This is a genomic window from Paenibacillus sp. XY044, assembly GCF_002257645.1.
Lineage (GTDB): Bacteria > Bacillota > Bacilli > Paenibacillales > Paenibacillaceae > Paenibacillus_AQ.
Genome location: NZ_NQMO01000003.1, coordinates 634,385 through 692,055, shown reverse-complemented (window position 1 = coordinate 692,055; position 57,671 = coordinate 634,385). Strand labels below are relative to the sequence as shown.

Annotated in this window: 53 protein-coding genes and 1 pseudogene (2 of these 54 running past the window's edge); 3 read left to right on the top strand and 51 right to left on the bottom strand. The window is 53.4% G+C overall.

The annotated features are described in order from the left end of the window. The 7 genes from CJP46_RS16800 to CJP46_RS16770 all read right to left on the bottom strand — a co-directional run. Positions 1-183, bottom strand: the beginning of a protein-coding gene (locus tag CJP46_RS16800) for a macrolide family glycosyltransferase (RefSeq protein WP_094596919.1). It extends 1,020 nt beyond the left edge of the window; 183 of the gene's 1,203 nt are visible here — the first part of the coding sequence; the start codon lies at positions 181-183; its stop codon lies beyond the left edge, outside the window. Between the two features lie 148 nt (positions 184-331). Then, positions 332-1,417 carry a glycoside hydrolase family 88 protein gene (locus CJP46_RS16795; RefSeq protein ID WP_094596725.1) on the bottom strand — a complete coding sequence of 362 codons (1,086 nt, stop codon included), beginning with the start codon at positions 1,415-1,417 and terminating at the stop codon, positions 332-334. A 15-nt stretch (positions 1,418-1,432) separates the two neighbouring features. Next, complete coding sequence (locus CJP46_RS16790; RefSeq protein WP_179281191.1) at positions 1,433-2,239, bottom strand: response regulator transcription factor; 807 nt, start codon at positions 2,237-2,239, stop codon at positions 1,433-1,435. After that, positions 2,232-4,085 carry a cache domain-containing sensor histidine kinase gene (locus CJP46_RS16785; RefSeq protein WP_094596723.1) on the bottom strand — a complete coding sequence of 618 codons (1,854 nt, stop codon included), beginning with the start codon at positions 4,083-4,085 and terminating at the stop codon, positions 2,232-2,234. Before CJP46_RS16785 ends, CJP46_RS16790 begins: the two co-directional genes overlap by 8 nt. A gap of 258 nt (positions 4,086-4,343) precedes the next feature. Then, positions 4,344-5,984 (bottom strand): extracellular solute-binding protein, encoded by a 1,641-nt coding sequence (locus CJP46_RS16780; RefSeq protein WP_094596722.1) that lies wholly within the window; start codon positions 5,982-5,984, stop codon positions 4,344-4,346. A 38-nt stretch (positions 5,985-6,022) separates the two neighbouring features. Further along, complete coding sequence (locus CJP46_RS16775) at positions 6,023-6,898, bottom strand: carbohydrate ABC transporter permease (RefSeq protein ID WP_094596721.1); 876 nt, start codon at positions 6,896-6,898, stop codon at positions 6,023-6,025. 18 nt (positions 6,899-6,916) lie between these two features. Next, positions 6,917-7,867 (bottom strand): ABC transporter permease, encoded by a 951-nt coding sequence (locus tag CJP46_RS16770; RefSeq protein WP_094596720.1) that lies wholly within the window; start codon positions 7,865-7,867, stop codon positions 6,917-6,919. A 428-nt stretch (positions 7,868-8,295) separates the two neighbouring features. Between CJP46_RS16770 and CJP46_RS37555 the strand changes: the two genes are divergently transcribed. Both CJP46_RS37555 and CJP46_RS16765 read left to right on the top strand, forming a co-directional pair. Then, positions 8,296-8,340, top strand: a complete 45-nt coding sequence (locus CJP46_RS37555) for an erythromycin resistance leader peptide (RefSeq protein ID WP_373558018.1) — start codon at positions 8,296-8,298, stop codon at positions 8,338-8,340. Between the two features lie 312 nt (positions 8,341-8,652). Next, positions 8,653-10,116 carry an Msr family ABC-F type ribosomal protection protein gene (locus CJP46_RS16765; protein ID WP_094596719.1) on the top strand — a complete coding sequence of 488 codons (1,464 nt, stop codon included), beginning with the start codon at positions 8,653-8,655 and terminating at the stop codon, positions 10,114-10,116. A gap of 144 nt (positions 10,117-10,260) precedes the next feature. On the opposite strand, the gene CJP46_RS16760 is transcribed toward CJP46_RS16765, so the two are convergent. The 14 genes from CJP46_RS16760 to CJP46_RS16705 all read right to left on the bottom strand — a co-directional run bounded on the left by CJP46_RS16760 (position 10,261) and on the right by CJP46_RS16705 (position 20,948). Beyond that, on the bottom strand, positions 10,261-11,433 hold the full coding sequence (locus CJP46_RS16760; RefSeq protein WP_094596918.1) for a cation:proton antiporter: 1,173 nt from the start codon (positions 11,431-11,433) through the stop codon (positions 10,261-10,263). A gap of 251 nt (positions 11,434-11,684) precedes the next feature. Then, complete coding sequence (locus tag CJP46_RS16755) at positions 11,685-12,620, bottom strand: NADP-dependent oxidoreductase (RefSeq protein ID WP_094596718.1); 936 nt, start codon at positions 12,618-12,620, stop codon at positions 11,685-11,687. Positions 12,621-12,665: 45 nt separating this feature from the next. After that, complete coding sequence (locus CJP46_RS16750; RefSeq protein WP_094596717.1) at positions 12,666-13,148, bottom strand: MarR family winged helix-turn-helix transcriptional regulator; 483 nt, start codon at positions 13,146-13,148, stop codon at positions 12,666-12,668. A gap of 203 nt (positions 13,149-13,351) precedes the next feature. Continuing rightward, entirely contained in the window at positions 13,352-13,831 is a 480-nt protein-coding gene (locus CJP46_RS16745) for an anthrone oxygenase family protein (protein ID WP_094596716.1), read from the bottom strand. A 45-nt stretch (positions 13,832-13,876) separates the two neighbouring features. After that, on the bottom strand, positions 13,877-14,698 hold the full coding sequence (locus CJP46_RS16740; protein ID WP_094596715.1) for an SDR family oxidoreductase: 822 nt from the start codon (positions 14,696-14,698) through the stop codon (positions 13,877-13,879). Between the two features lie 65 nt (positions 14,699-14,763). Then, on the bottom strand, positions 14,764-15,294 hold the full coding sequence (locus CJP46_RS16735; RefSeq protein WP_256992383.1) for a MarR family winged helix-turn-helix transcriptional regulator: 531 nt from the start codon (positions 15,292-15,294) through the stop codon (positions 14,764-14,766). A gap of 49 nt (positions 15,295-15,343) precedes the next feature. Next, positions 15,344-15,472 carry a DUF6254 family protein gene (locus CJP46_RS37125; RefSeq protein ID WP_256992382.1) on the bottom strand — a complete coding sequence of 43 codons (129 nt, stop codon included), beginning with the start codon at positions 15,470-15,472 and terminating at the stop codon, positions 15,344-15,346. 134 nt (positions 15,473-15,606) lie between these two features. Further along, complete coding sequence (locus CJP46_RS16730; protein ID WP_094596714.1) at positions 15,607-15,957, bottom strand: MmcQ/YjbR family DNA-binding protein; 351 nt, start codon at positions 15,955-15,957, stop codon at positions 15,607-15,609. Positions 15,958-16,046: 89 nt separating this feature from the next. Continuing rightward, positions 16,047-16,328, bottom strand: a complete 282-nt coding sequence (locus CJP46_RS37550) for an aldo/keto reductase (RefSeq protein ID WP_373558002.1) — start codon at positions 16,326-16,328, stop codon at positions 16,047-16,049. Next, on the bottom strand, positions 16,285-16,908 hold the full coding sequence (locus CJP46_RS16725; protein WP_373558001.1) for an aldo/keto reductase: 624 nt from the start codon (positions 16,906-16,908) through the stop codon (positions 16,285-16,287). Before CJP46_RS16725 ends, CJP46_RS37550 begins: the two co-directional genes overlap by 44 nt. Before the next feature lie 48 nt (positions 16,909-16,956). Continuing rightward, positions 16,957-17,289 carry an ArsR/SmtB family transcription factor gene (locus CJP46_RS16720; RefSeq protein WP_094596713.1) on the bottom strand — a complete coding sequence of 111 codons (333 nt, stop codon included), beginning with the start codon at positions 17,287-17,289 and terminating at the stop codon, positions 16,957-16,959. A 111-nt stretch (positions 17,290-17,400) separates the two neighbouring features. Next, complete coding sequence (locus CJP46_RS16715; protein ID WP_143812987.1) at positions 17,401-18,309, bottom strand: DUF418 domain-containing protein; 909 nt, start codon at positions 18,307-18,309, stop codon at positions 17,401-17,403. 318 nt (positions 18,310-18,627) lie between these two features. Then, the gene (locus CJP46_RS16710; RefSeq protein WP_094596711.1) at positions 18,628-18,810 is read right to left on the bottom strand and encodes a DUF2524 domain-containing protein; all 183 of its coding nucleotides are present in this window, start codon (positions 18,808-18,810) and stop codon (positions 18,628-18,630) included. A gap of 113 nt (positions 18,811-18,923) precedes the next feature. Beyond that, on the bottom strand, positions 18,924-20,948 hold the full coding sequence (locus tag CJP46_RS16705; protein WP_179281190.1) for a beta-galactosidase: 2,025 nt from the start codon (positions 20,946-20,948) through the stop codon (positions 18,924-18,926). A gap of 137 nt (positions 20,949-21,085) precedes the next feature. On the opposite strand from CJP46_RS16705, the gene CJP46_RS16700 reads away from it, so the two are divergent. Beyond that, positions 21,086-21,931 (top strand): helix-turn-helix transcriptional regulator, encoded by an 846-nt coding sequence (locus CJP46_RS16700; protein ID WP_094596709.1) that lies wholly within the window; start codon positions 21,086-21,088, stop codon positions 21,929-21,931. Between the two features lie 100 nt (positions 21,932-22,031). On the opposite strand, the gene CJP46_RS16695 is transcribed toward CJP46_RS16700, so the two are convergent. The 30 genes and pseudogenes from CJP46_RS16695 to CJP46_RS16555 form a co-directional block, all read right to left on the bottom strand. After that, on the bottom strand, positions 22,032-23,069 hold the full coding sequence (locus CJP46_RS16695) for a FecCD family ABC transporter permease (RefSeq protein WP_094596708.1): 1,038 nt from the start codon (positions 23,067-23,069) through the stop codon (positions 22,032-22,034). Beyond that, the gene (locus CJP46_RS16690) at positions 23,044-24,090 is read right to left on the bottom strand and encodes a FecCD family ABC transporter permease (protein WP_094596707.1); all 1,047 of its coding nucleotides are present in this window, start codon (positions 24,088-24,090) and stop codon (positions 23,044-23,046) included. Before CJP46_RS16690 ends, CJP46_RS16695 begins: the two co-directional genes overlap by 26 nt. A gap of 114 nt (positions 24,091-24,204) precedes the next feature. Further along, on the bottom strand, positions 24,205-25,233 hold the full coding sequence (locus CJP46_RS16685) for an ABC transporter substrate-binding protein (RefSeq protein ID WP_179281189.1): 1,029 nt from the start codon (positions 25,231-25,233) through the stop codon (positions 24,205-24,207). Positions 25,234-25,486: 253 nt separating this feature from the next. Then, positions 25,487-26,821, bottom strand: coding sequence for an LLM class flavin-dependent oxidoreductase (locus tag CJP46_RS16680; RefSeq protein WP_094596706.1), 1,335 nt, complete (start codon positions 26,819-26,821; stop codon positions 25,487-25,489). Continuing rightward, a complete protein-coding gene (locus tag CJP46_RS16675; RefSeq protein ID WP_094596705.1) occupies positions 26,818-27,450 on the bottom strand; it encodes an RraA family protein in 633 nt (210 codons plus the stop codon). The genes CJP46_RS16680 and CJP46_RS16675 overlap by 4 nt, the downstream gene beginning before the upstream one ends. Then, positions 27,437-29,491 (bottom strand): IucA/IucC family protein, encoded by a 2,055-nt coding sequence (locus CJP46_RS16670; RefSeq protein ID WP_094596704.1) that lies wholly within the window; start codon positions 29,489-29,491, stop codon positions 27,437-27,439. Before CJP46_RS16670 ends, CJP46_RS16675 begins: the two co-directional genes overlap by 14 nt. After that, entirely contained in the window at positions 29,481-31,313 is a 1,833-nt protein-coding gene (locus CJP46_RS16665) for an IucA/IucC family protein (protein ID WP_094596703.1), read from the bottom strand. The genes CJP46_RS16670 and CJP46_RS16665 overlap by 11 nt, the downstream gene beginning before the upstream one ends. A 139-nt stretch (positions 31,314-31,452) precedes the next feature. After that, the gene (locus tag CJP46_RS16660; RefSeq protein WP_179281188.1) at positions 31,453-32,664 is read right to left on the bottom strand and encodes an MFS transporter; all 1,212 of its coding nucleotides are present in this window, start codon (positions 32,662-32,664) and stop codon (positions 31,453-31,455) included. A gap of 33 nt (positions 32,665-32,697) precedes the next feature. After that, entirely contained in the window at positions 32,698-33,495 is a 798-nt protein-coding gene (locus tag CJP46_RS16655; RefSeq protein WP_094596702.1) for an IucA/IucC family C-terminal-domain containing protein, read from the bottom strand. Then, complete coding sequence (locus tag CJP46_RS16650) at positions 33,492-35,348, bottom strand: IucA/IucC family protein (protein ID WP_094596701.1); 1,857 nt, start codon at positions 35,346-35,348, stop codon at positions 33,492-33,494. The genes CJP46_RS16655 and CJP46_RS16650 overlap by 4 nt, the downstream gene beginning before the upstream one ends. Beyond that, on the bottom strand, positions 35,342-36,712 hold the full coding sequence (locus CJP46_RS16645) for a diaminobutyrate--2-oxoglutarate transaminase (protein ID WP_094596700.1): 1,371 nt from the start codon (positions 36,710-36,712) through the stop codon (positions 35,342-35,344). Before CJP46_RS16645 ends, CJP46_RS16650 begins: the two co-directional genes overlap by 7 nt. Positions 36,713-36,876: 164 nt before the next feature. Continuing rightward, entirely contained in the window at positions 36,877-37,290 is a 414-nt protein-coding gene (locus tag CJP46_RS16640) for a response regulator transcription factor (protein ID WP_179281187.1), read from the bottom strand. Positions 37,291-37,361: 71 nt separating this feature from the next. Further along, positions 37,362-38,399 carry an ABC transporter substrate-binding protein gene (locus tag CJP46_RS37545; RefSeq protein ID WP_373558017.1) on the bottom strand — a complete coding sequence of 346 codons (1,038 nt, stop codon included), beginning with the start codon at positions 38,397-38,399 and terminating at the stop codon, positions 37,362-37,364. Then, positions 38,376-38,651: pseudogene (locus tag CJP46_RS37540) on the bottom strand (helix-turn-helix domain-containing protein); the annotation flags it as partial. The pseudogene CJP46_RS37540 and the gene CJP46_RS37545, both read right to left, overlap by 24 nt. A 746-nt stretch (positions 38,652-39,397) precedes the next feature. Continuing rightward, positions 39,398-40,366 carry an NAD(P)-dependent alcohol dehydrogenase gene (locus CJP46_RS16630; protein ID WP_094596697.1) on the bottom strand — a complete coding sequence of 323 codons (969 nt, stop codon included), beginning with the start codon at positions 40,364-40,366 and terminating at the stop codon, positions 39,398-39,400. Continuing rightward, entirely contained in the window at positions 40,347-41,039 is a 693-nt protein-coding gene (locus CJP46_RS16625; protein WP_094596696.1) for a hypothetical protein, read from the bottom strand. The genes CJP46_RS16630 and CJP46_RS16625 overlap by 20 nt, the downstream gene beginning before the upstream one ends. Before the next feature lie 65 nt (positions 41,040-41,104). Next, positions 41,105-41,395 carry a hypothetical protein gene (locus tag CJP46_RS16620; RefSeq protein WP_094596695.1) on the bottom strand — a complete coding sequence of 97 codons (291 nt, stop codon included), beginning with the start codon at positions 41,393-41,395 and terminating at the stop codon, positions 41,105-41,107. A 223-nt stretch (positions 41,396-41,618) separates the two neighbouring features. Next, positions 41,619-44,339, bottom strand: coding sequence for a winged helix-turn-helix domain-containing protein (locus CJP46_RS16615; RefSeq protein ID WP_094596694.1), 2,721 nt, complete (start codon positions 44,337-44,339; stop codon positions 41,619-41,621). Positions 44,340-44,517: 178 nt separating this feature from the next. Next, a complete protein-coding gene (locus CJP46_RS16610) occupies positions 44,518-45,159 on the bottom strand; it encodes a hypothetical protein (protein WP_094596693.1) in 642 nt (213 codons plus the stop codon). Positions 45,160-45,378: 219 nt separating this feature from the next. Beyond that, the gene (locus CJP46_RS16605; RefSeq protein ID WP_094596692.1) at positions 45,379-45,906 is read right to left on the bottom strand and encodes a YEATS-associated helix-containing protein; all 528 of its coding nucleotides are present in this window, start codon (positions 45,904-45,906) and stop codon (positions 45,379-45,381) included. A gap of 58 nt (positions 45,907-45,964) precedes the next feature. Beyond that, positions 45,965-47,410, bottom strand: a complete 1,446-nt coding sequence (locus CJP46_RS16600) for a hypothetical protein (protein WP_143812985.1) — start codon at positions 47,408-47,410, stop codon at positions 45,965-45,967. 6 nt (positions 47,411-47,416) lie between these two features. Then, complete coding sequence (locus CJP46_RS16595) at positions 47,417-48,859, bottom strand: hypothetical protein (protein ID WP_094596690.1); 1,443 nt, start codon at positions 48,857-48,859, stop codon at positions 47,417-47,419. A gap of 213 nt (positions 48,860-49,072) precedes the next feature. Then, positions 49,073-49,723 (bottom strand): response regulator transcription factor, encoded by a 651-nt coding sequence (locus CJP46_RS16590; protein WP_094596689.1) that lies wholly within the window; start codon positions 49,721-49,723, stop codon positions 49,073-49,075. Continuing rightward, positions 49,711-52,785: an ATP-binding protein gene (locus CJP46_RS16585; RefSeq protein WP_094596915.1), complete on the bottom strand. Its 3,075-nt coding sequence runs from the start codon at positions 52,783-52,785 to the stop codon at positions 49,711-49,713. The genes CJP46_RS16590 and CJP46_RS16585 overlap by 13 nt, the downstream gene beginning before the upstream one ends. Positions 52,786-52,874: 89 nt before the next feature. Further along, the gene (locus CJP46_RS16580; protein ID WP_094596688.1) at positions 52,875-53,504 is read right to left on the bottom strand and encodes a phosphatidylinositol phosphate kinase family protein; all 630 of its coding nucleotides are present in this window, start codon (positions 53,502-53,504) and stop codon (positions 52,875-52,877) included. 213 nt (positions 53,505-53,717) lie between these two features. Continuing rightward, positions 53,718-54,239 carry a GNAT family N-acetyltransferase gene (locus tag CJP46_RS16575; RefSeq protein WP_094596687.1) on the bottom strand — a complete coding sequence of 174 codons (522 nt, stop codon included), beginning with the start codon at positions 54,237-54,239 and terminating at the stop codon, positions 53,718-53,720. 243 nt (positions 54,240-54,482) lie between these two features. Further along, positions 54,483-55,778: a CehA/McbA family metallohydrolase gene (locus CJP46_RS16570; RefSeq protein WP_094596686.1), complete on the bottom strand. Its 1,296-nt coding sequence runs from the start codon at positions 55,776-55,778 to the stop codon at positions 54,483-54,485. Between the two features lie 24 nt (positions 55,779-55,802). Next, entirely contained in the window at positions 55,803-56,678 is an 876-nt protein-coding gene (locus CJP46_RS16565; RefSeq protein WP_256992379.1) for a carbohydrate ABC transporter permease, read from the bottom strand. Then, positions 56,679-57,557, bottom strand: coding sequence for an ABC transporter permease subunit (locus CJP46_RS16560; RefSeq protein ID WP_094596685.1), 879 nt, complete (start codon positions 57,555-57,557; stop codon positions 56,679-56,681). Positions 57,558-57,602: 45 nt separating this feature from the next. Beyond that, a protein-coding gene (locus tag CJP46_RS16555) for an extracellular solute-binding protein (RefSeq protein WP_094596684.1) crosses the window boundary here: on the bottom strand, positions 57,603-57,671 show its 3' end. 1,356 nt of this gene lie beyond the right edge of the window; only the last 69 of its 1,425 coding nucleotides appear in the window; the start codon falls outside the window, past its right edge; its stop codon occupies positions 57,603-57,605.

The following is a 57,671-nucleotide window of genomic DNA, read 5'->3' as shown; positions in this document are numbered from 1 at the left end:
CTTTATAAATTTTTGATCGTCAAAAGTTTTTACGATAGCTCCTGCCTTCTCCAATCGCTCCCGGAAAGCTTCGATACAAAAGTACACAACCTCTTCCCCACGCGAGATCAGTTCCTGCACCACTCCAATCGTTGGATTGATATGCCCTTCTGATCCCGCATTAATAAACAGAACTCGTGCCATCTCCAACACTCCTTTCAGGCTTATCAACGGTAAACCATATGTCCGTTTGCGGCCCGTTTCAACGACCCTTATCTTCTTGAGCATGCAAGTCATCCAGATGCTCGCCCATTCGCGTCATTAATGTATCCATCAAGCGTCATCGTCATGCTTAAGCGATCATCCGCAGCTTCTCCAAAAAAAGCAGCAGAACGAGCCCCTGGCCGTATAGGGTTGGAAAAGTCGGGACGGCGTCGTAGGCCTCGACGCTAGCCAGCACCGGCGTACCTCCTGAGACGCCAAGGACAGCGCCATCCTCCCGAACCTGCTCGAGAACAGCGGCCACAGTGCGATTCGCACTTGCCATGGCTAGCTCCGCAGGAATCCATCCGGCGCGTGCCGCTTTGTATAATCCGCAGGCGATGCCGGCGGAACCCGACGTCTCCTCATAAAAGTGGGGACGGTCCAAGACCGTCGGCCACAAGCCGCTCTCATTTTGACAGCGGACGAGCGACTCGGCCAATTGCGAATACCGCTCGCGGAGCTCGCCGATCAGCTTCATGTCACCGCACAGTTCGCCCACCTCCTCTGCGATCATGGGCACGCCAGCAGCGTTCCAGGCGTTAGCCCGGTTCCACCGTGCGGCCGACATCCAATCGCCCGTCTCGCCGTTCCAACCGTGGAATAGCAGGCCCGTTTCCTCGTCCTGCAGCGTTTGAAGGTGCAGCAGCGTCTGTCTCATCGCTTCTTCCGCAAGCACTTTACTTCCGGTTAACCGAGCCGTCCGGGCCAAAAAGAGGATGGCCATGAAGACGGTGTCCGCCCATACCTGCTCGCTAAACGAGGCGCTCTCGGTTACGGTATGCTCAAACGCACCACTTCTTGTTCGCGGCGCCTCCTTGATTAGCCAAAGCGCCATCTCCTCTGACTTTTCCTTGTAGAAGCGATTACCGGTCTGCCGGAAGAGCAAGGGGAATATCGCGTAAGGTGCGAGTGAATTAATGACCTTTATCTTCTCGGACCCGCCAATATTGTGCTCCGTCCAGCCCTCCACCGCCTGTATCATCCATTCCGCTCCGCAGAAGGCTCCATAATCGGCTGCGGCGATTAAACCGACGCCCGGATTCCAATCCCAGCGGTTGCGGTCCATCGCCCACTCGGCCCATTCGTGGCCGCCCCAGCTCTCCGGACCGCTGAACATCAGATACCGATAAATCCGGTCCGCCGCAGCTTTCAGATCCGTTTGCTCCATTTGCATTCCCCAATCGCTCCTTTATAAGTAATTGTTTCGGTAGTCTGAAGGAGTCAGTCCGAACTGTTTCTTAAACGTTTCGCGAAAATGGTCCTGATCAACATAGCCGATCCGGTCGCATATCTCGTAAATCCGATTCGCGGGGTCCTTCAGCAGCCGGGCCGCCTCTTCCATACGCAGCTTGACGATCCAATGGTTGATCGTCATGCCGGTCACTTCCTTGACCAGCGCGTTTACATACTTCTCGCTAAGGCCAACCTCACTTGCAACGTCCCAAAGCGACAGATCCTTCCGCGAATAGTTTTCGCGAATGGCCTGGATCGCTTGTTCGACGAGCTTCTTCTTCTTGAGGCTGCCGGACCACTCAACCATTGGCAGCGTCTGGGCCAAATTGGGCAGGCGATCCCGAAGCCTTTGTTCCATTAGCTCGACACCGCGCTGTTCCTCCCGCTCCTTGTTCAGCTCCGCAACGATTCTGGCAAATACTTGCTCGATCTCCTCCGGATCGATCGGCTTCATCATGTAATCCTGCACCTGCAGCTTGATCGCCTGCCGCGCGTACTCGAATTCGTTCAGCCCTGACAGGATGATACACCTTATGTCCGGCTTGCTGGCCCGGAACGCCTCAATCAACTCCAGGCCGTTCCCTTTCGGCATGCCGATATCGGTAAGCAGCAGATCCGGAGGATCGCGCTTCAGCCATTCGAGCGCCTCCTCCCCGTTCCTGGCGGCTCCGACGAGTTCGATGCCGAGCCGCTCCCAGTCGATGGAGCGCGACAGCGTCTCCCGGACGAGTTTGACGTCCTCGGCGATCAGCAGTTTATACATCGGACGATTCCTCCTCAGGATCGATTTGACCTTGGGAACGCAGCGGCAGTACAGCTTCAACGCATGTTCCTTCGTCCGTGGGCACGTAGCGCAGCCCATAGCCTGGCCCGCAGTGAAGTTGTATCCGCCGATGCACGTTCATCGTTCCGTAACCGTTCTCGGCAGACGAGTCCGAGGTTAAACTGTGTTCCCCCGCCTCCTGCTCCCGCAGCACACGGTTGCGCTCCTCTACGCTGCAGCCCTTTCCGTTGTCTTCAACGCGCAGAATAAGCGTGTTCCCGTCCGCGTGTGCGGTCATCGCGATCCGGCAATGGTCCGTCCGCCCGGCAAAGCCGTGGACGATGGCATTCTCCGCAAGCGGTTGTAGAATAAAGTGAGGAACGACGATATCCTGCAGATCGGAAGCGATATGAAACTCGGCGAGTAGATCGTCGTGCATCATTTGCTGGATGTGCAGATAGGCTTCCACTTGCTTGATCTCATTGTCCAAGGAGATCCAAGTGCGGCCCCGGTTCAAACCAAATCGGAACACATTGGCCAGGGAGCGCACGATCGAGCTCGTCTCCCGGTCTCCAGCCAAAATGGCACGGCAATTGATCAGATCGAGTGTATTGTATAGAAAATGAGGATTGATCTGGGCATTCAGCAGTTCCAATTGAAGCTGGCGGCGCTCAATTTCCTCCTCGAAGCTCTTCTCAATCAGTCCGTGAAGCGTAACCAGCATGGACGCGAATTTCTCGTTCAGCGTCTCAACCTCGTGGATGCCTGACTTCAATTTGGGCAGCGGCTCACGGAACGCAAGCACCTCGGGACGCTGAACAGCGTTAACGAGCCGGGTAATCGGAACGGTCACCCGTATGACGATACGCCGCAGCCACAGTCCCGCGATCAGCACGGCTGCGATGGCTGCCAAGGCGCCGATCGCCGAGATGGCAAACGTGTATCGTCCGAAGTGGCTCTTGGGAACGGCGGTCAGCAGCTTCCAGCCATTGTCCATTTTTACGCATGTGACACGGTGCAGCATCCCTTCGATTTTTGCGTCGGCCGAACTTCCGTCGCAGGCGGCCGATCGTACGAATGGTAGCCTGCCGGCCGGTTCGAGAAAAGCATACCGTTCACTGAAAATGACGCGGCCCTCTTCGTCCACCAAAAGGTGGAAGCCCGATGTCAGCGCAGCGTTCTCGAATAGGCTCCGGATGCTTCCGGTATCCGCCCCGATCATGACGGTACCGATCGCGCGGCCGTCCTTGGTGCTTATTTTCTTCGTCGCCGAATAGATCATCGCTGCCCCGGAGCGTCCGGCCTTCTGCCCCCACCAGACGGTGCGGCGCCCACCGCCGATCAGAGCACGGTACCAGCTCTCGTTCTGCAGGTCCGTCGATTTGAAAATGCCGGTCACCGGGTCGAAATGGTCCGTCGCGAGAGTATACAGACCGCTCTTCGGCTCCAACGCGACCGCAACGACATACGTCTGTTGAACGATGCTGCCGGAATTGGCATCATTCAGCAGCGACAAGAGCGACAGATTCTGCAAATTCGTCTGCAGGGTAAAAAAATCGTTGACCGCTTCGTACGGCGCTGAATGCTCCGTCTCGAGCAAATTTTCGATCGATTGGTTGGACAGCAGAAAAGCGGCCATGTTGTTCATGGTGTCGAGCTGATATTCCAGATTGCGGTGCACGAACTTCATCGATTGTTCCGCCATCTGACGCGTGTGTTCATTTTGCACACGGATGAGAATGTAGCTTGCCGAAGCGGCGAACAGGGCGATGACCGTCACGACCAGCGCAAAGACCGGCAGACTGATCCGAGCCAGCAAGCTGGTGTGGCGCTTATTGGTTATCATCGCCAAGCCCTCCCTTGCCAAATTTCTTTCCTTATAGCCCGAAATGAAACAAAATCTATAATAAGCGTGAAGGCGTACTCCTTATTTAGCTTCTTCCCTCTTTTCTCTTAAATCTCCTGCAAGATCGGCGTGATTCTGGCGGCTATATCCGCTGCGTTCCTCTGAAACCGAGAAGTTTCCTGATCAAACGGCAAAGCACCTCCCCAATGCTTCCGGCATGGCCGGATTGCACCAGGAAGGTTGCCGACGTGTACATGTTTACTTGCCTGCTTTTTTCTGATAAGAAGCTTCAAGTTCACTCAGAATTTGATTGCCTCCTTGCGACTTCCACTTCTCTACGAATTCGTCGAACTTCTTGATGTCGGCGCCCATAATGATTTGAGTAAATACCGAATCACGCATCGTATCCAGCTCTGTCAGCTTGGCAATCTTCGTCGGTGATTCGAGGTAATTGGAAGCGTCGGTGATTTGATGCTCATTGTTGATCGCTACGCCGAGTGCTTCGGAGAACCGCAGCGGCAGCGACTCTAGATAATGCGGCCAGCCCTTCAGTCCAGGAGCGAATAGATAGCTCTGCGTGCCTCTGAAGTTGCCTTTCGGATCTTGCTGTGTCTTCGGATCGACGAGGGTCGTGTTCGTCTTAAGTTTACCGTCTACGAGGGAATAGTCCTCGCCTTCAATGCCCCAGACGGTCAACATCTGGTTCTCCTCGGATAACGAATCCTCGATGATCGACAGTACGCGCTTCGGATCTTTCGTTTTTGCGCTAATGGCATTCATCTGCGAGAACGGTGCCCCCATTGGCGCAACGGCCGTGCCGTCCGTCCCCAGCAAGGACCCGGTCAAAGATAAGTATTTGAAGGGCTCCTCAGCCTGGTTCGGGAGCGAACCGTCCTTCGCCAGTTTGCCGCTCTTGATCAGCTCATTGGTCTCGATCTGCGTGTCGTAATCGCTGGCCGTCGACCACCAGCCCATCCAGGAGAACACCTTGCCGCTAAAGATCTTTGCCCGAAGCTGCTCTTCCTTAATCGTCGAGAACTCCTTGTCGATGAGGCCTTCCTTGTACATCTTCTGCAGAAATAGCAGCGCGTCCCGCATCCGGGGATCGATGTCATAGTTGCTGAATTCCCCATCCTTCTCCGTGAAAAAACCGGGTGTGACGCCGAACGCGCCGAACACGTTGTCGAAGGAATTGTTCGCGAATTTTACCTGTCCGATCTGGGCCGTATAACCGCCAAGCGGAATGACCTCCGGATGCTGCTCCTTGACCTTTTTCAGCAAGTTATAATATTCGTCAAGCGTCTTTGGTACGGAAACCCCCGCCTGCTCAATATAGTCCTTACGCATGACCAAGTCCCAGCGATATCCTGCACCCGGCCCGCCCTGATACGGAATCCCGTAAATGCGGCCGTTTACCTTCGCCTGCTCGAACACGTCCGCCGGCACTTCCTTCATAATGTTCGGCGTGTCCTTTTCGTTAATCAGGTCGGTCAGATCAACGAAAGCGCCTTGCTGCGCGTATTTCTGAAAGTCATCGGCAAAATCGATCTTCGTCACGTCCGGAATGTCGCTGCTTGCTATCTTTAGATTCAGCTTCGTTTTGTATTGCTGAACGTCGACCATCTCCGGGATGATCTTAATATTCAGCTTGGCCTCGATCGCTTGTTTTACCGCGTCCTTCGACGGATCATACGGCAGCGAAATATCCTGTGCCTTCAGCCACTTCAATTCGTAAGGAGAATGATCCGCAGTCGCTTCAGGCGAGCTTGACGGACTTCCCGGCTCGGGGCTTGCATTCCCGCCTCCATCGTTGCTGCTGCCGCATCCCGACAGCGTAAGCGTTCCCAAAAGTAAGGCGGCGAGTACGCCGTAACCCCAGTGTTTAACTGTCTTTGTCATATACAGACATCCCCCTGAAATTTCACATAAATGGATGGTTACCCTTTAACTGAACCGATCAGCATGCCCTGTTCAAAATACTTCTGAATGAACGGATACAGAACCATCATCGGCAGCGCTACGATGACAATGGCCGCCATCTGGATTCCGATCGTGGGCGGCGGCGTTCTCCCTGCCGCTTCAAGCAATTCGGGCGGAAGGCTGGAGCTCGCGATGATGGTGCGCAATACGAGCTGCACCGGCGCTTTATGCCAGTCCGTGACGTACAGAAGCGCATTGAAGAAATCGTTCCAGTACGTCACCATGTAGAGCAATCCGATCGAGGCGATGACAGGCATCGACATCGGGAGAACGATCGAACGCAGCGTCCTTATCTCGGATGCCCCGTCAATTGCAGCGGATTCCTTCAGACTCTCTGGAATACCTTCGAAGAAGGATTTCATAATGATCATATTAAAGGCACTATAGGCCATAACCAGGATCAGCACATAGTCCGTGTTCAGCAACCCTAAATTTTTGATCGTGATATACGTCGGAATTAAACCGCCCTTGAACAACATCGTGAAGACGAAGATCAGCATGATGATCCGTCGGCCGGGCAACTTCTTCTCCGCCAGGGAGTAAGCAGCCGTCGCCGTGAGCAGGAGCGCAAGCAGGACACCGGCGGCTGTATTACGGATCGTCACCCCGTAAGCGTTATAGATCAGAGATCCCTTCTTGAGCAAGTAGGCGAAATAATCGAAGCTGATCGATGTCGGGAACAGCACCAGACCGTTCTTTTCGCTGAAGATCGAGTATGGCGTTACGGACACGCTTAGAACATACCAGAACGGAATCAAGATAATCAGGGTGATAAGCGACAGAACGAAATAGTTGGTAGCGATAAAAATGGATTCGCCTCGAGTGAGCTTCACGATTCGGATTCTCCTTTGTCAGAAAATGCCGGAATCATTGATTCGCTTCGCGATCTGATTGGCGATCAGCACCATGACGAAGCCGATGATTCCCTTGATGACGTCTGCCGCCGCCGCGAGACTGAGGCTGAACTGTTCGATGCCTACCCGATAAATGTAGGTATCGAGAATGTCGCCAACTTCGAACACCATCGGGTTATACAGGTTGAGTACCTGGTCTAAACCGGCACTCATCAGATAGCCGACCCGTAGGATAAAGATGACGATAATCGTGCTGGATATGCCCGGGAGCGTGATGTGGATGATGCGTTGGAAACGTGTCGCTCCATCCATCACCGCCGCTTCGTAAACTTCGGGATTAAGCCCGGCGATGGCGGCCAAATAAATGATCGCTGCCCAGCCCATCTCTTTCATTGCATCGGTGACGACGAGAATGATCCGAAAATACGCAGGCTCGACAAGCAGATATACGGGTTTGCCGCCAAACCATTCGACGATTTTGTTAATCACGCCGGTCTCCGGCGAAAGCAGCAGCGTAATGATGCCGCCGTAGACGACCCAGGACACGAAACGCGGCAGATAAACGGCAGTCTGCAGCGTCTTCTTGAACCATTTGGTCCGAATTTCGTTTAGCGATAGTGCTAACAAAATGGGACAGATAAATCCGCTGATCATCTTGTATAGGCTGATGAGCAGTGTGTTGCGAAAAGCGTTCAGGAACATCTCCGACGCAAACAACTCCCGGAAATGTGCGAAACCCACCCACTTACTGGCCCCAAATCCTTGGATGACGTTGTAGTCCATGAACGCGATGCTGATGCCGTACAACGGCAAGTAATCGAACACAATGACCCAAGCCAGTGCGGGAAGCAGCAAGGCGTACAGCCATTTGTATTTCCACATCGTCATTAACAGCCGCCTTCGCGGCTTTTCCGTTCTAGCGGGAATTCCCGTAGTAACGATTTCCATCGTCCCTCCTCCATCCTTCTTTCTATCCCGGCCAATCCACATTTACCTGTGCGGCACTACACCTGCCGTTTGCAGGATAACCGGTTGCGCCAATCCATTCGTATTAGGAACGGCGGTTCGCAGGCTGAACACCGATCCCTGCTCCGCCGCTGTCTTCCGGAATGGAAGTGCTTACATCTTTAAGCATACCGGCATCCTTGATCGTCGAAAACCGGTGCGAAGGATGATAATACCGGGGAAAAGTCCGAAATCCGGCAATGATTTTCTAACACTATAGTAATAGCAGCCTGACCCAACGGCCAGCACAATATGAATTAGGTATACGAATCGCAATCCATTCTGCGGTTCGGCCTCCGGTTGACTTATGCTGAAATACCCCCTACAATATGCAGTGTATTTTCATTATCTTGAAGGAGGATTATTAAGAAGTGACACACGCAATGAGACTTCGATTCCGGACTTTGAACAAGTAATTAAATACGTTCAAAGGCTCTGTTTGTGTTTACAGAGTAAACGGGATAAGTCTGTCCTTTTTTAATAATCTTCATTTGCGCATATCATTTCGCATTTGTAGAAAGGCAGATCCTTCTGCCTTTCTTTTTTATTGGGATCATTCCCCTTCATAAGGCAAACGGAAGGTTTATTTAATGACGGCTACCTACCTCCACCCCCTATTTTGAATTAGGACGGGTCTTCTTCCCTTTACTCTGAATCACAGGCAGATTGCCTGTGATTTTTGGTATGACCGGAAAAACAATGACACCATCATTCGGAGGGTACGAAACATGGAAAAAGTATGCATAGAGTTAATGAACATTGAATTGTCTTATTTGGATCAGATGATATTGGATATCCCTCGGCTGGCAGTACACCAGTTTGATCGGATCGGAATCGTTGGCAAAAACGGAGCCGGAAAAAGTACGTTATTGAAGCTCATGGCTGGGCAGATCCAACCGGAGAAAGGTCAAGTTCACCGTCAGGCGGATTTTGCCTCGTTCGAACAAATGGCCGTACCTGCAGAAATGGAAGCGGATGATGAAATGCTGAGCAAGCTTTCGGTCCCTCCAACGGATGTCGAACAGCTGAGCGGTGGTGAGCAAACGCGTCTAAAACTGGCAGGGCTTCTCTCAAGCTACCATGAAGGATTATTGATCGACGAACCGACCACCCATTTGGATGAAGCCGGAACACGGTTTTTCATCGAAGAAATGAAATACTATTACGGAGCGCTCTTGCTTGTCAGTCATGACCGCTTTGTATTAGATGCACTCGTCACGAAAATTTGGGAGATCGAGGATGGACATATCACGGAATATACAGGAAACTACTCGGATTACGTGTCCCAAAAAGAGCTCCAGCGTGAGCAGCAGTTGGAACAGCATGAGAAGTATATGAAAGAAAAAAACCGACTTACGAAGGCCGCCGATGAAAAAATGAAAAAGGCAGAAAAAATTGCCCAGGCCAATGGACAAATGTCCAAGAGAGAAGCAAAAGCCAAGGCAAACAAAATGTTTATGACCAAATCCAAAGATACGAGCCAAAAAGCAGTTCAGCGGGCAGCCAAATCCATTGAAAAGCGGGCCGGGCAGCTTGAAACTGTGGAAGCCCCGGCTCAAGAACAAAGCCTTCATTTTCATCAGCCGCCATCACTGCAGCTGCACAATAAGTATCCGATCATGGCCGACCGATTGACGCTGATGGCTGGAGACAAAATCCTCTTCAGAGATGTAAGCTTTCAGCTCCCATTAGGGAGCACCAATGCCATAACCGGTAGTAACGGTTCAGGGAAAACGACGCTCCTCCGCCACATTTTGCAGCAAGGAGAAGGCATCACCCTATCCCCTAAAGCCTTGATCGGCTCTTACGAGCAAATGGGATATCAGTTCGATAAGGACGAATCCGTGCTGGCTTATATGAAGGAACGAAGCGATTATGACGAAAGCAAAATCCGCTCCGTCCTGCACGCAATGGGCTTTACAGGAAATGATTTGCGAAAGAATATCCGCCATGTCAGCGGAGGCGAAGCGATTCGTCTCGTACTATGCCGACTGTTTTTGGGCAGATACAATGTGCTGGTATTAGATGAGCCGACGAATTTTTTGGATGTGTTCTGCATCGAAGCGCTGGAACGTTTTTTAAAAGGGTACGAAGGTACCGTTATCCTCGTATCCCATGATCGCGTATTTATTGAGCGCGTGGCGGATCATGTTTATTCCATTGAAAACCAGCAGCTTCGACTTATCAAATAAGCCATTAGCTGCATGTCATCCTGATTGCAACCGAAACGATCCCCGCCAACAAGCGGGGATCGTTTTTTTCGACACAAATTTTAAGCCTTATCAAGTTCCTTAGGGGGACCTCCAAAGTTATCTTCCAGCCGCTGAAGGTTCCATCTACCTATTCTCCTTTAACGCTTGGTTTCCACTCTTTTTTCCGCCCGAAAATAACGTCTTCAACAAAGGCGGCGTGACAAGCGTCGTCAAAATCACGACAATGACAACGGAGGTAAAGTATTTTTGCTGCAGCAGTCCTGACTCCAAACCCGTTGCCGCTATAATGAGGGCTACCTCCCCGCGTGATATCATTCCAGCCCCGATCGCCAGCGATGAACGGCCGTTAAATCCGGTGAGTTTGGCTCCCAGCCCGCCGCCAAGAAGCTTGGTCAGAATGGCCACGACCGTAATGAATCCCATGAATACCAATTGGTTAGCAGCACCTTCAAACGTAATGTTAAGACCGATGCTGACGAAAAACACGGGAACGAAGATGGAATACGCCACCGGCTCCACACGGTCCTCCACATCATGCTTGAAAGGAGTCTGGGAAACGGCAATGCCGGCTGCAAAAGCACCGATAATCGCGGCCACACCCATAAGATCGGCAAAATACGATAGGGCAAAGCATACGATAAGCGCTCCGCTGATGACGGACTCGGTAACCCGCAGCGGTGCGAAAAGCTTTAAAAACCAAGGGACGGCCAGCCAGCCGACAGCGATGGCAACGATAAAAAACAGCAGCTTTTTGCCGATGAGCAGACCAAGGGATACGTCGTGCCCCGTGCCAAGCAGGCTCATCATGACGGCCAGCATGACGACGACGATCACATCATCCACAACCGCTGCACCCAGGATCGTTGTGCCTTCCCGCGTGTTCAGCCGGTCCATTTCTTTCAGAGTCTGAACGGAAATGCTAACCGAAGTGGCACAAAGAAGCAAGCCTAGGAAAAGTCCCTGGTTATTGCTCAGGCCAAAGACGGAAGCAGCTCCATAGCCGCCGATAAACGGCAGTATAATTCCTCCAACCGCTACGGCGAACGCCGACTTCCAATTTTTTCGAAGCTGATCCAAATCCGTTTCCAGACCTGCCATAAACATGAGCAGCAATACGCCGATCTCAGAGAAAATAGATATAAATTCGTTCGGATGAATCCAGCCAAGCACAGCGGGGCCGACGAGAATGCCGGCCAGGAGCTTTCCCAGAACGGCAGGTTGACCGAGCCTAACGAATAAGTCGCCAAGCAGCTTGGTGGCGAGCAAAATAATCGCAAGATAGAGCATGATTTCCAACATTTAAGCGCCTCCTTTGGATTTGACCACTACCATTCATAACCGGAAAAAGGCACAAAAAGAGCCCGTCAACGACAGGGCTCTCCTAAAAAAACGCAGAAAGAGCCTGTCGTGACAGGCTCCTCCGGTGTTCCGATGTATGAATTTCTTTTATTATACATGATTAAATGCATTTATGCAATTTGACACCGTATAAAGTAACGCTTTTTTAGGATCATGGATGATGATAAATCGAATGGTCTGATTTGATTTTAACTAGAGCTAACGCCGAGTAAAATTCTACCGCGCCCATGTCCGGTTTCGCTTTTCTCTAGTGCGCTCTTAGCTTGGCTCAGCGGAAAAATGGTTTCGATCGAGACTTTCAGCTTCCCGTCTGCAATCATCCTTGCGATCGTCTCCGAATCTTCAGGCGTTGGAAACTTGGTGTTGAACTTGGCAGTAACGCCATGCTCTTTAGCAGCTTCCGCGGATGGCGGCTGGGTGAGTGAAACCAATATTCCGCCTCGTTTGAGCACAGACCAGGAACGAGTTTCCGTATCCCCGCCAACGGAATCTACGATGAGATCTACATGGGGAACAGCCTCCTCGAACCGGGTTGTCGTATAGTCGATGACCTGATCCGCCCCCAAGGATTTAACAAAATCGAGATTGGCCGTTGAAGCTGTACCGATCACAGTTGCTCCCTTCCACTTGGCTAGTTGAACAGCAAACTGTCCCACGCCCCCTGCTGCTGCATGAATCAGAACCGTTTGGCCGGGCTCAAGCTCGCCTTCCGTAAACAATGCTTTCCAAGCCGTTTCCGCTCCAGCCTTGATCGTTGCTGCATCTTCATAGGATAAATGATCCGGCATGCTAACCAAATCGTTGGCGATTGCAATCGCGTATTCGGCATAGCCCCCCTTCACGGTTCCGAATACGCGATCACCCGGCTTGAACGCCGTAACATCGGGACCTACCGCTTCGATGTGCCCGGAAGCGTAGAATCCCGGGATGTAGGGAAATGTAACTGGGAATACATCCTGAACCCAGCCGTTACGAATTTTGTAGTCCAACGGAATCACGGCAGCGTATACGATGCGGACAAGCACTTCGCCCGTTTTCGGTTGAGGCACCTCTACTTCTCCAATTTTCAAGACATCCGGACCGCCATATTCATGGATTTGAGCTGCTTGCATCAATTTAGACATATAAACATCTCCTTAAAATATCTTGATAGATTTTTTGTTTTTCTCTTATTCCTCTGCCGCCTCCAAGGAAGCAGCTATTTTGCGTGCCAGGGTCACAAACGTCATTTGTTCGTCTTCTGTGAGTGCTTCGGTTGTTAAGGCTTCCACCTTACTCCACGCGTCATTCACCCTGAGTTCAATATCACGTCCTGCCTGGGTAAGCGATACGATGGTCACTCTCTTATCTTCCTTGGAGCGGCTGCTTACAACCAGGCCGGCGTCTTCCAAACGCCGAACCGATTTAGCGATCGTGGAGTGGTCCAGACGAGTCGATCGGCACAAGCTGTTCTGCGATCGGTGATCCCTGTGCCACAATTGCATGAGTACGATTTCCTGGCCGGGGTACAAGCCGGCTTCCCGCAGCAGTTGGGCAGCAAGCCCGCGGTGTGAGCGCGCCATACTGAATATCGAGAAACTCACGGGGAACTCCCTCACCGCACTAACTTCTTCTTCGGGAACTTCAATATTATGCTCCTTGTTCTCTTCCATCTGAATATCCTCAACTTTCTATAAGGTCTTCTCTCATACTGGAATCAACTTATGTGGTCGACAACATATCTGGTTGTAAAACAACAATACCACATATTTTAGTGGTCGGCAACATATAAATGTGGTTGGCAACATAATATGATGAAAAATAGAAAAAACCACTGATCCAGAATCAGTGGTTTTCAGGCATTGATGTAACATGCTTACCATTTACGGATAGCGATCATAAAAGAAACCAAGGCCGCGATCGAAGATATCGTCCTCACATGATTCCAGGGTACCCAACCGGCAACATAATCGCTCCACACTTGCGCTCCGTCGGCTGCCCCTGGATTCGCAGCTGCTAAAGAGTCATTAAGCGGCACATTAAAGATGACCGTTACCAAAAATACTCCAACAATAATAAACAAGCTGCCAATGAGCACATAGACTGCGCTACTGTTGCCCATTTTGAAAAAAGAAGCAATGCCCAAAATTACGCTTAAAATGGTGGTTCCCATAAAGATCAGCATAAATAACGATTGCAGAATCGTCGAATTGATCGACTGCATGGCAGAAATGCTCTGCTCCGCCGGAAGGCGGCCAAGCGATGTCATCACGAATGTCGAAAAAGTGAAGAACACGCCGGCCAGCAACCCGGATCCCAATGTAGTTGCAAAGGTAACATAATACAAAGAATTCATGAATATTTCCTCCTACGATTTGATGGGCAGCGTTGCTAATTCGTTTCAATCCCAAACCCCGGCTCTGGCAGCCTGCCGCGCATAATCAAAAAATGTTCTCGGCTTTCTTCCTAGAATTTGTTCTACGCCATCCGCTGGAATCTCGTTCCGACCGTCCAGCACGCTGGAGAATAAATAGGACAGCAGGGTTATAGACTCACCAGGTACTTGTTGTTGTGAGAGCATGGAAATAAATTGTTCGGAAGTAAGCTGGAGGTACCGGATATTCCGCTGACACGCTTGGGCGATCAAGGACGTGGCTTCCGCAAAGGTGATCGCCTGCGGTCCCGTCAATTCATACAGCTGTCCGATATGCCGGTCATCGGTCAAAGTCGAGACGGCTGCAGCTGCAATATCGTCAGCATCAATGAATGGTTCCTTCACGCTTCCTGCCGGCAGCGCTACGACGCCTGCTTTTACCATGTCATACAGGAAGCTTTCGCTGAAATTTTGGCAGAACCAGCTGCAGCGTAGGATCGTCCAGTCCGCGCCGGAATTCTGCAGCGCAAGTTCACTCCGCTGAGCTTCCTCTTCACCTCTACCGGATAAAAGAACCAAACGGCGCACACCGATTTCCACGGCCAATCTAGCGAATGAATCGATCGCTTGAGCAGCGCCCGGAACGGCCAAATCCGGATAATAGGTAATATACGCTGCCCTTGTCCCTTGCAGTACCGGCTCCCAAGTGGACGAATCGCTCCAATCAAAGGGCTGCTCAGCTGAACGTGATCCGGAACGGACCGGTATTCCCTCTTGCAGCAGCTTTTCCGATACCCGACGTCCTGTTTTCCCCGTACTGCCAACGATTAGAACTGGCTGATTCATCATATCTCCTCCAATAATATTTAGTTGCACAAGCAAATGTTGTGCGATTGAAAAACCGAATGCTCATGTCATTCGGCATTTTCCAAACGGTTGCATACCTCGTTCAGTTGAAGCGAGAGTTCATCGTCCTGACGGTTTAATATTGTATTGTATCTCTGTCGCAGTTTTTGCCAACATTCGTGGATTTGTTTCTCCATTTCTCTTCCCCGGTCTGTTGCGTAAATCAAGGACATTCTGCCATCCTGGCGGCTGCTGAGAAGTCCTTTGGCTTGAAGGCTCTCGATGAGCCGCGTAATGGTGGAAGGCTTAAGATGGAGGCTTTGGCCGATTTCTTTCTGCGAGATGCCGTCCTTCTCCAGTACAGTCAACATCAAAAAAGCAGAGGTAGGATTTAGTCCGCTCGGTGCAAATTCATCTTCGGCCATTTTGGTTATCATTCTGCTGAGACGATTGGCTGTGAAATATAAGCATTCTTTAAAATAAGTGTCCAACATGTCGCTGCCTCGATTCAGAGTTTTAATTAATGTTTGCACAAACAAATATAATACATTTTTTGCTGCTTGTAAAGACTGGAATTTCAACGAGGCTTGGTTGTTCATTCTAAAAAAGGAAGACTGCCGGTCATTTGCCCGTGCAGTCTCCCCTTCTTTACTTCGCAGTATGCTCCTCATCATATTCGCCGGACAATTCCTTCAGCGATTTGATTTTGCCATGGGGATGCTGTTCTTGCTTGCGTGACTTCCAGGCTGCTTCATTTCTTCTTTTCTGGTGAGCCATGACAGATATCCTCCTCTGGAAAAAGTGAGATGTATACTACTTCCTTATGTTGTCATTCCAGGGCCCCGTTCATTCGTGAAATGAAACAGTCCCTTCCCCGCCAAAACTTATGACGGAGGTTCAAGAGGTAACCGTCAATGAGGTGCCTTCCTCACACGAATCTTAGGTTTTGTCAATTCATAGCTGTGCTTCACCATATCGTGTATATCATCATCGGGCAGGTCCCCATCCAAGATCACCGTATTCCAATGCTCTTTATTCATGTGATAACCCGGCTTCACTTCTTCAAACGCACTGCGCAGAAAATCCGCCCGGCCCGGATCGCATTTCAGATTCACGCACAAGTGATCGTTGTGGCTGTAAATCAGCGCAAAGCTTTTTTTGTTCCCCTTGTGGCGGATTACCGTCCATTCTGCTCCAAAAGGGTGATCTACATAACAGGCCGGATAGGACAGACAGTATTCCATGATTTCATCGATCGTCATTGGTATCCCTCGCTGCATTATTTATCGTTTATTGTACACTATGCTTCGACCGACGGTTCGCGTGATGATGGAGTCACTCCGTCATTATGTTACTTCACAAACAGCTTCATCAACTTTACATACAACGGATTGATTATGATGCCCGTCGGATTAACGGAATACCTTGTACCTGTTTCTAACTGGCGGATCTGCTCCATCTCTCCATCGCTTAGGTGAAAGTCAAAAATTTCGCTGTTTTCTTGTATCCTTTGCGGATTGGACGATTTAGGGATGACAATAACCCCCCGCTGGATTTGCCAGCGTAAAATCACTTGTGCAACTGACTTATTATGGTGATGGGCTATCATGGCAAGAACCGGATGCTCCAGCAAAGTCTTGTTTCCCTGTCCCAGGAGGACCCCAAGCCTCGTGCAGTATTCGACGACGAGCCAAATAATCATGTAATTCGTGTTGTTGAAACCCGGGATGCGTTTCGATCTGATTGATCATCGGTAAAATCTTGGCATGATTCTTGAGCCGTTCCAAATGTCGGACCTCAAAATTTGCTACCCCGATAACTTTGATTCGCCCTTCTAAGTACAATTCCTCCATCGCCGCCCAAGCTTTCTCATAATGCGGTCCGGCAAAATGAATTAAATACATATCGAGATACGTTACGTTCAGTTTCCGGCAGGTCTGATCAAACGCTTTTCTCGTTGCATGATATCCTAGATCGGTTGTCCATACTTTGGAAGTAAAGAAGAACTCCTCGCGGGGCACGCCGCTTTTTTGCACTTCCTGGCCCAACTCTCCTTCATTGCCGTAGATCTTTGCTGTATCGAAGTGTCGGTATCCGGTTCGAATTGCCGCCGCAATGGTTTTTTCAAAGACAACGCCCTTTTGGATTTTGTATACGCCAAAACCAAGCTGAGGAATTTTCACGCCATTTGCCGCTTCGACGGCTTGGTTCATTTGGGTTCTCTCCTTCTGTTCCTGCAATTTTCATGGGTTGATTTCGTATTACTCACATGGCAGCAAAGCTTTTTCGATGACATGAACCAAATCTTTCAAAGATTTCAGCTTGCTTTTTGAGTCCAGCCGGTAGTAGTTGATGGTTCCTTGTTTATGAACACTTACAATTTGGGCATCTTTTAATATCTTCAAATGATGCGAAACTGCCGGCCTAGACAGATGAGTACGCAGTCTGATTTCCCCCACTCGCATACCTGGGGTTTGCGGTCCCTGGATTAAGGTTTGGAGAATGGCTTGCTGGGTTCCATTACCTATGGCAACCAGCACCTTTTGATTGTTTTTAAATTCAACAGCGATTTGGGCTGCCGTTTCCCGATTCATCTCAATCCTCCTTCAAGTTCAATCGTTTAATCCTATTGACCCTTTCAGAATATCACAGTATGGAAGTTAACATGATATCGGGAAAGAAAAAGAAGACCTATATTTTTCCATCTACATTTCTTTTCTGATCGGAATCCTTTTACCATAAGTCAGCATCCGCCAAATCCATTCCAAGGGTCCCATTTTATATCTTTTCAGCCAAAGGGAACTGAGCGGTATCTGAATGGCATAGATGCCCAGTGCAATGAGGGTTGTATCCGTCACACTAACCTCTTGCTTCAAATCGAACAAGAAGAGAATCATAACGATGATTGCTGTTTGCCCCAGGTAGTTCGTTAAGGCGTTCCGGCCGAAAGCAGCCAAAGGTCTCAGCCACTGTTGAATGCGCCGGTTCCGGTACAGGAGCAGAAAAGTCGAGACATAGAGGGTGCCCATGACCAGGCCGGCTAAATTAGCTCCTTCACCGTACCAGTTGGTTGGGAATGTCCTGTGTTGCAGGTAAAGGGCCCCCGGAGTCAGGGCGAGGCTGATCCAGGCCGCCAGGCGCAGTTGAGGCGCAAATTCGCCGAATCTCGTAAAGAAGCCGATTTGGCCCAATAAAAGTCCCAGCAAAAACATCGCCAGAGTAACTGCGTATTCGCCCAGAACAAGACTCAGCCCAAGCGCAGCCAGCATGGCGGCAAAGTTGAAAGCAGGCTTTCGATTATAAAAAGGAATCAACAGAAAACCAATGATCGCATAAATATGCAGCGCTTCTCCCGGCTGAAAAACAAAGTGGACCGCACCGAAACCCAGCAGCGCGGCAAGCCGCCTTATGAACGGTACGATCGCGTTGTCCCCCCTCGCCTTTGCCCGTGTGATGAAAATATAAAATCCTGTTCCAAACAATAACGAGAAGATCACATAAAACCGCTGCTCCACCGCATAATCGTAAAATCGGCTCAAGCCCCAATCGAACGTTCCCTTTTCCGGGAATTCCGCCTCCATGATGCTAATAATATTCACTAGTAAAATGCCCAAAAGGGCGAAACCTCTTAAGGCATCAAGCAACGATATTCTGTTTTGGATCTCGGAATTCTGATTCACCTAACATCACTCCTCCTCTTGCTGACTTAAGATGTACCCCGTAAATGTAAGCCAGAATGAAAGTGATTTGAATAGAGGAAGCCTTACATATGCCTTACACTTTAGTAAGGAAATGATATCCACATACGAAAAGACGATCACTCGCAAAAGGAATGATCGCCTTAAAGTTTGGAAATGTCAGAACCCACATGAAAAAGCACCCCGCGACACCGGCTTAAGCGGATGCCGTGTTCAGGGGTGCTGTTGCCTAAACTATTGATTAATATCACATTTGTTCATAATAAAGGCGATCTGATTCTCGAGCCGGTTGATGTCTTCCTGCGTCTTTGGATCTTCCTTGCCCATGCCTCGGAGCGAGCTGAGCTCCTGCTTCAGCTGATGCAAATCATCCCCTGCATTTTTGCAGTCATAGTTGCTTTCCAGATTATCGAGCATATGCCTATCCTCCATTTTCTCTTGGATGTACTTTCCTATTATGGAGAATTCGGCCGAAATTATTCAGAACGAGGATTACGGAGAACATGCTGATGTCCACTACGAAGCACCATTTAGATTTCTTGCTTTAAAAGAACATGTACGGCATATGGCTGCAGAAGAATGCGGCCTTCTACGGTCTGCTTGCTCAAGGCATCTACATAGGCGCCTCCGCCGCCCAGTTCTACGTCGACGGACTCATTACGATGATTCAGCAGCATCAGGTATCCATTTCCATCGATCTTTCTTTCAACTGCCTCGATTCCATCATATTTTTGAGGCAAAGCAGGGGCTGCGCCCTCCCTTTCCAGAACCAACTTCATAAGGCTGTCCATCGCCGGGTTATCCAGGTCGCATCCGACATAATAAACTTTGCCTTTCCCATAGGTGTGTGCAGTAACTGCCGGTGTTCCGCTGTAATAATGTCCCTGATAATCCGCAAGACTTTCGGCCCCATCCAGCTTAAGCACATCGCACCACATGGAAGCAGTGCCTTCGCCGAACGACCCGTTAACCGCTACAGTCCGGCCGAAATTGACGGAGTCGTATTCCTCCAGTTCAACGCCTGCCAGCTTCCGGAACAATCCGGGCAGCGTCAAAGTCGTCATGCGGTTGTTCCAGGTGCGAGTTCCGGACCGGAATGTGATGAGCAGCGATCCGCCGCCTGCCACATAGGTCTCGCACTTGTCTGCGATCTCCTCCGTCATTAAATTGAATGCCGGCATCAGAACAAGTTTGTAAGGCGTAAAGTCAGTCTCTACACTGACCGCGTCAACGCCGACATGCTGACCTGCAACTGCATTGTAGTAGGCTGCAAGCAGCGATTCATAATGAAAGTTCCGGTTATGCGGCTGGGCACGGTGGCTCCACACTTGATCGTAGCTTTTTACCAAAGCGACGGTATTGTTGTTCACTGCCCCTACGAACAGCGGGGACAGTTCTTTGAGTTCATGTCCGATTGCGGCGATTTCCCGGTACCTCCTCCGGCCGATGCCATCATGATCGAGGATACCGTGCCAATACTGTTCGATGCCAAACGTGCACGCGCGCCAGCGGAAATAGACCATGGCATCCGCTCCATGCGCAATGGCTTGATAGGTCCATAACCGCAGTTGGCCCGGCTCCGGCGTATCGCCCAACGAGTGCCAGCCGCACGGACCGCTCTGCTGTTCCATCATCCAGAAGTTCTGATTCTTGATGCCGCGCATCAGATCATGAGCCATGGCGACGGTGAGAGGTGATGATTTGCCCCACATGTTATTCGGGTAGTTATCCCACGACACGAAGTCGAGATCCTTGCCTAAATCGAAGTAATCGATCTCGCTGAAATGACCCATCAAGTTATGCGTGATCGGCAGGGAACTGCATGCACGAATCTCTTCAATTTGAAGCCGCTGATAGACGGCGGTCGAATCGGAGTAGAATCGGCGGTAATCGAGCTGCATGCCCGGGTTATGGTTATAAGGGGTCGACATCAATCCGCCGGAACCGCCTTGGCTGAAGCCGTCGCTAGCGGCGTACGTCGGAAGCATAATTTCTTCCCAGCTGCGGTAGGTATGGCTCCAGAACACCGTTCCCCACTCTTCGTTCAGCTTGTCGATGGTACCGTACTTTTCACGGAGCCATATCCGAAAGGCATGCAGATCGCTTTGGCAGTAGCACGGACCGCCGAATTCGTTATCGATTTGCCAAGCGATGATATGCTCATTGTCTTTGTAATGCTCGGCCATAACCCGAGCAATGCTCGCAGAATATTTCTGATACACCGGATGATTAACGCAATAATGCCTCCGTGTACCAAAGCCTTTGGTCAGGCCGTGGACATCGACGGGGTACATATCCGAATATTTGTCCATCAGCCACTTCGGAGCCGCCGCCGTCGGCGTTCCCAGAATGATCTTGATTCCTTCTTGGGCCAGCACTTCAATCGCATGGTCCAACCACGTGAAATCGTACCGCCCTTCCTCCGGCTCCAGTTTAGCCCAGGCGAATTCCGCCAGCCGGACGATGTTGATATTCGCTTCCCGCATCATCCGGGCATCAACGGCCCAACGTTCCTCGGGCCAATGCTCGGGGTAATAATCCGCGCCGAAATACATGGTATCTCCTCCAATATGTATCATTATTTTGCTTGAATTCATCTTCTTAAGAACATTATATTATTAATCATATGGGGCTTAAATCGTAAGATTTTGATGCTTTCGTATAACGATTATGCTAATAAAGGTGTTGAGATATGAGAATCAATTATTTCATTCCAAGCCCGCGCTTCACGAACTTGATTTGTTATCCCGAATCGTTTGGACATTATGCAGATGAGCCGTCACACAGCGAAAACCGGACTCAAGGACTCTCCACGTATAATTGGCATATCGTCCGCGGCGGAAAAGGATACATCCAAGTTGGTGAAACGTTGTTGGAGCTTGGCCAAGGTACCGGCTTCCTTTGCGGCCCCGGAGTACCGCAGCATTATTATGCTGATAAAGACGAACCTTGGGACATCCGGTGGATTCATTTTACGGGTCCTGGTCTTAGCACGCTCCTTCAAGGCAAAGGTGACCGGGAGGCTTGGATATTTTCGTGGGCGGGTGCAGACCGCCTTGATCGGTTATGGTCGGATCTCCTGACTACCGGCATTCGCCCGCTGCAGGATGGCGAAGCGCGGCTGTCCGCGATGCTGTACGAAATGCTTGCCGAGTTAATCATGTACGTAGATGTCTCGGAAGGAGAACGGACACAGCCGGGGATGCGTACCAAGCTGATGGAGACGGCGCAGTGGATTCGTGCCCACAGTCACAAGCCCCTTACGCTCGATCAAATGGCAAGCCAGGCGGAGTACAGTCCCTCCCATTTCAGCAGGCAATTTCACGGTTTGTTCGGCAAGACGCCGATCGAGTTTTTGAACGAATGCCGCATTCTTCAATCTAAATCTTTGCTCATCTCAACCGGTTGGACCGTCAAAAGGATCGCGGAAACGGTCGGCTTCGCCAGCAGTACTTATTTTATTCAGCGCTTCCGTAAGCACGAAGGGATGACGCCGGAACAATTTCGTGAACTTCGAGGCGTAGACGTCAATTCGTGAGCTGGTTGGATTCACAACAACAAAATTTAAAAAAACCGCGTGCTGGCGCGGTTATAAAATAAACTTGCTGATGCTTATATGTATTGCACGTTCATACGTTTTAATGCCGGCGACGGCGCGCGAGCAGTGCGATAAAAAAAGGGGCGCCGATCGCTGCCGTAAACACGCCGGCCGGTACGTCGAGCGGTTGGAACAGCCAGCGTCCGGCTGTGTCGGCTAAGAGCAGCAGCAGCGCCCCGATCAGCGCTGATGCAGGCACCAAAGCACCGTACGACGAGCCGACAAGCCGGCGCGCGAGATGCGGGCCGATGAGGCCGATGAAACCGACCGCGCCTACCAGCGCCACAGACGAGCCGGCCAGCGCCACGGTGACAAACAATAGTCCGAGCCGCTGCCGCTGGACGGACGCGCCGACGCCGGTCGCGATGTGTTCCCCCAGCTCATGAACGTTCAAATGACGGGCGTTCGCCCAGGCCAGCGAACCGAACAAGAGCGTCCAAGGCAGCAGCGTAAGCACCTGCTCCCAGGTGGCGCCGTATACGCTGCCGGTCAGCCAAATATAGGCCTTGCTGGCTGAAGTGATCGAGCTGAATGCCAGCAGCATCATCGTCAACGAACTGGCGCCAGCGGAAATGCCTACCCCGATCAGCACCAGGCGTGACGGTGCCACCCCGTTCTTCCAGGCTAGGGCATATATAAGGCTGGACACGAGCAGCGCACCGGCCATGGCGGCAACCGGAAGCCAGCGGATGCCGAGCATCCCGTCGGTCAAAGCGATGAAAGCGACAGCCCCGACGGAGGCTCCGCCCGTCATGCCAAGCACGTCCGGTGAGGCCAGCGGATTGCGAATAAGGCCCTGCAGCACGGCTCCGGCGACGCTGAGACCCGCCCCGGCGAGCAGGGCCAGAACCAGGCGCGGCAGCCGCAGCGTCCCGATGACGAAAGCGGAGTCACTGCTGGCGCCGGCAAGTGTACGCAGCACCTGCAGCGGCGACTCCCATCTGCTGCCTAGGCAAGCCCCAAGAATGAAAAAGGCCAGTAATAGTGCCAATAACGCCAGCAATGTCAGCGCAGCCCTCTTATCCGTGAGCATCGAAAAACGCTGCCTGCGGCTACGAATCGGTACGGGACGGCTCATTTTGCGGCCTCCTTTGCGTAAAGTCACCACGGGCGATGGAGATGAAAAACGGCATCCCGATCAGCCCGGTCACCACGCCAAGCGGGAGCTCCCCCGGCTGCACCGGAAAGCGGGCGACGATGTCGGCCGAGAGCAGCAGAATCCCTCCGAGCACCGCGCTGTAAGGAACGATCCACCGGTAGTCGGTCCCAGCGATGTAACGTGCGAAATGCGGCATAACGAGGCCTACGAAACCAATCGCGCCCGCAGCCGCCACAGCGCTGCCGGCGAGCAGGACAACGGCGGCTGCGGCGATGACTTTCACCAGGAGGGTCCTCTGTCCGAGCCCTTTTGCCACGTCTTCGCCGGAGCTAAGAACGGTCAATGGATAAGCCAATCCCAGCGCAATCAGGCCACCGGTAAGCATATAAGGCAGCACCTGCATCAGCGTGTGCATTTCTTTCCCGGCGACCGAACCGGCTAACCAGAACAGCACATTTTGCAGGCCGGACTCATCAAGAGCCAGCACCCCCTGGGTTACCGCTCCGAAGAGTGCGCTAAGGGCCGATCCAGCCAGTACAAGCCGTATCGGCATCAAACCACCGCCTCCCAAGGAACCCAGAACATATACCAGAAGGGCTGAAACCGCGGCTCCGGCAAAAGCGACCCACACGAGCTGGCTCAGTGAGGATAACGGGAGCAGGGTCAAGGCAACCACAACCGCAAGCACAGCTCCGGCATTGATGCCAAACAGACCCGGGGAAGCCAGCGGATTGCGCGTCAGCGCCTGCATCAATGCCCCGGCTACCGCCAGTGACGCTCCTACCGCAAGCGCGAAAGCGGCCCGGGGCACACGTGTCGTCATAATAATGACTTGCTCGTTATCTGCCGGATTATAACGGACAAGCGCATCCACCGCTTTGGTCAGACCGATCGGTGTCGTTCCAACTACGATGCTGGCTGCGAAAGCCGTCGACAACAGCAGCAGCGCAGCTGCAAGTCCGAGCAGCTTGCTGCCGTTCCTCTGCAGAAGTGACTTCACCGTGATCTCCCCCCTGTTCGACCTGCAGCATGTCCAATCACAACATCGCGAAAGCGGCAAGCGGCGGAGCTTCCGAAGAAGCGCCGTCGCACTTGCCGCAGCTTATGCCGCATATCAGTCCAGCTCATAAATCTTCTTGAGATCCTTGAGCATCTCTTCGGCCGCGAGCGGCCCAGAGCCGTTGTTCCAGACTGCCGTGTCCACTTCATAGACGCGGTTATTTTGAACGGCTTTTAGATTTTCCCAGAGTGGATGCGAGGTCCATTCCTTTCGGAGATCGAGACGGCCGTCATCCCGGCTGGTACTTGTCTGATCAAAAATGATGTCGGCGTCCATCTGAGGAATGTTTTCCTTCGATACCAGCTTAACGCCCCAATCCTCGCCCTTTTGCTCCGGCGGATGGGCAATGCCGAGTTCGTCCAGCACCAAGGCCGAGAAGCCGGTATAGACGATGCGTGCATGGTCGGCGCGGAAGTCGACGATACCAGCCGTCAGCTTCAATTTATCGCCCATCTTCTGCTGGAAATCGGCGACTTCGCTATCCCAGCGCTGGAGAAAGGCTTTTTCCTCCCCCTGCTTGTTCAGCGCTTCGGCAGTGAGCGCCAGCGAATCTTTCCAAATATGGACTTCTTCGGTCATGACTGTTGGCGCGATGGCACTGAGTTGGCTGTAGATTTCTTCATGCCTGGTTTTGGAAGCGATGATGACATCAGGCTTCATCGCGGCGATCTCTTCCAGATTGGGCTGGTTTTCCGAACCCAAGTTGACCGCGCCGTCCATCTGGTCGCGGATGTAATTGTACCAAGGCTGCTCGATCCACGCCTCCACCGCCCCGGCGGGTTTGACGCCGAGTGCCAGGGCCGCGTCTGTCGCTCCCTGAAACAGCGTTACGACTTTCTGCGGCGTTCCGGTGACGACCGTCTCTCCCATCGCATGTTTGATGGTCCGCTTGGACTCATCGCCCTGAGAAGCAGCTTTTGGCTCAGCCGAAGTGGAGTCGGTCTGGGCTTTCTGTGACGAGGAAGCCTCTTTACTTCCCCCTCCCTGTCCACAGCCGGCCAGTACCGACAGCAGCATGATCGATATGGCCATCACGATGATCCCCATCCTTTTTCGATGGCCATTGATGAAATAACCTAACATAAAACGACCCACCCCTAGTTTCTATTTATCACTCTAATTGATATTGATTATCATTATTACATGGAGCTTTGCGTTTGAAAATGAACATTTGCGTCAATCGTTCTGGACTTTTCCGACGAAACGTCCACTTTTCCCACTGAAATCACGCGTATCGGAAAGCACCCGTTGTTAATTCGCTTCCCAGACAGCCTCGTATTGGTGCATTGGTGCACGACATTCGGTTTCTGTTTGCGGACTTTGGTCCCCGGGCATTCTAAATGCGCTGAGCGAGCGGCTCCGCGGCTAGTCCAAGATGTTCCCTGAGCGTTGTTCCACTGTACTCGGTGCGGTAAATGCCGCGATTTTGCAGCTCGGGGATCACCTTGAGCACAAAATCCTCGAGACCCGACGGCAGCAGAGGAGGCATCAAATTAAAACCGTCGGCGGCTTCTTCTTCAAGCCAGCGCTGCATCGTATCCGCGATTTGAACCGGTGTGCCTGCAAGCGTAAAATGGCCGCGGCCGCCGGCAGTACGGATCAGCAGCTGGCGGATCGACAACCGTTCCCTGCGCGCCAGTTCAGTATACAGGCGGAAACGGGCCTGCTGTCCCTGCACCAGCTCAGGATCCGGCAGCCGCTCGTAAGGAAGCGGTCCGTCCAATGGACAATCGGACAGGTCCGTTTGCAGCAGCGCTGACAAATTGTGCAAACCATATTCGGAAACGCTCAGCTCGTTCAGCTCCAGTTCCTTATCTTTAGCCTCCGCTTCGGTATCGCCAACGAACGGAATCAGTCCGGGGAATATTTTCATATGGTCCCTCTCGCGCCCCCAAGCCTTCAGCCTCCCCTTTAAATCGGCGTAAAACGAGGCGGCTTCACGTATGCCAGGCTGTGCAGTGAACACCACTTCGGCCCATCTCGCGGCGAAGGCCTTGCCATCCTCCGAAGAGCCGGCCTGCACAAGGACAGGCACGGCCTGCGGTGACCGCGGCAAATTCAGCGGGCCCGCGACGGAAAAATGGCGTCCCTCGTAGTCGGCGGCTTTGATTCGGTTCATATCCGCGTAGAGACCCGCAGACCGATTGAGAAGCAGCGCGTCCTTCGCCCATCCGGTCCACAATTTGACTGCAGCCTCAACAAACTCATGGGCTCTCTCATACCGGAGCGAGTGGTCCAAATGGCGTTCTCTCCCGAAATTGCGGGCTGTTGCGTCACCGGTCGAAGTTACGATGTTCCATGCAGCGCGGCCTCCGCTGATATGGTCAAGCGAAGTGAACTTGCGCGCGATATGGTACGGATCGTTGTATGTGGTCGATGCGGTCGCGGTGAGTCCAATGCGGTCCGTCACCGCCGCGAGCGCCGACAGCAGCGTAAATGCTTCGAGCTGTGGAATGACGCGGTATTTCGTCATTTTGTTCAAGCGATATTTATCCGCGATAAAAATCGAATCCATCTTTGCAGCTTCGGCCAGCTTGGCCATTCGCTCGTAATATCGGAAATCGGTCGCCAGATGAGGCTTCGCTGAAGGGTGCCGCCAGCTTGCTTCGTGATGGCCGGTACTCATCAAAAATAAATTCAAGTGCATCGTCTTAGGGCTCGTTTCATTCATATCCTTCCACTCCCCTCTCCGATATGGCCGTACCCGAGTTTGATACGGCTGCGTTGTTCCCTTTGCTGCTTCTCCAATGCCGCCAGTCCCAGCTCCTCTGCCCGCAGGGGATCGATGGCGAACAGACCGTCCTCGTCGCCGATGATCAGATCACCCGGCCGAATGGCTACGCCGCCGACGCTGATGCTTGTATTGACTTCGCCTTCGAGTTCAAGTGAGCGTGTCGTAAGCGCGCTGATGCCGCGGGAAAACACCGGAAAACCGAGCTGCCGCAGCGCGGCGGCGTCGGATACGCAGCCGGACACGACGGCTCCTGCAACTCCTCTCGCGAGCCCTTTGTACGCCCGGAACTCGCCCCAGCACGCCCGCTCCTCGTCGCCGGACATGTCAATGACGATGACATCGCCGGGTTGGGCGAGCTCGAGCGCCTCGCGCAGCGCCGCGGAATCGGTATGCGGAAGCCTCACGGTCAGGGCGCTTCCAAGGATGCGAATCGGAGTAAAGAGCGGCCGCAATCCGCGAACATAGCCGAAGTCGGTTAAATGACCGATTGTCGACGGCTGTATTTCCCGGTATAGTTCCAGCAGCTCCGGCGGAATCGGTGCGGCATGTGGTTCAATGCGCAGCATAAGGCACCTCCAGTCTCTCGGCAGCGAAGAATGGATTTCGCATCTCACCCTTGCCGTACGGCATACTCCCCGGCACCTTCGCCGCTTGGGCGAGAAGCGGCCGTACCACCTGCTTCCAAGGCCAACGCTCGCTGCCGAACAGGCAGGCATGAACGACGGATTCCTGCGGCTCGGTAAATCCGGCCTGTGACACCGCCGCTAGCAGGGCATCCTTTAATTCGGTCCACAGCCGCTCTTCGGATAACCCGTAGGCACGAGACAAACTGTCCATAATGGCAAACAGATTAATTTGAACGCCGAGCATTTGGAAAAAAGCGATTAATGGCTGCGGGGAGTCATGATACAGGGAGTTCGGAACGCCGGGACGCAGCAAATAATGGGGATCGTCGAGGCCCGCCTCGCGCAGCCAGGGTACATGGACCCGCAGCGCGTCGTGATCGCGGAGCAGTATACCGTGCAGCCGGCCGTCCTTCACGGCAAGCACCACATTTTGCCCATGGGCTTCCGGGACAAGCCCAAAGCGCAGCAGCCGCAGCGACAGCTCACCGAACGTTTCCGCAATTTCACGGAATAGTTCAATCGCTCCCTGTGCGGTGTTTGTGCGGCCTCGCTGGCGCAGCCATTCCGGATACAGCTCCGTTTCGGCTCCTGGCGCGGCGAGGGCCGACATCGGCACAAGCCGGTATCCTTTGTCCTTGGCAAGCTCCTGTGGATAGCTGCGTATCATGGCCGACAAATGGCGCGGCTGATCCGCGAACAGGTCGTTGTCTTGCGGTGCCAGTGCCAACCAGCACCCTTCTTCGCATAGGAACAGCTTGTCGCGCAGCACCGGGTCTAGCTGTCGCACCTGACGCAGAAGGGATTCAGCCCGTTCGCCGTTCATTAGCTTGATAGCCGATAAATACCGTAATCCGCCGAGCGAACGGATGCCGAGCGGAAGCTTCACGTGCCGCGGCGTATCGCCGAGGCTCATCAAGGAGCGTACCGAGGATGTCGCATAGAACATTCCCGCCGCTACGGTCAGCGGTACACACACGCCTTCCTCCAGCTCCGGCCCGAGCATGCCAGGCAGCATGCTGTCCATCTGCCACGGATGAACTGGCAGGGCCATATGCGTGACGTGCAGTCCGCGTTGTTCCAGCTCGCGGTCAAGCTCTGCTTGGCCCCCTGCGGGAAGGAGCAGCGTCTGCGGCAGCACATCGCCTGCACCGGAGCCCCTGAGCAGCCGGTCGCGGCGAACGGCCATCCAGCGCAGCCCGATCGGCTGCCCCGCCTCGGCCGTATAGAGGCCGCATTCGTCGCGGCCCCAGCCGAGTTTTACTTTCGCGACCGGATGAAACGGCCGGTCGCGAAATGCGGCGCTGCGCTCCAGGGCAAGCAGCGACAGGTCCTGCGGCAGAGCAAGCGGGTCCCCAGCCGGTACGCGCCGCTCCAATGACCAGGCGATTTGCTCGGCTGTCTGCCGCAGCATATCGATGAACGTCTCGGTCCCTTCCGGCCGGACATCTTCTTCGCTTGAACGGCTGATAGCCACGAGTCGCATCAATTCCGGAGGCGTGAGCAATCGAGCCGCGCCGTCAACTTCGCCTGCTGAGACCAGAGCCAGGGGTTCACAGCGCAGCTCTTGGACCAGTGACCGGCGCAGTCCGAATACGACGGCTTTATTCTCACCATCCGGGCGCCAAAGGCCGAGCAGCGTGCCTGCCGGAATCGTCTCTGATTGATGGCCTGCATATAACGGTGGAATAGGAGAGGCCAAGTGGTGTTTTGCGCCCTGAGCGTTTTCCCCGGTCCCGTCATCAGCGCCTGCTGCAGCATCAGCATCGCCCGGCCGCTCTTTTCCAGCTGCTTCGTCTGCCTGTAAACTTATACGCAGCTGTCTCCAGGCCGCGGTGAAAGCGGCGTCCGCACCTTCCAACACAGCGATGTCCTCCGATTCGAGCGTGCGCAGACCGTCCAGCAAATCTTCCGCCAGCAGCGAGTTGAGCAAATCCTCCATGACCCGCCGCTCTGCTTCTCTTTTCATCGAATTATTCTGCATAGACCTTCTCCCCTTTCACCGTACGAAACGCATGCAGCGGGTTCGGAACCCATTTCGGCTCCACCTCCGAATCGGGCCAGAGCCGTCTGCGGGCCAGCTGCTCGATGCGGATTTTTTCCGAGAATAAATCGTAAAGTTCATACTGTCGTGCCCATTCCGGATGGCGGTTTTGATAATGGTAGATGACAGCGGCAACACGCTCCCAAAACTTCTCCTCCGCTACACCATAATGTTCACTAAGGGACAGGCTCAGATCGCCGAGGCATACGAAAAAGAAAGCACTGTGCAGAAAGTCCCGAACCGCCTCCGGATCCTCCGTTTGCATATAAGAGTGACGGTTAAACGCTAAATGCGAAGCCGGTTCAGGGTGCAGCTCCGGACACAGCTCCGGCTGCGGCAGGAGGCGGCGGCAAAAACGCACGCCGTCATGGAAGTCGCGCAGCGCAATGCGGACGGGATGACCGTCCCGATGCAGCAGCAAAATGTTCTGCGCATGCGATTCCAGCGCCACGCCGTGGGCAAACAGCATATGGATGAGCGGCGTTACCGCTGCTTCCAGCAGCTCGCCGAGCCACACCTGCATGCCGTACCGGGATATCCAAGTCTCGACGGCGGCAGCTGCTTCTCCGCCCGGTTGCGACAAGGCCGCAAACGGCAGAGCCTGCTCGCCTTCGTGCAGCACGTTTTCCAATCCTCTTCTCATAATCGCGCCCAGCGCGCCGCTGGCACGTTCGCGCACCGACGGAGGCAGCTGCCGTGTATCCAAAGCCACGCCGGCATATTCATCGAGCAGCGCGAAGTCCGGTTTGTCCAGGGTTTGATCGGCATCGTGCAGATCATGCAGCCAATCCGAAACAAGCGCCGCGTTCCGCACCGTGTGCGTCGCCAGCATCCGGCGGGTGGACGTATTGACGATCCCTAGCGACAGCTTCAACGTCGCCTTGCGGCGGTCCGTGGTGTTTTCCAGGCTGCGGATCGATTGCTGAGCACGGTAGGTGTCATCACTGTACCCAAGCGGGACGATGATTCCGCCCGCAATCTCCCCGTGCAGCGACGGAACGACGACATGCTCCCATTGCCAGGGATGAACAGGCATCAAATGATACTCGTCCGGGCGATACCCCAGCCGCTCCAACTCGGTGCGGAAGCGTTCCAGCACAGCTTCGCCAAGTTCCTCGCGCAGCCAGCTCTGCTCATTCAGGCCGCGCCGCAGCGATATACAAGCGTGCGATTCGGCGACGGCGACCCATAACGGCTGCAGAAGCTCCCCGTATTCGGGCCCATACCGCCTGTTGTCGGCGGCGTCGAAGCCGATGCGTGATTTGTAGCAAGGATGGTATGGATGGCCATCCAGTTCGCCTTCCGCGTGGTCCCGCGAACGACTTGATCCCTCGAGCATCCGCCAAGCGATCGACTCTGCATCATGAAGCAGCGTTCGTGCCAGCTCCTCGTGCAGACGGAGCAGCAGTTCTCCCTGCTGCCGTTGACCGAGGACCTCGTCAACGAACAGCGGAAGCTGTGGTGGCGAGGATGAGCCGTCCGGCGCGATGCGCCGAAGCGTGCCGCGATCCAGCCGAATGCGGCCGAAGCTAAAGCTGCGCCTGCAGACGAAGCGGTAACGTACAGCCTCGCCTGCTTCCGTGCGCCCCGCCAAATGGGCGGTTACGGTTTCTCCCGCTTGCGGAAGTCCTTCGTCCGGCTCAGCAATCCCTTCATAAAGCACTGCTTCGATCAATTGTCCGAGCACGCGCCGCCCCGCCTTTTCGTAAGCAGCCGAACGGATGGCGGCAGTGCGTCCGTCCAGACTGTTCCACTTTTTCATATAGGTCTCACCTCGCAATTTTTTGATTCAATAGAAGCGTCTTGGCCGACAGGAACAAAGCTTGTGCTCACTTAGGGCATGCTTTACCCCATGCTGCTTGAAGTTGGTGCATCCTAATACTTCGCTTGTTGGCCGCGTATCAGGCTTCGATCGTTCCGCCTTTTCTCGCGGCCCCATGCCCGGTCACGCTGATCCAGATGAAATTGATCGCAAGAAGTATGGCTGAACCCGCAAAAACATAACGCAGGCCAAAAGTTGCGGCGATCCATCCCATGCCGGAGGAGCCGAGCAGTCCACCGGCCATCTGAGCGCAGTTGAGATAGCTAAAGACGCGGCTTTCCATGCCCGGCGGTGCATGCCTGCGCACGAGCGCGTTCAGCGAAGGGCCAAGCCCGCCCATGCAAGCGCCGCTGCAGCAGCGGAGTGCCACGAGCTGCCAGAACTGCTGCACAAACACTTGCGGGATCGCCATCAGCATCGTCCCAAGCAGCGAAGCCGTGAGAACACGGCTCTGCCCGGCGCGATCCCCCAGCTTGCCGAGCTGCGGCGCCGTAAGCATATTTGCCGCGCCCATGGCCGCAGAAGCAATTCCGGCGAGCAGTCCCACATTGCCGCTTCCGGGTGCAAGCATCTGGACATACAGCGGGATAAGCGGCAGCGTGCCGACCGTTGCCGCACGCTGCAGCAAAGCGGATACGAACAGGGCCGGCAGCGGACGGCAGGCCATGATCTCTTTCATATCGCTCCGTAATCCGGTCGACCGCAGCTTTGTCGATCTCTCCTCTGTTCGTTCGCGAACCCCGAAAAGTACGACCAGTGAAGCGGCAAAAATGCTGATCCCGAGATACAGAAACACTTCCGCAAAGCTGAAACGATCCGCCATCAGTCCACCCAGCAGCGGTCCGCATACCGTGCCGCCGACCGAACTGGATTGCAGCAGACCCAGCGCGTAACCGCTTCTGTCCTTCGGCGAGTTTTTGGCCGTCAGCGCTATGGCGGCTGGCCCGAATCCCGACAGCATCCCGTTAAGAAGACGCAGCAGCAGCAGATCGACCGGCCCGCGCGCAACGCCCATCAGCGTGATGGTCATGGCCACGCCAAAGCCTGAGCGAAGCAGCATCGGTTTACGCCCATGCCTGTCGGCCAGCCTCCCCCATATCGGAGCCATCACAAAGGCACTGAGCAGATTCGCGCCGTAAATGGCCCCTGACCAGAGTGTCAGCTCAGCATGGCCTCGCACTCCCAGTTCCTGCAGATAGAGCGGAAGAAACGGAGTTACGCAGCTGACGGAAGCCATGGCCAGAAATTGACCGATGCACAGGATATACAAACTCCGCTTCCAACTTTCCATTGTGTGGCTTCCTTTCGTTGCTCCGCTTGTTCGTTAGCGGCGCTTCGTCTTCGGACAGGCGTCGCAATACTCCCCTTCAAGCGACACCCGATAATATAGGCAGCAAGTCTGGCGAATCCGCTTCACGGCCGGTTTGCGCTCAAGCGCCGTATCACACTGCCATTCTCCTCCATAAAAACGGGCGATCGGCTGCCGCTTCTGCCCGAACGCCTCTGCCGGCAGCGCGTGCAGCAGAAACCTGAAATCGTCCGCGGCTTTGGCTGCAGGCACCTTCCCGATTTTGGGGATTTTTTTTTCGTAAAGCGAATAAATTCGTACGGCCATGTTCTCCCACAAAATCGTTTCAGGCAATCCGGAGCAGCGTGAGAACGACTGCCACAGCGGCCTCAAATGTAAACGGACAAATTGTTCGGCCGTCCGAAGACGCCAATCTTCCCTAGATTCCCCGGCGGGAATAGCGGACAGCCTTCCGCTAACGGTTATCCCTTCAAGCCAATGCTTTTTTCCGCTTCGCAGAACCACGCTCTCGACCGGCAGCTCAAGCGCTTTGTCGTAACAGGTCAGTGCATGGAAGAACGGTGCCGCCATGGCAGCCGCGTATCGTTTGGCCAGCATCGAGGCGGCAATTGGACGCAGATTGGTTCCGAGGCGAGCGGCCAATTCATCGAGGTAAGCCGTGCAGCTCTCATGATCCAGGAGTGTTGAGGCACGGGTCCAAGCGGATATTGAAGCGGATTTGCCGGTTTCAGCGGATAATGCATCAGAGCATAGGCCGAACAGGTTTTGCATCTCTGCGGCTTCGACTGCTGTCAGTGTAATCGGACGGCTCATGGCCGCCGCCCGTCCCTGATCGGGTTATGAATGGATATATACAAGGGCGTATCTCCTTTGTTTGCCAAGCAACTGGCGAAATTCGCTTTCGCCGGAAGCGTGGAATGGTTTAACAGCCCGTCCACATAGGGACGCAGCCTTTCACTGGACCACTCCCTTTCTTCTACAAGAAGATGACGAACGACGCTCCAGCCTTCACGTTCAGGCCAGCCTTGCCAGAGCGCCAGCGCATGGATAAGCGAGCCCAGATGATTGACGAAAAAATAGTACAGGGTGCGGTGCCAGGCGTCAGCCGCTTCGTAGAGCAGCGGGCTGTCTTTCGGCAGCACATCGCCGACCCAGCCGGCTTTTTCGGCAAGACGGCGGTCGACGCTCATGCCTTCCAAGTCACGGACGTAAAATTTGACCGGCCAGCCGTCTGCAAGCGACAGCAGCGAATTTTGCGCATGCGCCTCAAAGCTGATGCCGAAGCGATCCCACACGCGCAGCAGCGGGAGCATGGACAGACGCAAATATCGCTCCAGCCACTCCAGCATATCCGGCAGTTGCTGCGCTCCACCGCTGCGGCCGCTTTCCGTAATCGCCTGCGCCAGTTTCGGCATTTGCTCACCCGGCCACCCTTCCAGCAATGAAGCCAGTACGAACGTAGCGGTCGGCTCAAGCGCCATCGGCCTGATCAGCACGGATGCAGCCGGGTCAGGCATGGCTTGGCCATGTACAGCAATCCCGGAGTAGCCCGTTTCCGGCAGCAGTCCGGGCAGTTCGCTCTCCAGCTCGCCGCCTAGATGGGCGGCGAGGCGCACGGCGTGCATCGTCCGCGAAGTCTGCTCCGCCGTGTTTACGCGGACCAGGTTAGTGATTCGTACTTCAAGCGGCAGCTTCCAACCGTAACCGCTGTGCGGCTCCCATACCGTTCTCACCGATGAGGTTGGATACACCCGCGGTCCCAGCGGACCCAGCGGGACTAACTCGCCCCGTTGCACGGCTTGCTCAATCCATGGCTGCTCCAGAAGGCGATCCGCCTGCCACGGATGCATCGGCAGTGGTTCATACAAAGCTGCCGCCTGAGATCCTAGCCCCTCCTTCAGTGCCCTCCGGAATGTTTCGCAAGCTTCCGGGGGAAGCGTCCCTTGGAACGCGTCCGGCAGCCATTCACAGATCAAGCAAGAAGAGCGGACGGCAAAATAATGCAGCAAGAAGCTTGCGCCCCGCTCGGGGCTGAACCGAATCAGATCCGTTTCGTTCATTCCTTCTACGCTTTTTGGATACGGATGAAACGGGTGGCCGGCCAATACGCTTTGTTCGGAGCGTATGTAATCGAGCTTGCGTACATCGAGTCCCGCCTGCTCATCGGCCTCGCGCCGCTCCAAATGTCCGCGCAAATGCCGGACGCTCGCTTGGATGCGTTTCAGGGTACCAGGTGCGGCAACTGCCGCACCTGGGCCGAGCCGCAGCGACTGCTCGCGGACAAGCGCTTCGGCGAGTTCGTCGAAGGGCAGCACCCTTGCACTGCCGCAGCGCTCCAGCAGCCACTCCTCTTCGTATAGATGCTGGCCTGTGAGCGATGCGTAACGAACGCTGCCGTGAATACGAGTTCCGTCGCTCAGCAGTAGAGTCAGTGGAACGGCAGCTCCCATTTCAGCCGCTTCAGCCAATATTTCCATTCGCTCTACCGCGTCTTCGTTTTCCCGCAGGAAAGCATTGAGCAGCGACCTCGCCGCCAGCTGCACCGCATGACGTTCGGCCAAGCTGCCTGCCGAAGCTCCTGAGCGCTCCTCTGCTAGATTCTCCTCCTTGTCCATCGCCGGAGGTGGGATTTCCGCTGGCGAAACCGGCTTTCGGCCCATCAGCATCGTAATGCCTCCCGCGCTGCCCGCACCGACTCCCCGAAGCGTGCGGCAATATCGTCCAGCTGCTCCTCGGACACGATGAGCGGGGGCAGGAAGCGTATCACCGAGGAATGCCGTCCGCCGACTTCCAAGATCAGCCCGCGCTGAAGGCATTCCCGTTGGATTTGTGCGGCCAGCCCTGGAGCAGCCGGAACATGGCCGAGATGGTCGGGTTCGCCGTGCTCGTCGACGATTTCGACGCCGATCATCAGACCGAGTCCACGCACGTCGCCGATGCAGCTCTCACTCTCCGCCAACGAGCTTAACCGTTCCTGCAGCCGTTCGCCGAGCACACGCGCCCGCTCCGGAAGCTCCTGCTCCTTGATATAGCGGAGCGCTGCCAATCCGGCTGCCATCGCCAGCTGATTCCCGCGAAAAGTGCCAATATGCGCGCCAGGCTTCCATACATCGTAGCGTTCGTGATAGATGACAACCGACAACGGAAGGCTGCCGCCGATCGCTTTCGACAGTATGACCGCGTCCGGCTCGATACCGGCGTGCTCAAAGGCAAACAGCTTGCCGGTCCGGCCAAGGCCTGTCTGTACCTCGTCGACGATGAGCGGAATATCCCGCTCTTTCGTAAGTCGGCGCAGCTCTTTGAGCCATTCGGGCGGGGCTGGAATGGAGCCGCCCTCTCCTTGGACCGGCTCGACGATCATGGCGGCAGGAGCGACAATACCGCTTTCCGGATCGCGAAGAACGTTTTCGATATACCGGAGGCTCAGTCTTGACGTCTCCTCACCACCCACGCCGAACGGACAACGGTATCCATATGGATAGGGCAGAAAATGAACATCGGGCATCTGGCCGGCAACCTTCTCTTTTTGCCCAAGCGTACCGCTGAGGCTCATGGCCGCGTGCGTAGATCCGTGATATCCGCCGTGGAAAGCCAGAATGCTGCGTCTTCCCGTGGCCGTCTTCATCAACTTAATCGAGGCCTCCACGGCATCTCCACCAGTTGGGCCGCAAAATTGGATGCGGGCGTTACGCGCAAATGAAGACGGCAAACTTGCGAACAACTCATCGACGAACCGCTCTTTAAGCGGGGTCGTTATATCAAGCGTATGCAGGGGTGCCTTCTGATCAAGCAGCTCCCTCATAGCCCCGATGACGACGGGGTGGTTATGTCCAAGCGCCAAGGTTCCGGCGCCTGCCAAGCAATCATAATAGACTTTTCCGTCCATATCCCTGACATGAACACCCTCTGCTTCGGCAATGACGATCGGCAGCCGTCGGGGATAGGAACGGGCAGAAGATTCCCGCTCTTCTTGGCTTTGCAAATAGCGGCTGTTGGCGGATGCTTCAGCCGCCGCTGTCGCTTGCTGCATGGCTGGATACACTCCTTTGGCACGATTTACTTATCAATTACGATAATGATAATCATTATCAATAAGATAGGTAAATCATAGCATCCCCTTGTCTATCCGTATATCACCCGAAAGGATAATTCAAATGCTTCAATCGGATAAGCCCGGACGATGCACCCGATGCTTCACCGCTCTTTCAACCTCTCAGACAGCAAATAGACGAAATCGCCCCCTGCCTGTTCCAGACAGAGAGCCTTTTTAATATTTTGCATATGCTTTTTAACCGTATTGACGCTAATATACAATTCCTCGGCTATTCTCCTGATGCTGTAATGCCGGCACAGCAGTTCGGCGATCTCAAGCTGTCGCCCGCTGAGCGCAGCTGGCTCCGGCCGTTCTCCCGGCCGCGGACCGGCCATGTCCATGGCTCGAGGCTGATGGTCCTGATCGGCTGTTACATACTCCAGTGTCAGCTGAACAAAATCGCCGATATTCATTCGAACGACTTGGCTCATAATGAAACTGTGCAATTCGGCCAGTTCCTCGCGTTCCCGATCGTTATCCGCGCTGGAAGCGACCGTAAGACAAAGCTTTGTCACAGGCATAGGTCCTCACCGTCCGGATGCGATTGGATTTGTATTGCTGATATAGAAAACTCGTCGTATAACGGCTACAGAAGCGCCTCGGCAATTTCGTCGACGACCCTGTTCATGGCGATCGGACCGTAATAACCGATCCACAGCGCCGTGTGAACTTGGCTTACCTGACCACAGCGCACGGCATTCATGCTCTGCCAGACGGGGCTTTGCTGGTACAAACGGGTCTGCTCCCGGTTCGTATCGTCCGTCAACACGAACAATCGGTCTGCTCTAAGCTCCGGAAGCGTATTCAGCGGAATCAGTGAACTGGTACCCGTCTGCTGGCCCGCAAGCGGCGGGGCGGCGAGTTCAAGATCTTCGTACAGCAGGCGGGCCGTGCGGTGTCTCACGGTATGAAGACGGATGCTGCTTCCGCGCGGCCGGATCAGCGCTACGATCGGCGAGCCGCCACCGTCCTTAAGCTTGCGCCGCAGCCGATCCAGCTTAGCGTTATAGGCGTCGATGGCTTCAAGCGCCCGCCATTGCCGGCCGACAAGCTCACCAAGCCGGAACAGCGACTGCCGCCAATCTTCGTTGCGGTCCAGCATGATCGTCGGAGCAATGGCCGCGAGATCAGCATAACAGCCTTCATGGAAAGAAGTGCAGACAATCAGTTCCGGCTGCATCGCCGCCAGCACCCGCAAATTGGGCTGTTCTTTAGTCCCGAGACGAGCCATGCAATTCAGCGGCTCTGCCAGATCCACGGGCAGCCCGCCGGTTTCCACGCTGCAGGCGACGCTTCCGACAGGAGCGACTCCGAGCGCCAGTAATTGGTCGGCATATTGGTAGTCCAGCACGGCAATGCGCTCCGGCCTGCGTTCAAGCTGAAGCATGCCGCGCAAATGAGGAACTTGAATTTTGCCGCCGGCATAGGTAAGTCCGCCTGTGCACAGCAGGGTCAGCGACAACAAGGCGCGGAACGCTTGCGAAGCGCTCCCCTTTAGATGATACCCACCCTCCTTGGCCGGGACAATGTACGTTTGCGACGTTAAACTTGGAGAAATCCGACAACCGTCACTTGCCTGCCTACTGTCCTTTTCCCTTGCCTGCCTGTAGCTTCTAGGTGACAAGCCGCTGTATTTTTTAAATAAGCGGCTGAAATAATAGCTGTCGGGGTAACCTACCCCTTCCGCGATTTGCGCGACAGGCAGTTCACTCTGTTCGAGCAGCCTTTTCGCTTTGGCCAGCCGGATGTTAATCAAGTGCTCCATGGGGCTGTGACCATAACGCGCTTTGAATCCTCTCTGCAGCTGACGGGGATTTGTTCCTAACCGCTCGGCCAAGTCTGAGACCGTCAAAGGCTCACTATAATGTGCTGCCATGTGTTCGACAGCGGCTGTGACAGGATCCTCTGCCGTACTCCCCTCCGCTTCATCCGTCCGCTCCATTTCTTGCAATATGAGATGAACGAATGAGTACAGTTGTTTCTTCGCCTCCAGCCGCTTCAGCGGATGCTCGTTCCGCCACAACCGGTTCATTTCCTTCGCCATGCTCTGGTATAATGCCCCCGCTCCAGCCGGCGCGGCGTAACAGGAATAAAACAGCCGGATAGTCTCCTGTGGATTAGAAATCTCAACCGGAAGATTCTGCTTCGGCGGCAGCAGTGCTTTGTATTGAATCAAGCAAAATTCGTAACCCTCATGTGATGCGAGGAGCCTGTGGATCATATTCTTCCCGACATGGACGACCGGCGCGCTCTCCGAATCGTAGCTGGCGTCCTCTGCATGAATCCGCGCCTGTCCGGCGGCCGTAACGATAAAAAGATCGTCTGATACGGTGTATTCGAGCTGTTCATACGGCTGCAAACATTCGTAACGGATATCCACGATATCAATCGAGGCACAGTTCCACAGCATCATTTGTTCCAGAACCGACATCCCTATTCCATCCCCCCACCAAATGATATATGGTTTTGACCCCATTATAATTTTAGTGAGAATCATTATCAATGAATTCTTCGAGGCAATCGATCTGTTAGCGGTGGATGGACGTTCAAAAATGGCACGGGAATTGGTATTCACTGCAACTTGAGCAGCTGATTGATGATGGCAGGATCAATAATGCGATCTCAATCCTCATGGATGGTTAAAACTACGTTGCCCTTCTTGTGGCCCTGCTCAACATAGAAATGAGCCTCAGCAACCTGCTCCAACGGGTAGCGCCGATCGATGACCGCCCGGAGCTCACCCGCTTCGATCCTCTCCTTAAGATAAATCAAGTCTTCCGCGTTTTCCTTCATGTTTCCGCCGATCACCTTCTTCCTGCTCGTCAAGCTGGTCCATAACCCGCGAAGGATCAGCGAAGGATTCACATGGTATGCCCGCAGGTAGACACCGTTCGGCGTCAGGAGCTTGACGCATGCTTTAAACGGACTTTTCCCCACCGTATCGAAAATGATATCGTAAGCCGGGCCGTCATTCGGCAGCCGCTGTTTCGTATAATCGATGACCTGATCGGCGCCGATCGATGTCACCAGCTCCATATTCGAAGCGCTGCATACTCCGGTCACTTCCGCTCCAAAATGCTTTGCCAACTGCACCGCATACGTCCCGACGCACCCTGAAGCCCCATAGACGAGAATGCGCATGCCGCTCTTAATCTTCCCTGCTCTAAGAAACTGAAGTGCAGCGAGGGCGCCAACCGGCACGGCAGCCGCCTCCTCGAACGTCATATTTTCCGGCTTGAACGTCACGCTGCCGTCCTCGGGCAGGCATTTGTATTCAGCATATGCACCGAAGCCGTTGCCACAGGCAGCGTAGACGGCATCACCGGGCTTGAACCGCGTTACGCTGGGACCCGTGGACTCGACCACACCGGCCAGCTCGAATCCGAGAGTCCGGATGCGCTTCGGTCTCCACCAACCGTTGAACAGTCTTGCCAGAAAAGGGTCTGCCCTGCGTAAGCGCCAATCCCCAGCTGCAGCGGTCGTAGCGTATACCTTAATCAGTATTTCGCCGTCTTTAGGCTCCGGTTTGGTCACTTCCTTGAGCTGGAGTACATTGGGCGGTCCGTAGCGTTCATATACGATGGCTTTCATGTTTTCTCCCCCTGGGTTGTGTCGAACCCGCCGCTGCACTGCTGTCTATCCGCCGTTCAGACCAGATCGCATATCCCATCCCGGCAAGAGCGAGACCCATCGGCAGTGCCAATACCCGGTCCATCGGGTGCGGAAGCAGTGAAGATGCCAGGGTCGACACGGCGGCGCAAGCCAACAGAACGGCCGTCCAGCGCGGGAGGATACCGGCACGGAACGTCGCTGCGCCAAGCAGCAGACCGCCGAGTACATACAATACACCTCCCACCGGCGCTACTCCAGGCAGGTGCCCAAGGTTAGACACGACATGTGAACCGGCAAAGATCCCTAAGTATCCCTCCACAAACTTCGGTGCATCTGCTGCTATAACCGGTAAGACAAAGGCTTCGACAAAGGTAAAGGCGGCTGTGGCCGTCCAAAAGAGACCAAACAGGAGAAACCCGGACAAACCGATCCAACCGGCCCTATTGACTTGCCTGGCGTAAATCCCAGTGATGCCGAGCAGGCCAAGCAGAGACATCGCGAGGGTCAAGTAATGGACGATGGCCCAGGCTTTGGTGGTGACGGATGATAGGATCTCAGGCGGATGAATCGCCTGGATGACAATGAAGAGAATTCCTGCCAAGATGGCGGATAAACCGCTCCAACGGATGACGCGACAAGCTGTTATTTTCATATGTTTGTCTCCTTCTTGTTTTTATTGATGTCGACGAATAGGAAAGTTCTACTCTCGCAGATATATTACTGAGGGCGTTCGTGATCCGTATGGGTCTCCGATGAGAATGCCGGCGCTGGTTCTACCCGGATGACTGAAATCAATCGCAGGTTAAGATCGCGTACGGTTCTGAGCAACCCGTATAAGGCGGCCTGATCGGCCACGGGACCCGTCAGAATGGTTGTTCCATCCTGCTTTGGAATGAGACTCAATCCCTCGAACCCGTCAGCCCACCGGTCGTCAAGATGTCCTTGAAACCGAATCTCATACCGATCAGGCTCATGAAGGTTACTTGGTATTCCTTGTGTTTCGTTCATTCAACCGCCTCCTTTCTTTCCTTCCAAATTCAGGCATTGTCAATCGTCCTTTCATTGTGGAGCTCCTTCCTTAAATTGAAGATATACGATCATGTGGTGAGACGGCATCACCAGATGTGGTGATTTTAAATGATCACCATCTCTTTAAATCGAAGCCAAACCGCAAAAAAGCCCCGGTCCTGGGCTTATTCCTTCTTCCAGGTCCGGAGCAATACGGGAATCGCTATGACAAGCCAAGCTCCTCGGCACGCCTGACTGCTGCCCGCCGGTTGTTCACTTCAAGCTTGTCATAAATGTTTTTGGTATGAGTTCTCAGTGTGTTTAGCGAAACATGGAGCTCGCGTGCGATATCAGGTCCGCTCAAATCGGATTTGAGCAGACGCAGCACCTCCCGCTCCCTTTCGCTCAGCGGCTCGCCCACCGCTTTTTTGGCAGCCGATCCGCCCTCATCCTTCTTAAAGCTTTTCAAAAGGTGCCGGACATAATTCGGACAAATCCCTTTTGTCATAGCCGCTTCCAGCATGGCCGCCATCGGTTGTCCCTCGTCTGCAAATATTCGAACGTATCCTTCCGGCTCTGCCAACGCCAGGGCACGTTCAAGCGGCACAAGCGCAGAGGAAATGTCGCCTTTGCTATGATGAGCAAGAGCCTGAAGGATCAAAATTTCGATTTGGCTCCCCGTCCTCTTGCTCTCTGCAGCTGCCTGGTACAGGCGTTCCAGGAATCCCGAAGTTTCTTGAAGGGAATCGTTTGCACCGTCGCTTTGATATCGGGCCAGAAGCACCCTAGCCAAGGTAATGTGCTCGAATTCGCGCAGATAGTGCAGGTCATCCGATGGGGAGAGATGCTGCTCTTGTACCCACTCGGCGGTTTCGCTCCATCTATTCAGAGCGAGCCACACGCGTGCTTTCAAGGCTGACACTGGGCGCACGTTCGGAAAAAAATCGCCGATATACAGATGCTCAGCCTCGTGAAGCAGTTCAAGCGCGCCGTCCAAGTCTCCTTGCGATTGCCGAATACGTGCCATAGCTACTCGCCAGCGATACGGATATTGCGGCAGTCCCCTTTGCTCACCCAGCTCCTGGCTTCTGTGCAGATGCTGCATGGCGGCGTCCAAGTCCCCCTGCTCCCTGCGTAGCTCGCTCATTCCGGCGTACATATCCGCTGTGCCCCGCATTTCAGGAGTGCCCAGCTCCGCAGCAAGCAGTAATCCGTTCTGAAAGATACCCATGGCCTGGTGCAGCCGCCCCAACGCTATGTTTATATCGGCCAGAGCGATGGAGCCTCCGATGGCGTCCGAGATGTTCCCTGCCCGCCGGACATTCGCCATTCCCTCACTGAACATCCGGTAGGCTTCCTGAAGGTCACCGCTCGTCCAGGCCGCAAGACCAAGGAGCGCGGCTGCCGCGCCGCGCCTTAAATGATCGTCCGCCGGAACGAGATCAAGTACCCTCTTAGAGTAAAAAATGGCGGCGGATATATCCCCTTTTGCCTGTGCATAAGCGGCGCGGTATCCGGCAATGGTCCCCGGAAGGCGGTGAAATTCCTCTTCATCTACGTAAATCATCCCGGCCGGCGATTCTTCAGGAGTCATATGCGAAGAGGGGCCCTCCAGCCACCGTTCGGCATCGCGCAGCCTTTCCTCTGCCCCTTCAATCTGGCCGACGGCCAGTAACGCCCATGCATATTCAACGCTAAGAACGGGCCTGCAGCGAACCTGTTCGCCGGGCAGCGTCTGAATCCACCCAAGCAACGAAGCCTCCTGCCGGCTCCTGCGCATGGCTGGCCATGCCTGCTCGATCAAGTCCGCGGCTCTCGTGAAGTCTTCGGCGGCCAGCGCATGTTGTATCGCTTCGTCGTGGGATCCGTGCCGCTCGTACCACACGCTCGCACGTCGGTGCAGTTCAGGGATGAGATCAGGCTGATCGGTCCTCAAATGCATGGATAGAACTTCACCGAAGAGGTGGTGGTAGCGATACCACTGCCTCCTGTCATCCAGAGGGACGATAAAGAAGCTGCCCTGCTCCAGGGATTGAAGCCGTGCAGCGCCTTCGTTCTGGCCGGTAACGGCATCACATAGCGGGCCATGCAGCCGGTCCAGAATCGAGGTTTGAAGCAGAAAATTGCGGACATCGGCCGGCTGACGCTGCAGAACCTCTTCGACCAGATAGTCGACGATGTAGCGGTTGTCTCCGGCGAAGGAACGGATAAAAGCGGGAATATCCTTACGTCCCTGCATCGAGAGTGCGGCGAGCTGCAGCCCGGCGATCCAACCTTCCGTCCGCTCCTCCAGCGCGGCAATATCGTCTGCTGACAGCCGGAGCTCCATCACCTGGTTGAGAAACTCGGCTGCTTCGCCTGCAGTAAAGCGCAGGTCGGCATCACGCAATTCGGTCAAGCGGCCCCCGGCGCGCAGCCGGCTAAGGGGCAGCTGCGGATTTTCCCGGGTCGCGATAACCAGATGCATTTGCGGCGGAAGATGCTCGATCAGGAACGCGATGGCATCATTGATCTGTCTGCCTCCTACAGCATGATAATCGTCCAGAACGAGGACGAACTCAAACGGAATTCTTGAAATTTCATTGAGCAGCATCGTGAGAATCGTTTCGGTTTCAGGTGCCTGTTGGGAATGGATTGCACGCATGACGGCTTCTCCGCAATGCTTCTCCATGGTCTGGAGAGCAGCGACGAGGAGCGTAAGAAAACGGGGGCTATCATGATCCCGTTCGTCTAATGACAGCCATGCGACAGGCTGGTCACATCCGGCAGCCCATTCGCTGATCAGCGAAGTCTTGCCAAATCCGGCAGAAGCAGAGATCAGGGTCAACCTATGGCTCATACCCGCGTTCAGCCGCTCGGTCAGGCGCGGCCGGAGGACAAGTTTTTCCCTCGGCTGCGGGATATACAGTTTAGTAGATAGAACAGGAAGTTCCGGAATACTCATGGATTTAATCCCTCATCCAAAAGACATTTGCTCATATTAATCCGCATCCGCGATTGCCCCATTCTATGATTTATATCCACCATGATATCTTTTATCGATTGTTTTCACCACCAAAAGTTAGTACTGATAATCGGCTGGCCGAAAGTTTAAAGAGAATCACCTAGGGGCTTTTTCATCTTCAGTGAATGGTTTTACGACTTGCCCCCGCTTTTCTTTCCAACATTCGGATCAACATCCATACGGCAAGCGTTGCCATGACTGTAACGACGGCCGATCCACCGGCGTGCAGAAGCAGCAATGGAACCCAGAGTAATCCGAGAGAACGATGCACGATGCGCATTGCCTTGTTACGAATTCTTCTCATAAAGAATCCGTAACCGACGATCATCAATAATATCGCGAATGCTGAAAGTCCGGTAAATATTTTAGGGTCACCTGGCTTGGTAATCAAAAAAAATAAACCGTGAACTGTGACGATCGTTAGGGTTATCCAACCCAAAAGCTTGTGGACGCCGTGCAGAAACTTCCCGGTTTTCCGCACCAATATCGACGGCGACTTCAGCTTCTTTTTAAACCAGATCCAAGAGAAACTAGCCGCACTGAGGAACACGGCGATCGTTCCCAGAAACTTGAAAATTTCCGCACCGCCTCCGGGCCGCTCTTCTCCATGTGAACGTACGATCAACCCACGTCCTTCCGGGGATGTTAAGCGGGGATCACCATTACCGTGAAAGGATGAAATATAGTAATAGTAAGTTACGAGCAGGACGGCAGCAACAGCCGCTATGATTGCAGGAATCCAAACCTTTTTTGTTTTCATGAGCTGTACCTTTCATAGGGAATTGAATTCACTATAAAAGAACAAGATTAAAAAACGATTAGAATCCACTATGATGCTGAACGCTGCTTACCTGACTGCAATGTTCCCGTTCAAAAAAACACCATTAGGATGGTTTCAACTGCTCTTGTAAATTACCAATGGCATCAAAAAAAGAGAGCGCTGCGTCATTCGCCAGCACTCTCCTATCACTTAACGCTTCTACCCTTGCTTACTATTATTCATGTTAATGGTTGAATTATCATTCAGCTTAATGATTCGGGATGAAATGCTGCCTATGATCCGTGCGGAAAATGTACTAGCGATCAGGCACACCCCGATGAATACGAAAATTTGCGGTACCTGCGTACTGATCACGTTCTGCAATTGAATGAAATTCAGCAGCAGCGGTACGGAAAATGAAGCAATGTTCCCGCAGAACACCGCGGTAACCAGCAGGTAGAACGACTTGTTATCCCTAAAGTGCATCCCGGTGTCGGTATCCGTGTTTTTAACCAGCAGAAAACTGGTCACACCTCCCACGGACCCGCACAGCGTCATCGTCAGAAAATAAATTTCGCCTTCCGACAGCGCCTGAAAAAAGACGAGGCGTGCCAAATACCACAAGATCAGCAGCAATACCACGAGGCAGCCGACCTTAAACGCCGCATCGAGATTGATCAGCCACAGCGGTTCCTTCTTTGGCTGGGGAGCAGCCGTCTCTTGGGAAGACGGCTGCTGAACGGCCATAGAGGCTGATTCCAGCATCGGGGATGAGACTAAGGGAGCATGTATAGGAGTGGATGGATCATCCATTGGGGGTATCCACAATTAAACCAATAATCTTCGGAATTCCGCTCATATCCCGAACTTCGAAACCGTCCTGGAGCTGAGTCGTCATCGAGCTGTAGTTGGAACCGGAAGCGGAAGCCGACTCGAAGTTGAACGGGCCGATGCCGAACGTTGCTTTGGCGGACCATTGGGTCTGCGTCGTCGTGTTGGTCCAGTCTTTGGATGAAAATCTCAGGTAAGGCGCGTATCCAAGAACGACCCCTTTGACGACGATATCCATGAGTCCGGATTCACCCCAGAGCGGTTTGCCTGCAAACACGCTGCCCTGCGGCCAATTATTGTAATCCTTGTACGTGGACAGCAGCCCTTCGAAGAACCAGTCCCCTGGGTTGATGTTCACCGTAATGACATCTTGGTAAGTGATCAGGATATCAAAGGAATAATCCTCTTTAAACTGTGTGGACCCGGAATCATTTGTGCTTCCGCCAAGCCAGAACCAGTCGATGGGGATGCCCACGTTGGCGCTGAATTTCCACGAGCTGTCCCTTTCGGTCATCTGCTGATCGTTTAGCGCGATTTGCACGTTCGCTTGATCTCCGAACAACGGGCCACTGTTCCTCGTGACTAAGTCATTCTGTTTTATGAGCCATTCCCGCACATCTTTAAGCTCGCTCGTCTTAAATCGGGGGACACTCGCTGTTGTGTCGTTCTCCTTGATCGTCATTTGGAACTGAGCCGTTTTTTGCAGCTCATCGGCAGAATGCGGCTCGAAAGGATCGGCCAATGCGACGGCTTCGGTCGCATCCGCGAGCTCCTGGTAGCCGGGACCGAATTTTTTCAGGAGCAGGGCGTTCAGCTGCTCGGTCATCCCGCCGAGAAGTGCCCCATATGTCGTTTGCAGAGACTCTACCTTTGCCTTATAATCATCCGTCGTCATTTGCTGGGCACGGAAATTGACCCAGGTCGGATCCGGCGGGTTGGTAAAATACACGCTGCATGCTTTTCCCGTTGAATCAAGCTCTGCGCACACTTCATTCAACCAATCGGCATAGATGCCTTGGTTAATTTTTGAAACGTCGCTGCTGAGAAGCGCGATTTTCGAGCGGAGATTTTCGATCTGCGTATCGATTGGATCGGTCGATCCTCCGCCGGAAGACGAGCCCCCGCTCCCTGAATCGGTGCCGCCTGCTGGCACGATATCCCGGACCCATTGCTGGTAAATATCGAACAGCTTATTGTTGAACGCGCCGTTCCACGTTAATCCCCAGGAAGGGATCGTATTCCCCACATTATAGGCGTCCGTCATCGCGACGACTTCTTCGTCGCTGCCAAGATTGGAGTCCACCCGCCCGGCCGCCGCCATGAAATTTTTCGGATCGCTGCCTGGCAGATGCCCGGATATCGCTTGAACGAACAATTGCCAAAAACGTGCCTGGTCTTGCGCAACTGCATTATTGCCCATCGCCATTTATACCTCCTCAAACAGCTTGGATAAGCCCTCAAATTCGTTTTCCTCGTTGCCTTGAAAATTATCGTCAACCGGATTTGGATCCTCTTGAACATTTTCCTCGTTTTGATTGATTTCTCCGTTCTCGTTCATGTTCTCTATGCCTTGTTCCATCGCTTGAACATCGCTTGCCGGCGGCAGCTGCTCGTTATTAATGAAGTCGAGTCCCTGCTCATTATTGAAATTTTCCGGCTGCGCATTGTCGATATTATCGACAAACGATCCGTTCTCCTCGAGCGCTTTCGGATCGCTGGATTCCTTGATTTCCTCTTTGGTGCTGTCGAGCTTCTTCTCGACTTCCGGTTGATTCGGTTCGTTCGGCTTTTTGATTTTTTCCACGAACTCTGATATCGCCTTAAACCGCTTAGGCACAGAGGCGATGAAATCAACGACGAACACCGCAGCCATAAAGTAACCGAGGTATTTCATCGCTTTATCAACGACGGACAGCTGTACGGATGGCGGGGTCGGACACGATTTTCGATTTCCGTCGTGACTGCCGGAAGAACCTTCCGGCGGCTTGCCGATCCGTCCAAATATGCTCTCCTTCTTCTCGGTGCCGTCGCTGTTGGAATACGTAATCGTACCGAAAAATTCGTTGCCGACGTATGCATCTTTATCGTCTTTGGCTGCCCGGGTAACCTGGCTGAAAGTCAGCTGACCCGAGTGATTCACCGTAAAGTCATCCTTCGTCCAGCTGAGTACGCCGTCCTTGTAGGTAACCTTATTCAAATCTTTATCCAGCATATCGCTGCCGATCGAGATCCCGTCGAGGCTGTCGTAAATGATGACCACGGGTCCCGTATCCGTTTTGCCGTCGGATGTTGTCATGACCGTATTGCCGTAAATACCCGTCCAGAACTTCAGGTCTACGTTCCGCATCGCCTTAAAAGAAGCGTTAACCTGCTTCGCAGTACATTTATATCCGTGCTGAGCCAGGAATTGGTCCGGCGCCGACGTATCGGTGTCCGTTGCCTTTTGCATGGCGTCCTGCCAGCCGGCCAGAAGTGCGGTCTTCGCCAGGATGTCCTGTACGAAACGGTCAGACTCATCATTCGGTTCGCTTTCCTTCAAATGGTCTTCGTAAAAATCGGTCTGGGTTAGTTCAAGCACATAAACTGAAGTCGTTTCATACCCTTTTTGAGCCAAAAAGTTATTGATGATTTTGAGCTTTTCCTTATAAACGCTCTCTTTGTCGCTGTCGGCCGGGGGATTCGCGTCGATTTTCGATTTGATATTGGCCAGGAGCGAAGTCCACTGCTGCTTGAGCGCCTGGTTGACCTGCAGATCGGATACGAACAGCATTGCGTCCGCCTGCATTTTCAGCTTATCCGGATCCGTCGTATTCGGATCAAAGATTGAACCTGCGTCCGTGCCGTTAGAATTGGTGTTCACCGTTGTCACTTATAAATTCCTCCTTCGATTCGGTTGTGCTCTTCAACGCCTCCATCATAACGGGCTTTCCTTGGTCTCGATAAGTGACTGAAGTGTACTTTTCGTCATATGACCGGGGTATGACGGAAGTAACTGTACGGGATCCTGATTCACCGATATACTTATGGAAATTAAAAAACACCGCTTCCTTATCAGAGGAAACGGTGTTGGTGAAATATTCATTTAGTTAACAGCCTCCAAAGCATGCTTCAGCAGCAGGATGGCCTTGGTCCGGTCATTCGTCCCGATCTTCTCATAGATCACGCTGATGTAGTTTTTCACCGTTCCTTCGGTGATGAACAGCATATCGGCAATTTCCCTGTTGTTCTTGTGTGCCGTAATCAGCTTGGCAATGTCAAGTTCCCTGGGGGTCAGACCGTAATCGATCATCGGCTGCCGTGGGGCTGATGCTATGCGCATTCGGGCAGCAAACTTGGCGGCCAGCTTGGAAGGCAGCATCAGTTCGCCCCGGACCGCCTCTTTTAAAGAATGGATCAGCTTGTCGGATGTGAAATCCTTAAGCAGATATCCGGACGCTCCGCTCGCGAGGCCCTCAATAATATAATCTTCGTTGGTGAACGTCGTTAAAATCAGCACGATCGTGTCCGGGCTTGACTCCTTAATCAGCCGGGTCGCCGTAATCCCGTCCATCACCGGCATCTCGATGTCCATTAATACGAGCTGCGGCTTCAAACTCTTAGCAAGCTCATAGGCAGTTTGGCCATTATCGGTCGTCGCCACAACCTCCAGGTCGGATTCCAAATTGAGTATAGTCTCCAGGCCTTCCCGGACGAGTGTCTGGTCTTCCGCGATTAATATCGTTAGTTTTGACATGGTTGATCCTCCCTTGAACTTGGCAGTGTGAGCACCAATAGGCAGCCTGCACCTCCATTCGTGCCGATCCGGAAGGTTCCGCCCCTTCGCCGGATCGTTTGCCGCATCATGGTCAGACCGAAACCAAGCCGATCCGAGGCAAATGGCAAGCCGTTGTTCTCCAATGTAAACCGGACCCAGCCGCCTGATTCCACCAGCTCAAACCGAAAATGCGTACACCGTCCATGCCTGATGCCATTGGTGATTCCTTCCTGCAGCGCATGGCGGATCAGTTTTTCCGCTTCCTGCTCCAGACTGCCGTCCATGATTTCAATCTTGTGCTCCAGCGTTACCTCAGCGTACTTTTCCGAATCTTCTACGATCTGCATCAGCGAATCTTGGAACGAGGATGTGGCCGCTGCTTCCTCGCCTAGCATATGTACCGATTTCCTCATTTCATGAAGCCCTTTGCGAACCAATTCTGATGCTAGATTCAACTTGTTGACCGATTCGGCGGAGCTTACGGATAACATTTTCAGACCAGCCTGAAGCTGAACGACGCTGGCTGTTAGGATATGCCCCACATGATCATGAATTTCACCGGCAATTCGGTTCCGCTCGGCAAGAACCGAGACTTCGGACATCGCTCTGGCCCGCTCTTCAAGCGAATGCTCCAGCTCAATGGTCCTCGCTTCCACTTCGTGCTCAAGGGTTTGATTCCAATGAGCCAACTGCAGATGGAGTTCCAGTCTGGCCAACAGTTCCTGTTTCTCGACCGGCTTTACCAGATAGTCGTTGCCTCCATGCTCGAAGCCTGCGACGAGGTCGGTCATTTGGCTCTTAGCGCTGAGGAAAATAACCGGCAGCTCCCCGGAATTGTAGTGACGGCGTATTTCTTGGCCCACCTGAAGCCCGGATACGTACGGCATCATCACATCCAGCAGAGCGATGTCTGGTTTGTAACCGCTCCTAATCCACTCCACGGCTTCTTGACCGCTCCCAGTCGACTTAAGCGCATATTTCCCACCGAGAAATTGCAGCAGCACCTGAACGTTGATCGGGTCGTCATCGACGATAAGCACCGAAGGCAAATGAGTCTGGAGATCCGTTGATTCCACCTTTGGGTGAATCCTGCTCCGATCCGAATGCCGATCCTGCGGGACGGTATCCTGCAGGGGTTGCGGTGTTTTGGGCTGCATCGCTGGCACTTGCTGCAGCGCAAGTGGAATTGTAAAGCTGAACGTCGAGCCTTCGCCCAATTGGGACGTTACTTCTATCCCGCCTCCATGCAGTTCGATAAGCTTCTTCGTAATCGACAGCCCGATGCCTGTCCCGCCTTGCTGCGGACGGTTCATCGGATCGATCTGTTCAAACGACTCGAAAATACGGGACAGGTCCGTTTCAGCAATACCGATTCCCGAGTCCTTGATCTGAATTCTAGCTTGACCGTGCGACTTGCGCCCCGTGATCGTAACGGTTCCGGATTCCGTGTACGCAATGGCATTGCCGATCAAGTTGTGCAATACTTGCTGCAGCCTGTTTTCGTCCGCCGTTACATGCAGATCGTCCGGCAGCATGTTTTCCATATGGAGTCCTTTATTCTCAGCCAAAGGCTTAAGGACTTGAAGGGTTAGATCGACGGCAAGTCGCAGATCCACCGTTACTTTGACCAGAGTAATCTCCTGATGCTTGAGCTTGGAGAAATCCAGGATGTCGTTCACCAGATGGGCAAGCCGTTGACCGCTGATTTTCATGAGCCGCAGGAGCTCGATGACGGGCTGAGGGAGCTTGCCGGAGCTTCCGTCGATAAGTGAATCCGCCAATCCGATGATACCGTGCAGTGGCGTCCGGAGTTCATGGGATGTTTTGGCCAAAAATTCATCCTTAAGCTTATCCAGCGTTAACAAGCGGTCCGACAAGCTTTCAACCTGCGAAAAAGCCATGGAAAATTTCTTGGATATGAACAAGGATTGCATAAAGACGAAGCTCAATACGCCAAACTGCAGCAGTGCCGGGGTATCCAAAATGCCTTTGCGGTTCAGCGTATCGTTCAGTGCCGTCACGAAAATCAAACTAAACCCGAGTATGAGCAGTAAAGACCCTTCCTGACGCCGACGGGCGATCCGAACAGAAGCATAAATGGCATACAGCACGAGGCCGATCGAATAAATCTCAAAGGGCAGCAGCGAATAATCGTAAATCCGTATGTCTGTGATAAGCACAAGCAAAGTTAAGATGAGGGTGAAAATTTGCGTAACGCGCCGCACGGTGCGCGACAAATATTGAGGAAATAAATAATAAATAAATGAGATCAAAAAAAACTCGCCTACGTAAACCGTTAAATAGGAAGCTTTGGCGAACCATTCCCATGAAAAACCAGGTAGGATCTCCAGAATGTATCTCGATCCGACCAGCATCGTTCGAAGAGCAATGCACATGCAGAACAATCCGAAGTACAGCGGGGTTACATCTTTTCGCCTGAATCCATACAAAAACAGATGATATACTCCCATGACAAGCAGTGCGCCGATGACCAGACTGTCTTGAACCAGCTCGCCGGCCCCTTCCTTCTGAAGCTGCTTGGCATCCCCGAGTTCAAGAGAATTGTTAATTCCTCCTTTGGGGTATGTGAAATTGGAAACTTGAATCAGCAGCGTCAAGCTTCCTTCCGGGTTCGGTTCAACCGGTACGACGACGGAGGCTCCATACTTTGGCACGGTGTTTTCCGGCGTCGTTCCGGGTTGGCCGGCTGATGCCTCAAGCTTATCATTCACCCATAAGGCGTATGAGGAATAGATGTTCCGCAGTTTGATCGCAACGTTATCTGACGGGCGAAGCCCGCGAACAACCACACGATACGTTGCATAGCCGTCAGACGGAAGCCTTGATCCGTTCAGCCTGTGATGGGTCCAATAGTCGGGTACTTCGACATATCCACTGACCTCCGGAGGCGTATTGCTCTGCAAATCGGCTGGCCAGAGAAGCTGCTTCCAGTAAAACTCCCAAGTCCCGTTCAGTTCGATGGATCCATCGCTTCTAAAGTCCCATCCGGATAGCTGCAATTCACCGTTTTTCACGGACAGCGAAGACGAGGCAAAGGTTTCCCCCGGATTCCAGGCTGCAGTGAAAACCAGCAAAAAAATGACGGCAGCCCTGATGCGACTACGCCATATCATGCACTGAACGAGGACGCATTCAAGTAAATCTCGTCGCTGAGCCGGGCGTCTCCAAGCAGGGACAGACGATGCTTTGATGTGAAATCCTTAGGTTCGTAACTGTTAGGCGCTTTGGCGGAGGTGAGCAGCTTGAGCTGGATGTAGGTCTCAGCCAGCAATTTGCTGCAAAAGAAGTCGCGGAAGGAAGAGGTAATTCCGAACTTCCCTTCGATAATTTCCCAATACATTCTTTTCTTATCGGGAAAAACAGCGCCGTGCACCTCTTCGATGAAGCGGTCGAGCAAATCCTGCATCTCCGGTGTTCGTTCAGCTTGCAGCTGCCGAATCGCGAATATCGAATCATAATGGTTCCCTACATCCGAAGTCAGCCTGTCGCGAAGTTTGACGAGCTGGGGACCGGATTTCTTGACATGCAGCCTAGTATCCTCCAGATTATCCAGTGAGGTGGATTCCCATAGCAGCACTTCACCATCCGGCGCCCGAACCACCATTGCGACGTGCGACCATGGACAATGCTCCAGTTCTTCGATCCGCTGGCTGCCTTTGGCGACGCCATGTGCCAGCAGAATATCCCCTGTCTGCAGTTTGGGCTCAATTTCTTGATAAGTAACCGTTAACAATTTCATCTAATCCCCCTATCGGTATATGAAATACCTGAATTTTTCCTTCCATTTTTATAGTAAACCCAGCCCAACAATTGTCAATAACCGGATAGATCAGCCGTTTACGATGACGCCAAGATTCTGTGCAGAACCAGGGGCATGGCAACAAAAAAAGCCGCCTTCGTGAAGGCGACTTCATTTTTACCTATCTATGACAAAATGGTCCGAGCTCATAATCTACTTTTCAAAAAATTCTTTAGCATATTCTACTACGCCATGGGCATCTGAAAGACCACCAGCAACAAACTCAACTGCCATAAAATGATCGTCAGAAACTTCGAATGGCGCTTCAATACCATATAGACTGGCTTTTCTATAGCCAAATTTCGGATAATACTTATCATGACCCAGCACCACAGATCCCTTATAACCAAGCTGTGCGGCGATTGTATGACCTTCCATAATCATCCGCTTCCCTATGCCTTTGCTCTGCATTTCTGGTAATACGGCAACAGGCGCAAGGGCAATCAGCGTTTGCTTACCCACTTTGATTTCCGTAAAAAGAATATAACCCACGATTTTGTCCCCGTATTCAGTTACAAGCGATAACTCCGGAATATAATTCCTCGAATTTCTAAGCCGGTCCACCAAATGATGCTCATCGTGGTCTGAATAGTCGGCATTCTCAAATGCTTTTTGGACGACATGGTAGACTTCATGAATGTCTTCTATGTTCTCTTGTCTAATGTTAATACTCATTGGATGAACCTCCTGACCGTGATTTCGTCCGCTCCATGCTGTTAAAAATGTTAAAACTGCTTTACAGGGAAAAGTGAGTACAGTCAATAGACTATACCCACTTCTATGCACGAGATTAGATGCAAAAATAATACTTTAACGCAAAGAAGATTGTCAAATCACTGTACAGGCTGATCCAACGCTTTATAAATGAACAAGCATCTCGAGTAACGGTATATCCCCCTGAGATGTTCTTTGTTCAAATTAACTTAAATATACAGGATTGGTCAGGCAGGTCATGACCTGCGATCCCAGTTCCCCCATATCGCGTCTGGCCTCCATTCGGTAAAAGAGTCGGTCTTGCGGAAGCTCGCAGGACAAAGAAAGCTCGTCTTGAGCGGTCCACTGCCGCTCCAGCCCCCGGTCGGACCACAGGCTGACCTGATCACCTTGTGCCCCGCGGATAATGGCTTCCAGAAGAACGGTACCACGCTCAGGGTTACGCTGTATCTGGTCCCCGGCATAAGCGCCGTTGATCTGAAAATCGATAAACGTGGAATCCGGGTCAAGCGTAAGCACAACATTCCCCCGGCGGACGGCCTCCAGAATACCGGCCGCGGTTAGCGACTCCGCCCGCACATGCGCGGTCGGCCGTCCATGCTGCACCCATGGATGGGGACCGTGAAAATCGCTGCCGCCCACGGCCACGATCCGCCGGCCCTCAGTCAGGCGCTCCTGCCACCAACGTACCGCCGTTTCGTTCAGCTCCCGCCACGGTCCGTTCCAAACCTCGATCGCATCGAACGGAACGTCAAAGCCGAATTCCCACGGGCAGTCCGGGCAGAAAGGATGGTTCAGCACCGCGAGCGCACCCTTTTCCCTTCCTTTGGCCAATTGCTCAGACGCTTGCTCCACCGTGTACACTCTGAAGTCCTCAAGCGCATCCAGCCGTCCGAGCAAATTCGCATGACCCTTATAATTGGTCATCTCCACGCCTGGAATGAGCAGCAGTTCTTCCGACTTCGCCAAGGTGTTCCGGTTCTGGGCGAATGTATTATGGTCGGTCATGGCGAGAAAGGAAAGCCCTTTATCCAGACACAAGCGGGAAACCTCGCCGACGCTGTGTTTGCCGTCGCTGTAATAAGTATGGGCATGCAAATCGCCTGGAATCCACCGTTTATGCTTGAGCTGAATCCGGATGGAGACCGAAACCTCCGTTCCTGCATCAGGCACTCTGTAGGCGCCCAGCATCACGGCCCACTCACCTGCGGCGATATCGCCCGAGGCGTATCCAGGGGTCGCGGTTTCCAGCCCGACGAACATTTCGGTTCTGGCGCCGCCGCTCCAGCCGACGATCCGCTCCGGGGAGCGCAGGCCGAGGTCGATCACCGTTGTCCCGTCAGCACGGTCATATTGGTAAGCGACATGGATCCGCTCCGCATCAGCCGGAACTTGAAAGCCCACTTCCAGGTAGGTTTTCTCCTCTTCGGCCGAGATTTTCACTTGTCGTCTGATCGTTACGCCTGGCGATGGTTCCGTATCTTTCGTATTTGCCAGCATGACGCATTCCCCTCTCTCAACCCATTATTCTTTTGTGGCACCCAGCATGATTCCTTTCATAAAAAACCGCTGCACAAACGGATAGATGACGATCAGCGGCAGGATGGCGATGATGATTCCGGCCATTTTTACATTGGTGGTGATGAGATAGTTGCTGGAAGACGTGCTTGAATCGATAATCATCGCTTTCAGAGCCACCTGCAGTGTATATTTGGAACTGTCATTGATGAAGATCAGCGGTGCCGTGAACATGTTCCAGCGTCCCACGAACTCAAACAGCGTCACGGTAGCCAGTCCGGCGGTCGCCAGCCGCATATAAATCGCTGCGAAAATCCAGAAGTCGCCGGCACCGTCAATTTTGGCGGATTCCGAAATTTCATAGGGAATGCTCATGAAGAAGTTCCGCATCAGCAGGATCGAAAATCCCGAGACGAGTCCGGACAGCACGAGCACCGTCAGCGTGTTGATCAGGTGGAAATCCTTGTTGACCACATACAGCGGGATCAGCACCGCCTCCTGCGGAATCATCATCGTAATCAGGATGAAGGTGATCATCAGCCGCTTTCCCGGTACCCGGGGATGAATCAGCACATAGCCCGCCAGCGAAGACAGCAGCACGTGCAGCAGCGTTCCGATGACGGTCACGATCGTGCTGTTCAGGAAAGGTCGCCATAGATCCAAGCTGTTCCAGATCGTGCGGTACCCGTCGAGGCTGAATTCTTTGGGAAACAGAATGATATCCGGCCGCATGGACGCAACCCCGGAGGACAGCGAGAGCGATATGACGTTCAGGAACGGAATGATCATCGTCAGCATCAGGCAGATAATGAACAGGGCGTTGATCCAGTCGAACACCGTCATCCGCTTGGCGTTTAAACCGTAATTCGCATGTCTCATCATCTACTCCACCTCGTCAAATCGGGTTAATGTCCGTACGGCAAGCGTCAAGATCAGCGTGAAGACCAGAACGAAAAAGCTCGCTGCCGCACCTATGCCGACTTGCATCTCCATAATACCTTTTTGAAACGTGTACATCATCAGCACATCGACGGACGAAGAGGTCGACGGATTCCGGAGAACAAAGACCTGGTCGAAGATCCGCAGCACCCCGAGCGTATTCAGCAGGATTATGACTTTCATCGTTCCTTTCAGCTGGGGAAGCGTCACGTAGCGCACAAGCTGCCACCGGGTGCCCCCGTCCATGCGGGCCGCTTCGTACAATGACGGATTGATCGAAACGATCGCGGCTAGAAAAAGAATGCAGCTGTAACCCATGTCCTTCCACGTCGAGACCAGAATCATGACCCATCTCGCCCAAGTGGACTCGGCCAGAAAATGGATCGGACCAATCCCAGCCACTTTGTGCAGCGCCAAATTGACGATGCCTGTGTCGGGGGAAAGGAGGAAAATCCACATTCCCCCGATCACGACCCAGGACAGCAAATGCGGGATGTACAGCAGCATCTGCGCCGTTTTTTTGAACCAAGCCGTCATGACTTCATTCAGGGATAATGCGATCACCAGGGGGGCGACAAATCCGAAGACCAGAATGCCTCCCCCGATCACCACCGTATTGCCCAGCGCTTTCCAGAAGAACGGATCATGCCAGACCGCAGCATAATTGGCGAATCCGATATAGGGACGCTCCCCCATCAGCTTGTAGTCCTGAAAGCTGATCTGCAGGCCCCGCGCCAGCGGATAGTAGCCGTAAATAATAAAGTAAATGACGACGGGAAGCATCATGGCATAGAGTACGCCGTATTTACGAATCGTTCTCATCTTGTCAAACGTCACATCCTATCGGGTAAAATCAAAGCGCGGAAGCTATTCGTCGATCAAATTCGCGCTCTTTAGTTCCTCCCGCATTTTCTTGACGGCGTCTGCGGCAGGCAT

Excerpts from the sequence above, each read along its gene's own strand:
- CJP46_RS16795 (WP_094596725.1), bottom strand. The coding sequence starts at position 1,417 with ATGCAAATGGAGCAAACGGATCTGAAAGCTGCGGCGGACCGGATTTAT.
- CJP46_RS16790 (WP_179281191.1), bottom strand. The coding sequence starts at position 2,239 with ATGTATAAACTGCTGATCGCCGAGGACGTCAAACTCGTCCGGGAGACG.
- CJP46_RS16785 (WP_094596723.1), bottom strand. The coding sequence starts at position 4,085 with ATGATAACCAATAAGCGCCACACCAGCTTGCTGGCTCGGATCAGTCTG.
- CJP46_RS16780 (WP_094596722.1), bottom strand. The coding sequence starts at position 5,984 with ATGACAAAGACAGTTAAACACTGGGGTTACGGCGTACTCGCCGCCTTA.
- CJP46_RS16770 (WP_094596720.1), bottom strand. The coding sequence starts at position 7,867 with ATGGAAATCGTTACTACGGGAATTCCCGCTAGAACGGAAAAGCCGCGA.
- CJP46_RS16765 (WP_094596719.1), top strand. The coding sequence starts at position 8,653 with ATGGAAAAAGTATGCATAGAGTTAATGAACATTGAATTGTCTTATTTG.
- CJP46_RS16755 (WP_094596718.1), bottom strand. The coding sequence starts at position 12,620 with ATGTCTAAATTGATGCAAGCAGCTCAAATCCATGAATATGGCGGTCCG.
- CJP46_RS16750 (WP_094596717.1), bottom strand. The coding sequence starts at position 13,148 with ATGGAAGAGAACAAGGAGCATAATATTGAAGTTCCCGAAGAAGAAGTT.
- CJP46_RS16745 (WP_094596716.1), bottom strand. The coding sequence starts at position 13,831 with ATGAATTCTTTGTATTATGTTACCTTTGCAACTACATTGGGATCCGGG.
- CJP46_RS16740 (WP_094596715.1), bottom strand. The coding sequence starts at position 14,698 with ATGATGAATCAGCCAGTTCTAATCGTTGGCAGTACGGGGAAAACAGGA.
- CJP46_RS16735 (WP_256992383.1), bottom strand. The coding sequence starts at position 15,294 with ATGAACAACCAAGCCTCGTTGAAATTCCAGTCTTTACAAGCAGCAAAA.
- CJP46_RS37125 (WP_256992382.1), bottom strand. The coding sequence starts at position 15,472 with ATGGCTCACCAGAAAAGAAGAAATGAAGCAGCCTGGAAGTCACGCAAG.
- CJP46_RS16730 (WP_094596714.1), bottom strand. The coding sequence starts at position 15,957 with ATGACGATCGATGAAATCATGGAATACTGTCTGTCCTATCCGGCCTGT.
- CJP46_RS16725 (WP_373558001.1), bottom strand. The coding sequence starts at position 16,908 with ATGAACCAAGCCGTCGAAGCGGCAAATGGCGTGAAAATTCCTCAGCTT.
- CJP46_RS16720 (WP_094596713.1), bottom strand. The coding sequence starts at position 17,289 with ATGAATCGGGAAACGGCAGCCCAAATCGCTGTTGAATTTAAAAACAAT.
- CJP46_RS16710 (WP_094596711.1), bottom strand. The coding sequence starts at position 18,810 with ATGCTCGATAATCTGGAAAGCAACTATGACTGCAAAAATGCAGGGGAT.
- CJP46_RS16705 (WP_179281190.1), bottom strand. The coding sequence starts at position 20,948 with ATGTATTTCGGCGCGGATTATTACCCCGAGCATTGGCCCGAGGAACGT.
- CJP46_RS16700 (WP_094596709.1), top strand. The coding sequence starts at position 21,086 with ATGAGAATCAATTATTTCATTCCAAGCCCGCGCTTCACGAACTTGATT.
- CJP46_RS16695 (WP_094596708.1), bottom strand. The coding sequence starts at position 23,069 with ATGAGCCGTCCCGTACCGATTCGTAGCCGCAGGCAGCGTTTTTCGATG.
- CJP46_RS16685 (WP_179281189.1), bottom strand. The coding sequence starts at position 25,233 with ATGTTAGGTTATTTCATCAATGGCCATCGAAAAAGGATGGGGATCATC.
- CJP46_RS16680 (WP_094596706.1), bottom strand. The coding sequence starts at position 26,821 with ATGAATGAAACGAGCCCTAAGACGATGCACTTGAATTTATTTTTGATG.
- CJP46_RS16675 (WP_094596705.1), bottom strand. The coding sequence starts at position 27,450 with ATGCTGCGCATTGAACCACATGCCGCACCGATTCCGCCGGAGCTGCTG.
- CJP46_RS16670 (WP_094596704.1), bottom strand. The coding sequence starts at position 29,491 with ATGCAGAATAATTCGATGAAAAGAGAAGCAGAGCGGCGGGTCATGGAG.
- CJP46_RS16665 (WP_094596703.1), bottom strand. The coding sequence starts at position 31,313 with ATGAAAAAGTGGAACAGTCTGGACGGACGCACTGCCGCCATCCGTTCG.
- CJP46_RS16660 (WP_179281188.1), bottom strand. The coding sequence starts at position 32,664 with ATGGAAAGTTGGAAGCGGAGTTTGTATATCCTGTGCATCGGTCAATTT.
- CJP46_RS16655 (WP_094596702.1), bottom strand. The coding sequence starts at position 33,495 with ATGAGCCGTCCGATTACACTGACAGCAGTCGAAGCCGCAGAGATGCAA.
- CJP46_RS16650 (WP_094596701.1), bottom strand. The coding sequence starts at position 35,348 with ATGCTGATGGGCCGAAAGCCGGTTTCGCCAGCGGAAATCCCACCTCCG.
- CJP46_RS16645 (WP_094596700.1), bottom strand. The coding sequence starts at position 36,712 with ATGCAGCAAGCGACAGCGGCGGCTGAAGCATCCGCCAACAGCCGCTAT.
- CJP46_RS16630 (WP_094596697.1), bottom strand. The coding sequence starts at position 40,366 with ATGAAAGCCATCGTATATGAACGCTACGGACCGCCCAATGTACTCCAG.
- CJP46_RS16625 (WP_094596696.1), bottom strand. The coding sequence starts at position 41,039 with ATGAAAATAACAGCTTGTCGCGTCATCCGTTGGAGCGGTTTATCCGCC.
- CJP46_RS16620 (WP_094596695.1), bottom strand. The coding sequence starts at position 41,395 with ATGAACGAAACACAAGGAATACCAAGTAACCTTCATGAGCCTGATCGG.
- CJP46_RS16615 (WP_094596694.1), bottom strand. The coding sequence starts at position 44,339 with ATGAGTATTCCGGAACTTCCTGTTCTATCTACTAAACTGTATATCCCG.
- CJP46_RS16610 (WP_094596693.1), bottom strand. The coding sequence starts at position 45,159 with ATGAAAACAAAAAAGGTTTGGATTCCTGCAATCATAGCGGCTGTTGCT.
- CJP46_RS16605 (WP_094596692.1), bottom strand. The coding sequence starts at position 45,906 with ATGGCCGTTCAGCAGCCGTCTTCCCAAGAGACGGCTGCTCCCCAGCCA.
- CJP46_RS16600 (WP_143812985.1), bottom strand. The coding sequence starts at position 47,410 with ATGGGCAATAATGCAGTTGCGCAAGACCAGGCACGTTTTTGGCAATTG.
- CJP46_RS16590 (WP_094596689.1), bottom strand. The coding sequence starts at position 49,723 with ATGTCAAAACTAACGATATTAATCGCGGAAGACCAGACACTCGTCCGG.
- CJP46_RS16580 (WP_094596688.1), bottom strand. The coding sequence starts at position 53,504 with ATGAAATTGTTAACGGTTACTTATCAAGAAATTGAGCCCAAACTGCAG.
- CJP46_RS16575 (WP_094596687.1), bottom strand. The coding sequence starts at position 54,239 with ATGAGTATTAACATTAGACAAGAGAACATAGAAGACATTCATGAAGTC.
- CJP46_RS16570 (WP_094596686.1), bottom strand. The coding sequence starts at position 55,778 with ATGCTGGCAAATACGAAAGATACGGAACCATCGCCAGGCGTAACGATC.
- CJP46_RS16565 (WP_256992379.1), bottom strand. The coding sequence starts at position 56,678 with ATGATGAGACATGCGAATTACGGTTTAAACGCCAAGCGGATGACGGTG.
- CJP46_RS16560 (WP_094596685.1), bottom strand. The coding sequence starts at position 57,557 with ATGAGAACGATTCGTAAATACGGCGTACTCTATGCCATGATGCTTCCC.